The 57,671-nt window shown below is 46.1% G+C and carries 54 protein-coding genes and 1 tRNA gene (2 of these 55 only partly in view); 26 read left to right on the top strand and 29 right to left on the bottom strand.

What is annotated here, in order from left to right; all coding sequences use genetic code 11:
- Positions 1 to 255, bottom strand: the 5' portion of a protein-coding gene (locus tag DXN04_RS11945; RefSeq protein WP_116853585.1) for a SnoaL-like domain-containing protein. It extends 105 nt beyond the left edge of the window; 255 of the gene's 360 nt are visible here — the first part of the coding sequence; it begins with the start codon at positions 253 to 255; the stop codon falls past the left edge of the window.
- Positions 256 to 440: 185 nt separating this feature from the next.
- Here DXN04_RS11945 and DXN04_RS11940 point away from each other — a divergent pair, with 185 nt between their 5' ends.
- From DXN04_RS11940 to DXN04_RS11905, 8 genes are all read left to right on the top strand, one after another.
- Complete coding sequence (locus DXN04_RS11940; RefSeq protein WP_116853584.1) at positions 441 to 1,445, top strand: helix-turn-helix domain-containing protein; 1,005 nt, start codon at positions 441 to 443, stop codon at positions 1,443 to 1,445.
- 25 nt (positions 1,446 to 1,470) lie between these two features.
- Positions 1,471 to 2,643: a M20 metallopeptidase family protein gene (locus DXN04_RS11935; RefSeq protein ID WP_116853583.1), complete on the top strand. Its 1,173-nt coding sequence runs from the start codon at positions 1,471 to 1,473 to the stop codon at positions 2,641 to 2,643.
- Between the two features lie 65 nt (positions 2,644 to 2,708).
- Positions 2,709 to 3,893 (top strand): MFS transporter, encoded by a 1,185-nt coding sequence (locus DXN04_RS11930; RefSeq protein WP_199415026.1) that lies wholly within the window; start codon positions 2,709 to 2,711, stop codon positions 3,891 to 3,893.
- A 100-nt stretch (positions 3,894 to 3,993) separates the two neighbouring features.
- Positions 3,994 to 4,075 (top strand) — tRNA-Leu (locus DXN04_RS11925).
- A gap of 173 nt (positions 4,076 to 4,248) precedes the next feature.
- Positions 4,249 to 5,631 carry a trigger factor gene (gene tig / locus DXN04_RS11920; protein ID WP_116853582.1) on the top strand — a complete coding sequence of 461 codons (1,383 nt, stop codon included), beginning with the start codon at positions 4,249 to 4,251 and terminating at the stop codon, positions 5,629 to 5,631.
- On the top strand, positions 5,621 to 6,331 hold the full coding sequence (gene clpP / locus DXN04_RS11915; protein ID WP_116853581.1) for an ATP-dependent Clp endopeptidase proteolytic subunit ClpP: 711 nt from the start codon (positions 5,621 to 5,623) through the stop codon (positions 6,329 to 6,331). Before tig ends, clpP begins: the two co-directional genes overlap by 11 nt.
- Before the next feature lie 132 nt (positions 6,332 to 6,463).
- Positions 6,464 to 7,699: an ATP-dependent Clp protease ATP-binding subunit ClpX gene (gene clpX / locus DXN04_RS11910; protein ID WP_116853580.1), complete on the top strand. Its 1,236-nt coding sequence runs from the start codon at positions 6,464 to 6,466 to the stop codon at positions 7,697 to 7,699.
- A 78-nt stretch (positions 7,700 to 7,777) separates the two neighbouring features.
- Positions 7,778 to 7,981, top strand: a complete 204-nt coding sequence (locus tag DXN04_RS11905; RefSeq protein ID WP_083724144.1) for a hypothetical protein — start codon at positions 7,778 to 7,780, stop codon at positions 7,979 to 7,981.
- A 297-nt stretch (positions 7,982 to 8,278) separates the two neighbouring features.
- Here DXN04_RS11905 and DXN04_RS11900 read toward each other — a convergent pair whose 3' ends face one another.
- From DXN04_RS11900 to porX, 6 genes are all read right to left on the bottom strand, one after another.
- Entirely contained in the window at positions 8,279 to 9,904 is a 1,626-nt protein-coding gene (locus DXN04_RS11900) for an NADP-dependent glyceraldehyde-3-phosphate dehydrogenase (protein WP_116853579.1), read from the bottom strand.
- A 140-nt stretch (positions 9,905 to 10,044) separates the two neighbouring features.
- Positions 10,045 to 11,184 carry an acyl-CoA dehydrogenase family protein gene (locus DXN04_RS11895; RefSeq protein ID WP_116853578.1) on the bottom strand — a complete coding sequence of 380 codons (1,140 nt, stop codon included), beginning with the start codon at positions 11,182 to 11,184 and terminating at the stop codon, positions 10,045 to 10,047.
- Entirely contained in the window at positions 11,181 to 11,822 is a 642-nt protein-coding gene (locus tag DXN04_RS11890) for a ComEA family DNA-binding protein (RefSeq protein ID WP_116853577.1), read from the bottom strand. The genes DXN04_RS11895 and DXN04_RS11890 overlap by 4 nt, the downstream gene beginning before the upstream one ends.
- A gap of 152 nt (positions 11,823 to 11,974) precedes the next feature.
- Positions 11,975 to 12,739, bottom strand: coding sequence for an MBL fold metallo-hydrolase (locus tag DXN04_RS11885; RefSeq protein ID WP_116853576.1), 765 nt, complete (start codon positions 12,737 to 12,739; stop codon positions 11,975 to 11,977).
- Positions 12,736 to 13,068, bottom strand: coding sequence for a hypothetical protein (locus tag DXN04_RS11880; RefSeq protein WP_116853575.1), 333 nt, complete (start codon positions 13,066 to 13,068; stop codon positions 12,736 to 12,738). The genes DXN04_RS11885 and DXN04_RS11880 overlap by 4 nt, the downstream gene beginning before the upstream one ends.
- Positions 13,069 to 13,083: 15 nt before the next feature.
- Positions 13,084 to 14,637, bottom strand: a complete 1,554-nt coding sequence (gene porX / locus DXN04_RS11875; protein WP_116853574.1) for a T9SS response regulator signal transducer PorX — start codon at positions 14,635 to 14,637, stop codon at positions 13,084 to 13,086.
- Positions 14,638 to 14,930: 293 nt separating this feature from the next.
- Between porX and DXN04_RS11870 the strand changes: the two genes are divergently transcribed.
- The 10 genes from DXN04_RS11870 to DXN04_RS11825 all read left to right on the top strand — a co-directional run bounded on the left by DXN04_RS11870 (position 14,931) and on the right by DXN04_RS11825 (position 25,703).
- On the top strand, positions 14,931 to 16,157 hold the full coding sequence (locus tag DXN04_RS11870) for an HD domain-containing protein (RefSeq protein ID WP_116853573.1): 1,227 nt from the start codon (positions 14,931 to 14,933) through the stop codon (positions 16,155 to 16,157).
- 106 nt (positions 16,158 to 16,263) lie between these two features.
- On the top strand, positions 16,264 to 17,313 hold the full coding sequence (lpxD, locus tag DXN04_RS11865; RefSeq protein ID WP_116853572.1) for a UDP-3-O-(3-hydroxymyristoyl)glucosamine N-acyltransferase: 1,050 nt from the start codon (positions 16,264 to 16,266) through the stop codon (positions 17,311 to 17,313).
- 73 nt (positions 17,314 to 17,386) lie between these two features.
- The gene (locus DXN04_RS11860; RefSeq protein ID WP_233525572.1) at positions 17,387 to 18,811 is read left to right on the top strand and encodes a bifunctional UDP-3-O-[3-hydroxymyristoyl] N-acetylglucosamine deacetylase/3-hydroxyacyl-ACP dehydratase; all 1,425 of its coding nucleotides are present in this window, start codon (positions 17,387 to 17,389) and stop codon (positions 18,809 to 18,811) included.
- A gap of 2 nt (positions 18,812 to 18,813) precedes the next feature.
- Positions 18,814 to 19,608 carry an acyl-ACP--UDP-N-acetylglucosamine O-acyltransferase gene (gene lpxA, locus DXN04_RS11855; RefSeq protein WP_072363990.1) on the top strand — a complete coding sequence of 265 codons (795 nt, stop codon included), beginning with the start codon at positions 18,814 to 18,816 and terminating at the stop codon, positions 19,606 to 19,608.
- Between the two features lie 73 nt (positions 19,609 to 19,681).
- Positions 19,682 to 20,299 (top strand): ABC transporter ATP-binding protein, encoded by a 618-nt coding sequence (locus DXN04_RS11850; RefSeq protein WP_116853570.1) that lies wholly within the window; start codon positions 19,682 to 19,684, stop codon positions 20,297 to 20,299.
- Between the two features lie 52 nt (positions 20,300 to 20,351).
- On the top strand, positions 20,352 to 21,641 hold the full coding sequence (locus DXN04_RS11845) for an MFS transporter (protein ID WP_116853610.1): 1,290 nt from the start codon (positions 20,352 to 20,354) through the stop codon (positions 21,639 to 21,641).
- Positions 21,642 to 21,654: 13 nt separating this feature from the next.
- Positions 21,655 to 22,494 carry an MBL fold metallo-hydrolase gene (locus DXN04_RS11840; RefSeq protein ID WP_116853569.1) on the top strand — a complete coding sequence of 280 codons (840 nt, stop codon included), beginning with the start codon at positions 21,655 to 21,657 and terminating at the stop codon, positions 22,492 to 22,494.
- A 57-nt stretch (positions 22,495 to 22,551) separates the two neighbouring features.
- Positions 22,552 to 22,932, top strand: coding sequence for a co-chaperone GroES (locus DXN04_RS11835; RefSeq protein WP_116853568.1), 381 nt, complete (start codon positions 22,552 to 22,554; stop codon positions 22,930 to 22,932).
- 147 nt (positions 22,933 to 23,079) lie between these two features.
- On the top strand, positions 23,080 to 24,639 hold the full coding sequence (locus DXN04_RS11830; RefSeq protein ID WP_116853567.1) for a helicase HerA-like domain-containing protein: 1,560 nt from the start codon (positions 23,080 to 23,082) through the stop codon (positions 24,637 to 24,639).
- Between the two features lie 14 nt (positions 24,640 to 24,653).
- Positions 24,654 to 25,703: a Gfo/Idh/MocA family oxidoreductase gene (locus DXN04_RS11825; protein WP_116853566.1), complete on the top strand. Its 1,050-nt coding sequence runs from the start codon at positions 24,654 to 24,656 to the stop codon at positions 25,701 to 25,703.
- 15 nt (positions 25,704 to 25,718) lie between these two features.
- Here DXN04_RS11825 and DXN04_RS11820 read toward each other — a convergent pair whose 3' ends face one another.
- The gene (locus DXN04_RS11820; RefSeq protein ID WP_116853565.1) at positions 25,719 to 27,614 is read right to left on the bottom strand and encodes a RecQ family ATP-dependent DNA helicase; all 1,896 of its coding nucleotides are present in this window, start codon (positions 27,612 to 27,614) and stop codon (positions 25,719 to 25,721) included.
- 13 nt (positions 27,615 to 27,627) lie between these two features.
- Positions 27,628 to 29,736: a heavy metal translocating P-type ATPase gene (locus tag DXN04_RS11815; protein ID WP_116853564.1), complete on the bottom strand. Its 2,109-nt coding sequence runs from the start codon at positions 29,734 to 29,736 to the stop codon at positions 27,628 to 27,630.
- Between the two features lie 177 nt (positions 29,737 to 29,913).
- Here DXN04_RS11815 and tsaE point away from each other — a divergent pair, with 177 nt between their 5' ends.
- Both tsaE and DXN04_RS11805 read left to right on the top strand, forming a co-directional pair.
- Positions 29,914 to 30,339, top strand: coding sequence for a tRNA (adenosine(37)-N6)-threonylcarbamoyltransferase complex ATPase subunit type 1 TsaE (tsaE, locus tag DXN04_RS11810; protein ID WP_116853563.1), 426 nt, complete (start codon positions 29,914 to 29,916; stop codon positions 30,337 to 30,339).
- Positions 30,340 to 30,429: 90 nt separating this feature from the next.
- Entirely contained in the window at positions 30,430 to 31,647 is a 1,218-nt protein-coding gene (locus tag DXN04_RS11805) for an alanine dehydrogenase (protein ID WP_116853562.1), read from the top strand.
- Between the two features lie 66 nt (positions 31,648 to 31,713).
- Here DXN04_RS11805 and DXN04_RS11800 read toward each other — a convergent pair whose 3' ends face one another.
- From DXN04_RS11800 to DXN04_RS11790, 3 genes are all read right to left on the bottom strand, one after another.
- Positions 31,714 to 32,517: an undecaprenyl-diphosphate phosphatase gene (locus DXN04_RS11800; RefSeq protein WP_116853561.1), complete on the bottom strand. Its 804-nt coding sequence runs from the start codon at positions 32,515 to 32,517 to the stop codon at positions 31,714 to 31,716.
- Positions 32,518 to 32,598: 81 nt separating this feature from the next.
- Positions 32,599 to 32,862 carry a DUF3098 domain-containing protein gene (locus DXN04_RS11795; protein WP_116853560.1) on the bottom strand — a complete coding sequence of 88 codons (264 nt, stop codon included), beginning with the start codon at positions 32,860 to 32,862 and terminating at the stop codon, positions 32,599 to 32,601.
- Between the two features lie 19 nt (positions 32,863 to 32,881).
- Positions 32,882 to 33,757: a cell division protein FtsX gene (locus tag DXN04_RS11790; RefSeq protein ID WP_116853559.1), complete on the bottom strand. Its 876-nt coding sequence runs from the start codon at positions 33,755 to 33,757 to the stop codon at positions 32,882 to 32,884.
- Between the two features lie 120 nt (positions 33,758 to 33,877).
- Between DXN04_RS11790 and DXN04_RS11785 the strand changes: the two genes are divergently transcribed.
- Entirely contained in the window at positions 33,878 to 36,784 is a 2,907-nt protein-coding gene (locus tag DXN04_RS11785) for a leucine--tRNA ligase (protein ID WP_116853558.1), read from the top strand.
- 111 nt (positions 36,785 to 36,895) lie between these two features.
- Positions 36,896 to 37,564: a peptidoglycan DD-metalloendopeptidase family protein gene (locus DXN04_RS11780; RefSeq protein ID WP_116853557.1), complete on the top strand. Its 669-nt coding sequence runs from the start codon at positions 36,896 to 36,898 to the stop codon at positions 37,562 to 37,564.
- On the opposite strand, the gene DXN04_RS11775 is transcribed toward DXN04_RS11780, so the two are convergent.
- Entirely contained in the window at positions 37,553 to 38,848 is a 1,296-nt protein-coding gene (locus tag DXN04_RS11775; RefSeq protein WP_116853556.1) for a M28 family metallopeptidase, read from the bottom strand. The genes DXN04_RS11780 and DXN04_RS11775 overlap by 12 nt on opposite strands.
- 80 nt (positions 38,849 to 38,928) lie before the next feature.
- Here DXN04_RS11775 and ruvB point away from each other — a divergent pair, with 80 nt between their 5' ends.
- Positions 38,929 to 39,957 (top strand): Holliday junction branch migration DNA helicase RuvB, encoded by a 1,029-nt coding sequence (ruvB, locus tag DXN04_RS11770; RefSeq protein WP_116853555.1) that lies wholly within the window; start codon positions 38,929 to 38,931, stop codon positions 39,955 to 39,957.
- Between the two features lie 280 nt (positions 39,958 to 40,237).
- Here ruvB and DXN04_RS11765 read toward each other — a convergent pair whose 3' ends face one another.
- From DXN04_RS11765 to DXN04_RS11735, 7 genes are all read right to left on the bottom strand, one after another.
- Positions 40,238 to 41,149: a bestrophin family protein gene (locus DXN04_RS11765; protein ID WP_116853554.1), complete on the bottom strand. Its 912-nt coding sequence runs from the start codon at positions 41,147 to 41,149 to the stop codon at positions 40,238 to 40,240.
- A gap of 79 nt (positions 41,150 to 41,228) precedes the next feature.
- Positions 41,229 to 41,708: a hypothetical protein gene (locus DXN04_RS11760; RefSeq protein WP_116853553.1), complete on the bottom strand. Its 480-nt coding sequence runs from the start codon at positions 41,706 to 41,708 to the stop codon at positions 41,229 to 41,231.
- A 119-nt stretch (positions 41,709 to 41,827) separates the two neighbouring features.
- Positions 41,828 to 43,192 (bottom strand): HAMP domain-containing sensor histidine kinase, encoded by a 1,365-nt coding sequence (locus DXN04_RS11755; protein ID WP_116853552.1) that lies wholly within the window; start codon positions 43,190 to 43,192, stop codon positions 41,828 to 41,830.
- Complete coding sequence (locus tag DXN04_RS11750) at positions 43,189 to 43,893, bottom strand: response regulator transcription factor (RefSeq protein WP_116853551.1); 705 nt, start codon at positions 43,891 to 43,893, stop codon at positions 43,189 to 43,191. The genes DXN04_RS11755 and DXN04_RS11750 overlap by 4 nt, the downstream gene beginning before the upstream one ends.
- Positions 43,894 to 43,962: 69 nt before the next feature.
- On the bottom strand, positions 43,963 to 44,664 hold the full coding sequence (locus DXN04_RS11745; RefSeq protein WP_072364009.1) for a response regulator transcription factor: 702 nt from the start codon (positions 44,662 to 44,664) through the stop codon (positions 43,963 to 43,965).
- A gap of 77 nt (positions 44,665 to 44,741) precedes the next feature.
- Positions 44,742 to 45,533: a DUF3108 domain-containing protein gene (locus DXN04_RS11740; RefSeq protein ID WP_116853550.1), complete on the bottom strand. Its 792-nt coding sequence runs from the start codon at positions 45,531 to 45,533 to the stop codon at positions 44,742 to 44,744.
- 8 nt (positions 45,534 to 45,541) lie between these two features.
- Positions 45,542 to 46,411 (bottom strand): hypothetical protein, encoded by an 870-nt coding sequence (locus DXN04_RS11735; RefSeq protein WP_394337839.1) that lies wholly within the window; start codon positions 46,409 to 46,411, stop codon positions 45,542 to 45,544.
- A 154-nt stretch (positions 46,412 to 46,565) separates the two neighbouring features.
- On the opposite strand from DXN04_RS11735, the gene ruvC reads away from it, so the two are divergent.
- A complete protein-coding gene (ruvC, locus tag DXN04_RS11730; RefSeq protein ID WP_233525571.1) occupies positions 46,566 to 47,126 on the top strand; it encodes a crossover junction endodeoxyribonuclease RuvC in 561 nt (186 codons plus the stop codon).
- Between the two features lie 144 nt (positions 47,127 to 47,270).
- Positions 47,271 to 47,978, top strand: a complete 708-nt coding sequence (locus DXN04_RS11725) for a response regulator transcription factor (protein WP_116853547.1) — start codon at positions 47,271 to 47,273, stop codon at positions 47,976 to 47,978.
- On the opposite strand, the gene DXN04_RS11720 is transcribed toward DXN04_RS11725, so the two are convergent.
- The 4 genes from DXN04_RS11720 to rsmA form a co-directional block, all read right to left on the bottom strand.
- Positions 47,956 to 48,354 carry an HIT family protein gene (locus tag DXN04_RS11720; RefSeq protein WP_116853546.1) on the bottom strand — a complete coding sequence of 133 codons (399 nt, stop codon included), beginning with the start codon at positions 48,352 to 48,354 and terminating at the stop codon, positions 47,956 to 47,958. The two genes, DXN04_RS11725 and DXN04_RS11720, sit on opposite strands and share 23 nt — an antisense overlap.
- A gap of 83 nt (positions 48,355 to 48,437) precedes the next feature.
- Positions 48,438 to 48,911: a transcription elongation factor GreA gene (gene greA, locus DXN04_RS11715; RefSeq protein WP_116853545.1), complete on the bottom strand. Its 474-nt coding sequence runs from the start codon at positions 48,909 to 48,911 to the stop codon at positions 48,438 to 48,440.
- Positions 48,912 to 49,108: 197 nt separating this feature from the next.
- Complete coding sequence (locus tag DXN04_RS11710; protein ID WP_116853544.1) at positions 49,109 to 50,038, bottom strand: NAD(P)-dependent oxidoreductase; 930 nt, start codon at positions 50,036 to 50,038, stop codon at positions 49,109 to 49,111.
- The gene (gene rsmA, locus DXN04_RS11705; RefSeq protein ID WP_116853543.1) at positions 50,035 to 50,787 is read right to left on the bottom strand and encodes a 16S rRNA (adenine(1518)-N(6)/adenine(1519)-N(6))-dimethyltransferase RsmA; all 753 of its coding nucleotides are present in this window, start codon (positions 50,785 to 50,787) and stop codon (positions 50,035 to 50,037) included. The genes DXN04_RS11710 and rsmA overlap by 4 nt, the downstream gene beginning before the upstream one ends.
- Positions 50,788 to 50,872: 85 nt before the next feature.
- On the opposite strand from rsmA, the gene pdxA reads away from it, so the two are divergent.
- Positions 50,873 to 51,937 carry a 4-hydroxythreonine-4-phosphate dehydrogenase PdxA gene (pdxA, locus tag DXN04_RS11700; RefSeq protein WP_116853542.1) on the top strand — a complete coding sequence of 355 codons (1,065 nt, stop codon included), beginning with the start codon at positions 50,873 to 50,875 and terminating at the stop codon, positions 51,935 to 51,937.
- A 40-nt stretch (positions 51,938 to 51,977) separates the two neighbouring features.
- On the opposite strand, the gene DXN04_RS11695 is transcribed toward pdxA, so the two are convergent.
- The 5 genes from DXN04_RS11695 to atpH form a co-directional block, all read right to left on the bottom strand.
- Positions 51,978 to 52,808, bottom strand: a complete 831-nt coding sequence (locus DXN04_RS11695) for a class I SAM-dependent methyltransferase (protein WP_116853541.1) — start codon at positions 52,806 to 52,808, stop codon at positions 51,978 to 51,980.
- Between the two features lie 108 nt (positions 52,809 to 52,916).
- Positions 52,917 to 53,561 carry a hypothetical protein gene (locus DXN04_RS11690; RefSeq protein WP_147319903.1) on the bottom strand — a complete coding sequence of 215 codons (645 nt, stop codon included), beginning with the start codon at positions 53,559 to 53,561 and terminating at the stop codon, positions 52,917 to 52,919.
- 15 nt (positions 53,562 to 53,576) lie between these two features.
- Positions 53,577 to 55,733, bottom strand: a complete 2,157-nt coding sequence (locus DXN04_RS11685) for a TonB-dependent receptor (protein ID WP_116853539.1) — start codon at positions 55,731 to 55,733, stop codon at positions 53,577 to 53,579.
- Positions 55,734 to 55,902: 169 nt separating this feature from the next.
- Complete coding sequence (gene atpA / locus DXN04_RS11680) at positions 55,903 to 57,480, bottom strand: F0F1 ATP synthase subunit alpha (RefSeq protein WP_116853538.1); 1,578 nt, start codon at positions 57,478 to 57,480, stop codon at positions 55,903 to 55,905.
- Positions 57,481 to 57,567: 87 nt separating this feature from the next.
- On the bottom strand, positions 57,568 to 57,671 hold the 3' end of the coding sequence (gene atpH / locus DXN04_RS11675) for an ATP synthase F1 subunit delta (RefSeq protein WP_116853537.1). The gene runs 457 nt beyond the window's last position; only the last 104 of its 561 coding nucleotides appear in the window; its start codon lies beyond the right edge, outside the window — the gene reads right to left on this strand; its stop codon occupies positions 57,568 to 57,570.

Raw genomic sequence — 57,671 nt, 5'->3', positions numbered from 1 at the left:
GATGGTAAAGGAAATAGCATTTGCCACTACTAATGGTTCAGACACTTTGATGCTGTGTATTGCATCCAATCCATCCAGGAAGAATTTAATCTTTTTTTGCAGCTCAGGCAGACCTTTGGTCTCCTTTGCAAAATTGGGTGTTGCGTAAGGTTCAATGCTGACAGCATTCGCGTCATAGAGTTCTGTTTGTGCTTTCCCGAATTCTCCTTTAGCGCAATACGCCACGAGTTCCCGGGCGATCTCTTGTGTAGTCATAACGATTGGGGGTTTTGATTTGGTGTGAAGCTAAGATAAGAATATTACCCATGTGTTAAATGATCTGTTTGGCAATGCTATTGGATAACAGGGTATTTAATATGCAGTGCCACCGCAGTAATATCCGTTAATTTGCTGATACTAACCCATGATATTTTCTCACAATCACACGTTAAATATTATGCATGATGTCCAACCAATATCCCCCTGGGCTGCACTTCGGGATCCCTGAAAAAATGCAGCCCCATGTCCGTATTTCGACTTCCCTGCCGGAACAATTCAAGCAATATCTGCTATCCCCCACCTCCGCCACCACTTATATAGAAGCACCCTTCGGCAGTTACATCACCCAGGAAATTAAGGGACCGGACTGGCTGATCAGCTGGCAACAATGTTTTATCAGGGAAAAGGTACGGTTACGACCGTCTACTCCCACACCTATGCTGGCGATGTATTGCATACTAAAAGGCAATATCTCCTGCCGCCTGCAGGGACAGGGAAAAATTATGCTGATTGAAAAGGAGTTTGGCATTTACTACATTCCATCGCATTCCCAGAATACTGCCGACCTGCGTTCCGGCAATTATGAGATGATCTGTATTTCGTTTGCCCCTTCTTTTTTCAGCAGGTTCATTTCCCGCCATCCGTCTTTTGAAGACATCTATCAGCAACAGCAAAAGCAGGCGCGCAGAGGCACGACGCTGCCCGCTATCAGGATGGAAGCACCGGATCTGAAAGTGCTGGACGAACTGCGGCAGAGTCCAATGAAAGAAGACGAAAAGCTGGCCTATGTAGAAGAAAAACTGGAGGCACTGCTCACCCTGTATTTTAATGCGCTCACACCTAAATACCTGCAAAACGGGGAGCAGGCCGGCAAGCTGAAACAGGTATGCCTGTACATACAGCATCACTATCATCAACATCTGAACATTGCAGATCTGAGCAAGAAAGCAGATATGCACATCAACACTTTTGAGAGGGCTTTCAAAGAGCTATTAGGGGTAAGTCCCAGAGGGTATATTGAACACCTGCGCATGAAAAAAGCAGCTACACTTCTATCACAGACTACACTTAGTATCAAGGAAATTAGTTACAATACCGGCTACAGAGGGGCGAACTACTTCACAGCAGTGTTCAGGAAACGGTATCGCTGCTCACCAAGGGAATATCGTAAAAACCGCTTATCTTGAGGCTACCTTAAGAAAAGTGGAATAAATGGACGAGCAACTATCAGCCAGACTCATACAGATCAGAAGACAGATTCATGCCAACCCTGAACTGGGTTACCAGGAAGAAAAAACATCTCAACTGGTAAAGCAGGAGCTTGACCAGCTTGGCATACCTTATACTACAGGGGCAGCCCGTGGTACAGGGGTTATTGGTACCCTGCGTAAGGGTGAAGGCCCTGTAGTGGCTATCCGTGCAGATATGGATGCCCTGCCTATGCAGGAAGAAACAGGCCTGCCCTTTGCCTCTGCTACAGCCGGCAAAATGCACTCCTGTGGTCATGATCTGCATACAACAATGCTGATAGGCGCTGCTGCGCTCCTAAAAAACACAGACTTCCAGGGCACCGTCAAGTTCCTCTTCCAGCCTTCGGAAGAAGGGCCTAATGGGGATCCGGAAGGCAAGACCGGTGCTCACAGGCTGGTGGAAGAAGGTTACCTGGACGATGTACAGGCAGCATTGGGCCTGCATGTAGATCCTTCATTGCCGGTAGGGCAAATCACGTATGCACTGGGCCCGGCACTGGCATGTACAGGTTTCTTCAGCATCGAAGTATTGGGCAAGGCTGCACATGCAGGCGCTGCACCTCAGCTGGGCGTAGATGCCGTAGCTATAGCTGCTCAACTGGTAACTTCCGCACAAATGATCGTAGCCAGGCATACGGCTCCTACAGAAACAGCCGTATTGTCCTTTACAAAAATCAATGGCGGGGTAGCACCGAATGTGATTGCTGACAGGGTTGTGCTGGAAGGCACCATCCGCTCCCTGGACCTGGATACCTACAACGATATTATCAGCCGGCTCAATAAGATCATCGATGGCCTGATGGCGGCCTTCGATGCAAAGATCAAATTCGACCTCTACTATAACCTGCCGAGTGTACTGAACGATGCGCAGGTACATGGCAAACTGGTGCAAAGTCTTGATACCGTATTCGGGGTGGGCAACAGCAAGCAGGTAATACCCCTGCTGGCAGGAGAAGATTTTGCGCACTATTCCCGGAAGGTGCCAGCTATGTTTTACCTGTTGGGGGCACAGGATCCGGCATGTGGAGGATATTACCTCCATCATCCGAAAGTGATCTTCAACGAAGGGGCTATAGCTTATGGGGCCCGGTTCCTGGCTACCGGGGCTGTAGGATTATTGAATAATTACCGGTAATTATTGTCTATTTAAGTGTTGAGTCAATTGGGTGTTGAAATAGTATCGCTAATTTTGCACCCGTCATGGAACATAAGCACCTTGGAAAAGCAGACACCGCGTTTATGGCGGCCTGCACCGGATTGATCGTCGCCAACATATATTATTGCCAGCCCCTGATCGTTTTGATCTCCAAAGAATGGGGGCTGAAGGAAAGCGCCGCGGGGCGTGTCACTTACCTTACCCAAATCGGTTATGCATTGGGTTTATTGCTCCTGGTTCCCCTGGGAGATATCCTTGAACGTAAGAAACAGATCCTGATCACTACGCTGATAGCGGTAGGCGCTTTATTGCTGGCAGCCACTGCACAGAACTTTATCGTATTGCAGGCAGCGAGTCTGCTGATTGGTATTACATCGGTAGTACCGCAGTTAATATTGCCCCTGGCGGCTCACCTGGCTCCGGATCATAAGAGAGGGAGTATTATAGGGGCTATCATGGGGGGATTGCTGGTAGGGATCCTGGCCTCGCGTTCAGTAAGCGGTACGGTGGGGGCTTTGTTTGGCTGGAGAGAGATGTACTATATAGCGGCAGGTATCTGTACAGTGCTGATGGTATTGATGTACTTCAGGTTCCCGGAAAGTAAACCGACGCTGAAGAGCGATTATGGAGAATTGATGCGTACGGTAGCACATTATGCCCGCACGCATCCCCGGCTGCGGGAGGCATCAATTATGAATGCCCTGTCATTTGCCGTACTGAGTGCTTTTTGGGTGACGATGGTCTTATTTCTTTCCGATGCACCTTTTAGATATACTTCGGCACAGATCGGCATGTTTGGGATAGCGGGAGCTGCGGGAGCGCTGGCAGCGCCATTGGTAGGTAAGTTGAGCGATGGCCGGGACCCGAGAAAGAACATTATAATTGGGTTAGTGCTGGAATTGCTGAGTTTTGGAACTTTTTATTTTACCGGCAGTGGTATTATTTTATTGCTTATTGGTATTGTTTTGCTGGATGTAGGTCATCAATCTATCATGGTGACTAACCAGACAATAATATATGCTTTGAAACCAGAGGCGAGGAACCGGTTTAACACGGTGTATATGACGACGACTTTTATAGGAGGAGCGGGTGGTTCGGCGATAGGGTTATGGTTCTGGAACCATGGGCAGTGGCCGGTAGTATGTGGGGGTTGTACGGTAATAGTACTTATAAATGTGGCCTTATTTTATATGTTCAGGCCGGCGAGCGTCAAAAAGGCATTGATTTAAGTGCAGACATTTTTTTTAAATTCATAAAAAACAATACCTTTGCCGTCCTTTCCCCAGCATGTCAAGGCAGAGGAAAGTAGTTCTTAACACGTTAGTGTATGCGGGTGTGGTGAAATTGGTAGACACGCCAGACTTAGGATCTGGTGCTTCACGGCATGGGGGTTCGAGTCCCTCCACCCGCACTTTTTTTATACATTCCGGCATACAGCTTATAAAAAATATTGCCATTAAGGCACTAAGTCACTAAGTAACTCCCACATAGCTGCCATTCCTTCGTGCCTTCGTGACTTCATGGCAGAACTTTCAATTCAGGAATTATTATTGCTTCATACAAGAACATTTATTAAAATTAATTATGGCAACCGTTACCAGAGAAAACATCGGTTTATTGAATGATAAGATCACTGTGAAAGTGAGCCAGGAAGATTATCTTCCCAATTATGACAAAGCAGTAAAGCAGCTCAGCAAAACCGCCAATATACCAGGCTTCCGTAAAGGGATGGTGCCAGCAGGGATGGTGAAAAAAATGCACGGTCAGGCCATTTTTGCGGATGAAGTTCTGAAAACTGTAGAAAAAGAACTCACAGGCTACCTGCAGAATGAGAAAGTTGAGATCTTCGCTCAGCCGCTTTCCCTGGAGAAGGAAGCTAAAAATTTCGATCATAACAATCCTACCGAATATAACTTCGATTTTGAAATTGGCCTGAAGCCTGCTTTTGAGGTAACTCCGCTGCAGGATGGTAAAACTACCCTGAGCCGTTACAAGATTAAAGTGACCAGCGAAATGTTGGACAAAGAAGTTGAGAACCTGCTCGAAAGAGGCGGTAAGAATGAAGAAACTGATAAAGTATCTTCCGAGAATGATTTCCTGACTGTTAAGTTCGAAGAGAGCGATGAGGCAGGTAATGTACTGGAAGGTGGTATTCAGAAAGAAAATGCCATTAAGTTAAAGCAGTTCTCTGCTCCGATTCAGGAACAGCTGAAGGGTAAAGGAAAGGGCGATAGCATCGTATTCTTCCTGGCTACTTCATTTGATGCAGCTGCTTTACATGACATTCTGCACGATCTGGGTTTCCATGGTCATAACGATGCAGATGCACAACGTTACTTCAAACTGACTATTGAGAAAGTAGAAGTAATTGTAAAAAGGGAACTGAATGAAGAATTCTTCAAAGAAGTATTCCCTAAGGATGACGTTACCACAGAAGAAGCCTTCCGTGAGAAACTGAAATCTGAAATAGAAAAGTACTGGGATTCCGAGAGCCGTAATCACCTGCACAACGAACTGTTCGAGGTGCTGGTACACGAAACTCCTATTGAACTGCCCAAAGAATTTCTGAAACGCTGGCTGCAGCAGGGTGGCGAAAAGCCAAAAACTGCTGAAGAAGCCGAAAAAGAATATCCTGGATTTGATCATCAGTTGCGCTGGACTTTGATCAGCGACAAACTGATCCGCGAAAATAAACTGGACGTATCCTTTGATGAACTGAAGGAAAGCGCCAGGCAGAAAGTAATGGGCTATTTTGGTGGTGCGGCTGCTGCAGATGGTGCAGAATGGCTGGATAGCTACCTGGAGCGCCTGCTGCAGGATGAGAAATTCGTAGATCAGACTTATCGTGAGATGGTGACTCAAAAACTGTTTGATTGGGCAGAACAAAAGGTAAATGTGAAGGAAGAGGAAGTAACAGCCGAAGAATTTGCTAAATTACCTAATAAACATCACCATCATGAACATTAATAACGAATTCAGGAAATATGCCATCCAGCATAGAGGGATCAGTAGCCTGGTAGTAGATAGCTATACCCGTCACCAGATCAATGCCTTAACTCCCAATATCATCGAGGAACGCCCGATGAACATGGCGATTATGGACGTGTTTTCCCGTTTGATGATGGACCGCATCATCTTCATGGGCGATCCGGTAAATGACTATGTAGCTAACATTATCACAGCACAGCTGCTGTTCCTGGAGTCTACCGACCGTACCCGCGATATCCAGATGTATATCAATAGCCCGGGGGGTAGCGTATATGCTGGTCTGGGTATCTACGACACCATGCAGATCATCGCTCCTGATGTAGCGACAATCTGTACAGGTATGGCTGCTTCTTTCGGAGCCGTACTGCTGGTGGCTGGTACCAAAGGCAAACGTACTGCGCTGAAGCACGCTCGTGTAATGATTCACCAGCCTCATGGCGGTGCTGAAGGACAGACCTCCGATATCGAGATCACTGCCCGCGAGTTCGTAAAGCTGAAAAAAGAACTGAACGAAATCATCGCCGGACATTGCGGTCAGCCTGTAAAGAAAGTTGAAAAGGATTCTGATCGTGACTACTGGATGACTGCCGATGAAGCAAAAGAATACGGTATCATCGATGACGTACTGACCAGGAACCCTAGAAAGCAACAGCTGATCGACGGTACTACGCCTCAGTAATTAGTTTTAAATTCTATAAGAAGCAAAATTTAGAAAGAGAAACCGCGTCTTCACAGCCGGTTTTTCTTTTTAACTTTTGCTTTTCTTTTTAAATAATACCCTTTCCCCCTTTTAATTGTACCTTTGTAAGCTATGAAAGAGTCCAAAATACGTTGTTCATTCTGTAATCGTTCAAAAGATGAAGTACAGATATTGATAGCTGGTGCAGATGGCCATATTTGTGAGAACTGTGTGGCCAACGCACAGGAGATCATAGAACAGGAATTGTTTCAACAGCAGGGTAAAAAAGCCCCTTCCCATTTTGTTCCGAAAGTGGCCAAGCCCCAGGAGATCAAGAAATTCCTCGATGAGTATGTGATCGGACAGGACGATGCAAAAAAAATACTGGCAGTAGCCGTTTATAACCACTACAAGAGACTGAACCAACAGGTTGGTGATGACGATGTGGAAATCGAGAAATCCAATATCATTATGGTAGGTGAAACCGGTACGGGTAAAACCCTGCTGGCTAAATCCATTGCCCGTCTGCTGAATGTTCCGTTTACGATCGTAGATGCGACCGTGTTTACTGAAGCCGGTTACGTGGGTGAAGATGTGGAAAGCATCCTGACCCGCCTGCTACAGGTATGTAACTACGACGTAGAGGCTGCTGAAAGAGGTATCGTATATATTGACGAGATCGATAAAATTGCCCGTAAAAGCGATAATCCTTCCATCACCCGCGATGTGAGTGGTGAAGGTGTACAGCAAGGCCTGCTGAAACTGCTGGAAGGTACAGAAGCATTAGTACCTCCACAAGGTGGTCGTAAACACCCTGAGCAGAAACTGATCAAAGTGAATACACAGAATATCCTGTTTATTTGCGGTGGTGCATTCGACGGTGTCGATAAGATTATCAGCCGCAGGGTACAGACACATTCTATCGGTTTCACGGTGAATAAAGAGAAAGAAGAAGAGAACAAGAAACATATACTCCGTTATATCAACTCACAGGACTTAAAAGCATTCGGCCTGATTCCTGAATTGCTGGGTCGTCTGCCAGTGGTCACTTATCTGAACTCTCTGGACAACGAAGCGCTGAAAGCGATTCTGACAGAACCTAAGAATGCCCTGGTAAAACAATACAAGAAACTGTTCAAAGTAGAAGGTATTGACCTGGTTATAGAAGATGATGCAGTAGATTATATTGTAGAAAAGGCAATGGAGTACAAATTAGGTGCCCGTGGTCTTCGTTCCATCTGCGAAGTAGTACTGAGCGATGCGATGTTTAACCTGCCTTCTTCCAACGAAAGTTCTTTTGTGCTGACAAGGGCATATGCAGAAGAAAAACTGGATAAATCAACACTGGTGCAGCTGAAAGTTGCCTAAGTTGTAAATGATATTATTTTAAAAAGGGCGGACGATGATCGTTCGCCTTTTTTGTTACCTTTAAATCAAATAATTAATATGGACCTCTTAAAAGAACTGAAAGAAAGAGCCGGTCTTAGCAATGAACAGGCCATCAAGACCTTTGAGATACTGAAAGAGTATGTAGGTGGTAAGGTGCCCGTATTCCTGGCAGGCACTGTCGAAAAATGGTTTAACGACATCGAAAAGAAAGCCGAAGCAGCTGGCAAAGAAGAAAAGGAGAACGACTTCCTGGAACACTAAGCATAAGACATTGGCACAATAAAAAAGGCATCCTCTGAGAGGATGCCTTTTTCTTTTGGTTGCGTAAAAGTTGTTTCGATTGTCTTTTCTTTTTGTAGGAGGTTGATAAATTGGTAAAGAGTGATGAATTAACCCAAATTTAACGTTCTTAATTCAAAAATCCAGCACCTTATTTAGTTTATACTCACTTTTTTATCAAAAAGTTTAGACACCATCAATACATTAAACTTTTACCATATGGCTAATAACCTTACAAATAAGAGTCTAACTCGAAAAAGAGCAGTGATAGAATCTTGTTTAAAAGATATATTTTGTTGACAAAAAGTTTGAACTCTGCTCACTTACGATCTCATTTAAGAGATTTTTATTCTCCTCCGTCTGTTTTGTAGCCACCATTGTACGAATAGAGAATGCACGCAAGGCATCGGGAACACTAAGTGTTCCTTCGGCAGAATCCTTTCTGCCTGTGAATGGGAAGATGTCAGGCCCACGCTGACACTGACAGTTTATATTCACCCTGCTTACCTGGTTTACCAGCGGATCTATCAGCGAAGCCAGTTCGTCTGCATCATTGCTAAAGAGACTTACCTGCTGGCCGTGATCTGACTGAATCAGGTAATCGATTGGTGTTTCTATATCGTCAAATGGCAGGATCGGAATCACAGGACCAAATTGTTCTTCCCTGTACAGCTTCATCTTATCATTCACCGGGTATAACACTGCCGGATATACAAAAGATTCGAAGGTAGTGCCGCCGTTTTCATTCATCACCTTCGCTCCATTTGCCAATGCATCTGCTATGCATTCCTGCAGATAAGCGGGTTTCTGTGGTTCCGGCAATGGAGTGAGGAATACATCTTTCTCCCATGGCATACCAATTTTCAGTTTGCCGACTGCAGCACTGAATTTTTCAATGAAGGCATCGGCTACCTTCTTATGCACATAAATGATCTTTATAGCCGTACAGCGCTGCCCGTTGAATGAAAGTGAGCCCAGTACACATTCTTTTACCGCGAGGTCTAAATCGGCCTTTTCTGTGATAATGGCGGCATTCTTTGCATCAAGTCCCAGAATTGCACGCAGGCGGTTTACCTTCGGGTGCATCTTCTTCAGCTGGTTTGCCACCTTGCTGCTACCGATCAGGGTGAGTACATTGATCTTGCCGGACTCCATCAGGGGGGCAATAATCACGTTTCCACGGCCATATATAGTATTCACTACGCCTTTGGGGAAACAGCTTGCAAAAGCCTCCAGCAGTGGGTAGTGCAATAAGGTACCATGCTTTGGAGGTTTAAACAGCAGGGTATTGCCCATGATGAGAGCTGGAATAAGCGTGGTAAAGGTTTCATTCAGCGGATAGTTGAATGGTCCCATACACAGCACGACACCTAATGGAGAGCGGCGAATCTGACCTATAATACCCTGTTCTATTTCGAAACGGCTGGAATTGCGGTCCAGATCTTTCAATGCATCGATGGTGGCATTGATGTACTCAATGGTACGGTCAAATTCCTTTACAGAATCTGCATAGGACTTCCCGATTTCCCACATGATCAGTTTTACAATCTCGTCTTTCTTAGCAATCATTTTGCCTGTGAACTTATCCATGCAGGCAATTCTTTCGGAGACAGGCATGGTAGGCCATTCTCCGCGGCCATCGTTGTACGCGAGTACAGCTGCATCAAGGGCAGCGAGGGCTTCTGTTTGTCCGCACAGCGGATAGGAGCCGATTACTTTTCTTTTGAGGCCTTCTGGAGTCTGGACAGCAACCGGGGAAAGAACGGTGTGGACATCACCGTTCCAGGGTCTCATTTCACCGCCGGAGAGGTATTCACGCTGGTGAATCTCTTCCGGTAGCAGAAAGTTTGCCGGGATGGCATCTGCCGTCGGGAACATTTGATGTAATTGTTCTTCAAAGGTCATGACATAGTAGTTTATATAGTTGAAAGATAGTAAATAGGTTATAAAAAATAACCGCCTAAGATTACTGATGCCTTAGGCTCAATAATCTTAGGCGGTGTAGATGGCCTTTGGCCAGCTTCAGGAATGCGTTTAACAGTGAATTACTTCAGGGCTTCACGGGCAATGACGAGCTTCTGGATTTCAGAAGTTCCCTCTCCTATTGTGCATAACTTCGCATCTCTGTAAAACTTCTCTACAGGAAAATCTTTCGTATATCCATATCCTCCGAACACCTGCACGGCTTCGTTCGCCGTTTTCACCGCTACTTCCGAGGCATAGTATTTAGCCATTGCAGCATGTTGGGTCACTTTCAGGCCTTTGCTCTTGCCCGAGGCAGCCTGCATGGTGAGCAGCTCCGCAGCCATGATCTCTGTAGCCATATCTGCCAGTTTGAAAGAGATGCCCTGGAAGCTGGCAATGGGCTTATCGAACTGGTGACGCTCCTGCGCATATTGCAGGGCGGCTTCGTAAGCTCCCTTAGCGATACCCAGAGAGAGGGCGGCAATAGAGATACGCCCCCCATCCAGCACTTTCATTGACTGAATGAAGCCTTCTCCTTCATTGCCCAGCATATTGGCGGCTGGTATACGGCAATTATCAAAAATCATTTCGGCGGTTTCCGAGGCACGCATGCCCAGTTTATTTTCCTTTTTACCACCGCTAAAGCCGGGTGTACCTCTCTCTACGACAAAGGCTGTCATACCATGACTATCCCTTACATCGCCGGTACGGGCTATTACTACTGCCACATCCCCGCTTTTGCCGTGGGTGATCCAGCATTTGGTACCATTCAGGACCCATTCATCTCCCTCCTTCTTTGCCACGCATTTCATATTCATGGCATCGGAGCCGGTATTGGGTTCTGTGAGGCCCCAGGCCCCCAACCACTCGCCGCTGGCCAGTTTAGGGAGGTAACGTTTCTTTTGTTCTTCAGATCCGAATTGTAAAATATGGCCGGTACAAAGGGAGTTGTGCGCGGCGACACTGAGGCCGATAGCACCACAGAAACGACTGATTTCGCTGACTACGGTGACATACTCAAGGTAGCCTAGGCCACTGCCACCGTACTCTTGTGGTACTAATACCCCCATTAAGCCCAATTCGCCAAGTTGTTTAAAAAGAGGGGCCGGGAAGGTTTGGGTTTCATCCCATTCCATAACGTTCGGTTGAATGTGCGACTTTCCAAAATCCCTGATCACTTGCGTGATCTGCTGCTGCATTTCTGTAGGTTCGAAGTTCATATTGGGGGTTTTTCTGTTTTGATGTAATGTTCAATTTTACGATAAATACTGTCATCCACCAATGGTATGCCAAGAAGGTCAGTAGCTTGGCTAAAAGGCCCGTTGTTACTGCGATACAGTACAATTAAGCGCGCCAGTTTATACCTTATGTAAGGATGTTGGGCCAAAGTTTGCTCATCTGCACTGTTGAGGTCCAGTTTTTTTAGTGAAACCGCATTCAATCGCAGGTAAGGTTGAATTTTGTTAAATGTGCTATCTGGCAGGCCATAAGTTTCCCTGATCTGGGAGATGGCATAAAAACCGCCCAGTTTATCTCTAAAGCGGATAATTCGTGCAGCCAGCACAGGTCCTATTCCTTTCAATGACTCCCAGGCTGTTGAATCAGCCCTGTTGATGTCGATGGCGATTACTGATTGCCGGGGGTGGGAAAAGGTAATATGTTTTTTAGGCGGAGGCGGCGTTTTTTTTAATGAGTCCTGGAAAGCAGCAATTTCCTTGCTGAACAGTGTATCTGTACCTGGTTGGAGTGGAAAATAGTGTGCCACTATTGCCGGTGTATAAATACTGATAGTGGTCAACAGCAGCAGGGCTACGATGCCTCTTCTCTCAAGCGCTGTGAAGTGCCGGAATGGTTTCATAGGTTAACAAACTTGTCTTTGTAATTTAAATGAAAAAAGAGGATGGATCAAAAGTAAAATTTCCAGGATTTAATCCGGGTACCTGGTGGAGAACATTTCTCAATGCCCTCCTTTTACTTTTTATACACGCTCTTTTCACTGTGGGGGCACACTTAGAGAATGATCTCCAAACCGTCGTATGCCAGTGCCATTCCTGCTGGAAGCTCTTTAGACACTTCTGCATGTAGGCCCATCTGGTGGCTGATATGCGTGAAGTATACCTGGGGTATTTTTAATTCCCGGGCAAGGGCAATTGCCTCTTCCAGGGTGAAATGAGAGATATGTTTCTCCCTGCGCAGGGCATTTACTACCAGTATGCGGGAGCCAAGGATCTTTTCTTTTTCTTCAGGGGCGATGAAGTTCGCATCCGTGATATAAGTAAAGTCGCCAAAACGGAATCCCAGTACCGGCATTTTGTGATGCATAACATTGATCGGAATGAATGTCATCCCATTTACATCAAATGGTTCACTAGCTATGGTACGGAGGTTCAATTCCGGAATACCCGGGTATTTATGCTCTGCAAATGCATAGGCAAATTCACGCATGATACTTTCCTGTGTAAACGTTGTCGCATAAATATCGATCGCTCTCTGCTGAAAATAATTGAAAGCACGGATGTCGTCCATACCGGCTATATGATCTTTGTGAGAGTGGGTTATCAATACCGCTTCCAGGTGTTTTACTTCTGCTCTCAGCATCTGGTAGCGGAAGTCCGGGGTGGTATCGATCACGATATTGCCGGCGGGGGTATCGGATATGAGAATACTGCTGCGCAGGCGCTTGTCATGCTTATCGGTAGAAGTACATACCTGGCAGCCGCAAGCTATGACGGGTACGCCCTGGGAGGTGCCTGTTCCTAAGAAAGTTACTTTCAATTCTCTGATGGTTGTTCTGGTGAAGGAGGAGTGGATTCTTCGTCGGCCGCATCAGCAGCGGTATTCCTGTTTTCCACTATTTGCTTGTACAGCTTCAGGGATTCAGGAGTCAGCACATTTTCATCCAGTTCCATAGAGCCCAGGATATCCAGCAGGGTATTGATACGCCCTTCCAGGTTCAGGAATTTATTAACTACCACGACCTTTTTATGTTCGAGTACACAATAGCCTGAGTTGAACGTTCCTTTTTCAAAACGTAACTCATACTTAGCCTCTCCAAAAATCTTTTCGAGGCGGGTCAGGTTATTGGGTGTCACTTTGAAGTTCATGGCACAAAAATAAGATTATTTACTCACCAACCTTGCTACAGGTACGATCACCTCTTCGAGCGAAATACCACCGTGCTGGAAGGTATTGCGATAGAAGTTCACAAAGTAGTTGTAATTATTAGGATAGCAGAGGTAGCCATCTTCTTTTGCAAAGATGTAGGAGGAGTTTACATTCGGCTTGGGTAAGCCTGCTTCGCGCGGGTCTCTGAAGGCCAGTACTTCTTTGGCATCGTAGTTCAGGTTGCGGCCGTGTTTATAACGCAGGTTGGTAGTGGTTTGTTTATCACCGATTACTTTTACCGGGGTTTTCACTCTTACATTGCCATGGTCGGTTGCGATGATCAGGTTGATCTTCCTGTCTGCCACCTTACGCAGTGCCTGGTGCAGCGGAGAGTGTTCGAACCAGCTGGCAGTAATAGAGCGGTAAGAGGTTTCATCCCCTGCCAGTTCCTTCAGCACTTCCATTTCGGTACGTGCATGACTGAGCATATCCACAAAGTTGTACACAATTACATTGAGCGGATAGGCAAGCAGGTTATGAATATTGTTCACCAGGTGCTGACCATCATTATGGGTGGTTACCTTCGTGTAGGAGAAGCGGGCATCCATTTTCAGGCGCTTCAGCTGATCGGCAAAAAATTCTTCTTCGTGCAGGTTCTTCCCTCCTTCTTCATCATCATTTTTCCATTGCTGGGGAAAACGGCTTTCGATATCTACAGGCAGCAGGCCTGCGAAGATGGCATTGCGGCTATACTGAGTAGAAGTAGGGAGTATACTATAAAAAGTATCTTCACTGACCAATCTGAATGAATCGAGGAAGATAGGCAGGATGGCTTTCCACTGGTCCAGGCGCAGGTTGTCTATAATAATGAAGAAGTTAGGCACTTCATTGTCCAGCTGAGGCACTACTTTCTCTTTGAACACAGTGTGCGACATCACAGGGGCATCTTTGGCCTTGGGACTTACCCAGCTGGCATAATTGCGGGTGATGAATTTGGCAAATTCTGTATTGGCTTCTGCCTTTTGGGTATTTAAGACCTCCATCATTTCCGGGTTGTTGGTCTTGGCCATTTCCATTTCCCAGTAAACCAGCTTCTTATAGAGGTCCATCCACTCATTGTAGTCGGGTCCCGAGTTCAGGGCCATGAACAGGGAGCGGAAGTCCTGCTGGTAGGCAATAGTGGTCTTTTCGGCCACAAGTCTTTTATTATCAATGATCTTTTTTAAAGAAAGCAGTACCTGGTTGGGATTCACAGGTTTGATGAGGTAGTCGGTGATCTGGGAGCCGATGGCTTCGTCCATTACATTTTCCGCTTCATTTTTGGTGATCATGACTACGGGGATCTGCTGATCTATCTCCTTAATCCTGGCAAGGGTTTCGAGTCCGGTAATACCTGGCATAGACTCATCCAGCAGCACTACATCAATCACCTGTTCCTTCAGAAATTCCAGGGCATCATATCCGTTGGTAAGGGCTGACACTTTGTATCCCTTATTTTCGAGGAACATGATTTGCGATTTCAGTGATTCTATTTCGTCATCTACCCAGAGTATATTTATTTGACTCATGCAAGTATTAGTTAGAGTAAGATAAAATTAGTTTCATTCGGCAACTATTTAGCCAATATACCATTCTCTACGGTCAAAAAATGTTCCCTAAGTACGATATTGGCACAATAAATTGTTAAATAACAGTTGATTGGGCGATAGTTGTCCAAATATTATCAATTTTTGCAATAAAAATAGGAAAATCGCAGAAGACATAGGGGAAGGAGCTTCCTATTGCGTCTTATACATTAGAAAAAGTTAAAGATAATAATTCCTTAACGTAGCTTTGCCCAAGCTAAAGGGTAACGGTAAAAATGGCAGAACGCAAGAGAAAAATTGTAAATGATCCGGTGTATGGCTTCATCACGATAGATCATCCGCTGATCTTTGCCTTAATTTCCCACCCTTATTACCAGCGTCTGCGCCGTATTCATCAGATGGCGCTGGCACACATGGTTTATCCGGGTGCAATGCATACCCGCTTTCATCACAGCCTGGGGGCTTATCACCTGATGAGCTGTGCCTTGTCTGAATTGAAGGGGAAAGGGGTAGAAATTACGGACGAAGAGGAAATCGCCGCTAAGATGGCTATTTTGCTGCATGATATAGGTCACGGACCTTATTCTCATGCCCTGGAAAACGGAATTATTGAAGGGGTATCCCATGAAAAGATCAGCCAGTGGCTGATGGAGGAGTTGAATAAGGAGATGAATGGTGCCCTGAGCCTGACAATAGAAATCTTCAACGGGCGTTATCATAAAACGTTTCTTCATCAGCTGGTGTCGAGCCAGCTGGATGTAGACAGGATGGATTACCTGAACCGGGACAGCTTTTTTACGGGTGTATCTGAGGGAGTGATTGGTTATGACCGTATTATAAAGATGCTGACTGTGCAACGGAATGAGCTGATGGTGGAAGAAAAGGGAATTTACTCCATCGAAAAGTTCATTGTGGCCCGTCGATTGATGTATTGGCAGGTATACCTGCATAAGACGGTGCTGAGTGCAGAGAATATGCTGGTCAAAATACTGAAGCGAGCTAAAGAACTGGCACTTAAGGGAGTATCACTGTATGCCTCACCGGCATTGGAATATTTTCTGTACCATACTATTACCGCGGCCAACTTCGAACAGGAGCCAGCTTGTCTGCAACAGTTTTGCCTGCTGGATGACTATGATATTTTAAGCGCGATCAAGGTATGGGCCAACCATACGGACCCTGTCCTTTCCTTGTTATGTAAATGGTTGACAAACAGACATTTGTTTAAATGTCTGCTCAGTAATGAGGCTTTTGATACCTCGGCCATAACTTTATTGAAAACACAGGTACAAGAAAGATACGGCATTTCTGGCCATGATCTTGATTACTTTGTCTTCACAGGAACAGCTAGTTTGAGCGCGTACAACATTAATAATGAAAGGATTAACATCCTTTTTAAGGACGGGACCGTCAAGGATATTTCGTCGATCGATAATGCACTGGTTAGTCATACACTGGCTATACCCGTAAAAAAATTCTACATTTGTCATCCAAAAATCTAAGCAACACAGGATTATGAATGATAGATTGTAGATAATGTATAAATAGATGGCTGTCAATTAAATCATAAAACTGGTACCGCCTGGATAACTATATTAATTATTAACTATGCAGTTTAGCGCATTACAATTGGCTACCATGTTGGATGGTAAGCTGGAAGGCAACCCGGATGTAAAAGTGAATAACATCGCCAAGATCGAAGAGGCTGGTGAAGGGATGCTCAGTTTCATTGCCAATCCCAAATATGAAGAATTCATCTATACGACCAATGCTTCCATACTCATTGTGAACGAGAGCCTGGTTACGGAGCGTCCTGTAAAATCTACCCTGATCCGGGTAAAAGATGCTTACAGTGCATTCGCCCAGTTATTGGAGCAATATAAACAGCTGGTAGGCAACAAAACCGGTATTCAACAACCGTCTTTTGTACCTGCTTCTGTAAAAACAGGCAGTAATGTATTCATCGGAGCATTTGCCTACCTGGGTGAAAATGTCGTTTTGGGCAATAATGTGAAGATCTATCCGGGTGTATACCTGGGCGATAATGTAGTTGTCAGCGATGACACCGTGATATTCCCAGGCGTGAAAGTATATGAAAATTGTGTGGTAGGTAAGCGGGTGATCCTGCATGCTAACTGTGTAATCGGTGGCGACGGCTTCGGCTTTGCCCCTCAGCCTGATGGTAAATACAAGAAAGTTCCCCAGATCGGAAATGTCGTGATTCACGATGATGTTGAGATCGGTGCGAATACGACTATCGACAGAGCGACCATGGGTTCTACTATCATCCGCCAGGGAGTGAAACTGGATAACCTGATCCAGATCGCCCATAACGTGGATATAGACACCAATACTGTAATCGCGGCACAGACCGGCATCTCCGGCAGTACCAAGATCGGAAAGAACTGTGTAATCGGCGGTCAGGTAGGCCTGGTAGGTCATATCCAACTGGCTGACGGTACCAAGATCAACGCCCAGAGTGGTCTTTCCAAATCTATTACCGAGCCTAATACAGCCCTCATGGGTTCTCCTGCCTTTGACTACAAAAGTTCACTAAAAAGTCAGGCAATTTTTAGAAATTTGCCGGACCTTGAAAAACGCGTAAAGGAGCTGGAGGATATGGTAAAGCAGTTACTTTCTGTAAGAGAAGGTGTTTAATTCCTGAAAATTCCCTGCACCACAAACATTTGCAGACCAATCTAGCGAGACAACAGAAAAATAGTTAATTAATATGATGGATAATCAACAGTCGCCCAATCAACACACGATAAAAGCTCCTGTTACTATATCGGGTGTAGGTTTGCACACAGGTGCCAGCGTAAATATGACCCTCAAGCCTGGTATTCCCGGATCGGGCATTAAGTTCAGACGTATTGATCTGCCCAACCAACCTGTCGTAAAAGCGGATGTAGATTATGTAGTAGATACTTCCAGAAGTACCACCCTGGAGCATAACGGTGCAAGAGTAAATACAATCGAACATATCATGGCAGCACTGGTAGGTACCGGTGTTGACAACGTTGAAATAGAAATTGATGGTCCTGAAGTACCTATCATGGACGGAAGCGCCATGCCTTTCATGGAAATCATCGATGAAGTGGGTGTTGCTGAACAGGATGCCAAAAAGGTATACTACACCATCGACACCAATATTACCTATTACGACGATAAGAAGAATGTGGAAATGGTAGCGCTGCCTGCAGTAGATTACCGTGTCACATGTATGATCGACTTTAATTCTCCTGTACTGGGTACACAGCACGCGAATCTGAACAGCCTGGCTGATTTCAGATCCGAAATCGCCGCCTGCCGTACTTTCGTATTCCTGCACGAACTGGAGTACCTGATCAATAATAACCTGATCAAAGGTGGCGATATCAACAACGCGATTGTGATCGTTGATAAACCTGTAAGCGAAGAAGAACTGGCTCGCCTGGCGACCGTTTTCCAGCGTAAGAATATCAGCGTAGAACAGCGGGAAGGTATCCTGAACAATATCAAACTGCGTTTCCCTAATGAGCCTGCACGTCACAAACTGCTGGACATCCTGGGCGACCTGGCACTGGTAGGTTATCCTATCAAGGCGCATATCATCGCCAACCGTCCGGGCCATGCTTCCAACGTGGAATTTGCCCGTCGTTTAAAACAATACATTAAGAAGAACAAGCACATTAAGGATGTGCCTGTATATGATCCTAATAAACCGGCTATATTTGACCTTCCACGTATAGAGCGGACCCTGCCACATCGCTTTCCAATGCTGCTGGTAGACAAGATCATTGATCTGACTGATACACAGGTAGTAGGTATTAAGAATGTAACCTTCAACGAGCCCTTCTTCCAGGGGCACTTCCCGAACAATCCGGTAATGCCGGGTGTATTACAGGTAGAAGCCCTGGCACAATGTGGAGGTATACTCGCGCTGAATACAGTTCCTGATCCTGAAAACTACGATACATACTTTATTAAGATCGACAACTGTAAGTTCAAGCAAAAGGTTTTCCCGGGTGATACGATGATCCTGAAAATGGAGCTGCTAAGCCCTATCAGAAGAGGAATTGTAGAAATGCGGGGAACTGTATTTGTAGGTAACAAGATCGTTACAGAGGGCGACCTGACTGCTCAAATCATTAAAACAAGAGACGCCAAAAAATAGCAATGATCCATCCGCTTACTTACATCCACCCTGACGCGAAGGTGGCACCAAACGTTAAAATTGATCCGTTCACTGTAATTCACAAGAATGTCGAGATCGGTGATGGTACCTGGATCGGGTCTAATGTCACCATCATGGAAGGGGCAAGGATTGGAAAGAACTGCCGTATCTTCCCTGGCTCCGTTATATCCGCTATACCACAGGACCTCAAATTTGACGGAGAAGAAACCACCACAATTATTGGAGATAATACTACTATCCGCGAGTATGTAACCATCAACAGAGGAACCAAAGACAAATGGAAAACCGTCATCGGCTCCAACTGTCTGATCATGGCATACAGCCATATCGCGCACGACTGTGAGGTAGGTAACTACTGTGTATTTTCCAACGACACCACGCTGGCCGGTCATATCACCGTAGGTGATCACGTAGTACTGGCAGGTATGGTGGCTGTACAACAGTTCTGTAAGATCGGTGCACATGCTTTCGTAACCGGTGGTTCACTGGTAAGAAAAGATGTACCTCCTTACGTAAAAGCTGCTCGTGAGCCCCTGTCTTATGTAGGAGTGAACTCTATCGGTTTAAAAAGAAGAGGCTTCTCCCTGGAAAAGATCAATCATATCCTGGATATCTACCGCGTGATCTTCGTAAAAGGCTACAAGCTGTCAAAAGCTGTCAGCATCATCGAAGCAGAATATCCAGCTACGGATGAAAGGGATGAGATCCTGGCATTCATCCGTGAGTCCGGACGTGGTATCATGAAAGGATATACGTCTCTCTCCAGTGACGACTGAAAATAATATCTTTTTGGGCAATACCATGTGTGCAAACATATGGTATTGCCTTTTCTATAAATAATGAGGACGAATGAAAATAACGCTGGACCAGACCGGTAAACGCTTTAACTACGATTGGATTTTCCGTCGGGTCAACGCTACCTTTGAAGCGGGACAACGTTATGCTATTCTTGGCCCAAACGGTTCAGGCAAGTCCACATTATTGCAGGTGATCAGTGGCCACCTGTTGCACAACGAAGGTACTGTTACCTACTATGAAAATAATAGCCCCCTTGCTACCGATCTGTTTTTCCATCACTGTACCATCGCAGCTCCTTACCTGGAACTGATCGAAGAATTTACCCTCGCAGAGAGCATCGATTTCCACTTACAGTTCAAGCAGTTCATACCAGGTATCACGCCACAAATAGCAGCGGAAACCGTAGGACTGCAATCCTCCATGCGCAAGCAGGTAAAGCACTTTTCTTCAGGCATGAAGCAAAGGCTGAAACTGGCACTGGCCATCTTCTCTGACGTGCCTGTGCTACTGCTCGATGAGCCATGTACCAACCTCGATGCAGCTGGTGTAAAACTCTACCAGGAACTGATTACCACATATGCAAAAGACCGGATGATCATTGTCAGCTCTAACGATGAGCAGGAGTATTTTATGTGTGAACAGCGCATGAGTATCTTGGACTACAAATGATGTGGGGATTAGTGCTTTAATCGTATATTGAACCCCATAATACGAGATGCATATGCAAAAGACTGCCAGTAAGAAAGTAATTAACGGGTGGGCCATGTATGACTGGGCTAACTCCGTTTACAATCTGGTAATTACAACTACCTTTTTCCCTATCTACTTTACTAAAGCTACAAATGCTGCCTTTGGCAGTGACCGCATTCCTTTCTTCGGAAAATACTTTATTAACTCTGCCCTCTATGATTACGCTATGGCTGCAGCATTCCTGATCGCTGCTATAGCATCCCCAATCCTGTCTTCTATTGCAGATACCAGGGGTAATAAAAAGCGTTATCTCATGATGTTCACCTGGCTGGGAGGCATCAGCTGTAGTGCTTTGTACCTGTTCAGGGGCGGCAACGTGGAATACGGTGTCATCTTCTTTATCCTCGCTACCCTCGGCTATTGCGGAGGCTTAGTATTTTACAATTCCTATCTGCCTGAAATTGCAGCGGAAGAAGACCGCGACCGGGTAAGTGCCAAAGGCTTTGCGATGGGTTATATCGGGAGCGTGTTATTGCAGCTGATAGGGTTTGCACTGGTTACCGTTAAGCCATTTGGTATCGATGATAGTCAGGCAGTGCTGATAACCTTCCTGTTAGTAGGTGTATGGTGGATCGGCTTCGCCCAGATCACCTTTATACGACTGCCCGCATCAAAAGGTACGATTAGCGAACACAGTGCCGGTGCACTGACAGAAGGATTCTCGGAGCTGCGTAAAGTGTATGCACAGGTAAAAACAATGCCGGTGCTGAAACGCTTTCTCAGAGCTTTCTTTTTCTACAGCATGGGTGTGCAGACAGTCATGATGGCAGCAACTATCTTTGGGTCACAGGAACTCCATCTGGAATCTTCTGTCCTCATCAGCGTAGTAGTCGTGATCCAGGTAGTAGCTATTGCGGGTGCTTCGGGTATGGCCTGGCTCTCCGGCAAGTTCGGGAACCTGCCTGTGTTGATTGGTGTTATATTCGTTTGGATAGGCATCTGCTTTGCAGGTTACCGTATGCAGACGGCTACCGACTTTTATATACTGGCCACAGCCGTAGGGCTGGTGATGGGAGGTGTTCAGTCCCTGAGCCGCTCCACCTACGCGAAACTAATGCCGGAAACGGAAGATACTGCTTCCTTTTTCAGCTATTATGACGTGACGGAAAAGCTTTCTATCGTGATTGGTATGATCACCTTTGGAGTCATCCACGAGGTAACCGGCAGTATGCGTAATTCTGTAATTGCACTGGCTGTTTTCTTTCTGATTGGCCTCGCATGGCTGTTCTCCGCACGGAAAAAACAAAAGGAACTACAATAGAAACTTCAATTGTATGAAACTATATACCGTAGACACAGGCTATTTTAAACTGGATGGGGGTGCTATGTTCGGCGTAGTACCCAAGAGTATCTGGCACAAACTGAATGCACCAGACGAAAATAATTTATGCTCCTGGGCCATGCGCTGCCTGCTCATCGAAGATGGCAAGCGCCTGATCCTTGTGGACACAGGTATTGGTGATAAGCAGGATGCAAAATGGTTCGGCCATTACCACCTGCATGGCGATTCTACCCTGGATAGCTCCCTGGCTAAACTGGGTTTCCATAAAGATGACATTACAGATGTATTCATGACCCACCTGCACTTTGACCATTGCGGTGGTTCTATTGTCAGACAGGGCGAGAGATTGCTGCCGGCATTCAAAAATGCCACCTACTGGAGCAATGAAGACCACTGGAACTGGGCGATCAAACCTAATGACAGGGAGAAAGCCTCCTTCCTGAAGGAAAATATCCTGCCTATGCAGGAAAGCGGTCAGCTGAAATTTGTGGAAGTAAAAGACGGCGTATCCTTTACTGACAATATCAATATCCGGTTTGTAAATGGACATACAGATGCCCAAATGCTCCCGCAAATCAGATACAAGGACAAGACCATCCTGTATATGGCGGACCTGCTGCCAAGTATCGGCCATATTCCAATGCCTTACGTTATGGCATACGACATGTTTCCACTGACAACCCTTCAGGAAAAGAAAACTTACCTGACTGAGGCGCTGGAACAGCAATATGTGCTGTACCTGGAGCATGATCCGGCAGTAGAGTGCGTAATGCTGCAACAAACAGAGAAAGGCATCAGGGCTGGTGAAACCTTCCCGCTGTCGGCCCTGTAGTATATGTCATCTTGGCACGATCCCTGCCTGCTGCATACATTTTGTATTATAGAGACTATGGCAACACACCTGACAATAGATAATAAATTGAAAAAGCTGATTGTTGTAGGCGACAGGGTACTGGTAAAACCACTTACCCCTAACGAACGCACAGAAAGTGGGCTTTATTTGCCTCCCGGAATGCAGGAAAAGGAAAAGGTACAATCGGGATATGTGATCAAAACAGGCCCCGGATATGCCATTCCATTACCCTCCGAGGACGATGATGCCTGGAAGGGAGAAGAAGAAAAAGTGAAATATATTCCTCTGCAGGCAAAGGAAGGTGATCTGGCTATCTTCCTGCTCAATGGCTCTACAGAAGTGTCTTACCAGGGCGATAAGTACTTTATCGTACCGCAGAGCGCGATACTGATGCTGGAAAGAGAAGAAGATCTCTAAATGCTTTTTTCATAAAATCTAAAAGAGCGTGTATCAAATCAGGATACACGCTCTTTTTATTTGGTGGGGCCTTTTTTTACTTTAGCCCCCTTTCCGGATGCTAATTCCCTTCTCTTTTTTTTATCTTCAGAGAAATTTTAACACCCCATGACTGATAAAGAAGCATTCCTGTCGCAGATCCAAAATGGATACACCTTCAAAGGTGAAAAATTTAAACTGGGTTGTGCCATGCTGAATGGCGATGTAGTAAGTGGAGCAGACGTGTTCCTGCCACTGAAAACGATGAACAGGCATGGGTTGATAGCCGGTGCCACCGGTACCGGAAAAACCAAGACCTTACAGGTCATTGCAGAAGGCCTGAGTGATGCCAGCGTACCTGTACTGCTCATGGATATCAAAGGTGACCTGAGTGGCGTAGCTGCCGCCGGCACCAACAGTGATAGAATTAAAGAACGATATGAGAAAATCGGAGGTAGCTGGTCCCCTTCCGGCTACCCGGTAGAACTGCTCTCCCTCAGTAATGAGAAAGGCGCACGCCTGAGAGCGACAGTAAGTGAATTCGGGCCGGTATTACTCTCCAGGATCCTGGAGCTAAACGATACACAGGAAGGACTGGTTGCCATGATCTTTAAATACTGTGATGATAGTCAACTGCCCCTGCTGGACCTAAAGGATTTCAAGAAAGTATTGCAATACGTAAGTGATGAAGGCAAGGCAGAGCTGGAAAAAGATTATGGTAAGATCTCAACCACGTCAGCAGGTACCATTCTGAGAAAAGTAATAGCTTTAGAGCAACAGGGTGCCGATAAGTTCTTTGGAGAAGCCTCTTTTGAAGTAGACGACCTGCTGCGCATCAGCGACGATGGCAGAGGTGTCATCTCTATCGTAAGAGTAGCAGATATTCAGGATAAACCAAAGCTGTTTTCCACCTTCATGCTTAGCCTGCTGGCAGAGCTTTATGCCACCCTGCCGGAAGAAGGTGATATGGACAAACCCAAGCTGGTACTGTTCATTGACGAAGCACACCTGGTATTCCAGGAAGCAAGTTCCGCATTGCTTCAGCAGATAGAAACCATCATTAAACTGATTCGTTCCAAAGGTGTAGGCATCTTTTTCTGTACACAGAACCCAATGGACGTACCTCCTTCCATCCTTGGACAATTAGGCATGAAAGTACAGCATGCTTTGCGTGCATTTACGGCCAACGACCGTAAGACAATCAAACAAACAGCAGAGAACTATCCGCTGTCCGATTTTTATAAAACTGATGAACTGCTCACACAAATCGGTATCGGTGAAGCACTGTTCACCTGTCTGAACGAAAAAGGAATACCTACACCACTGGCAGCAACCATGCTGGTGACACCACGCTCCCGTATGGATGTGCTTTCCGATCCTGAAATGGATGCACTGGTGGCTGGCAGCAGGATCGCGAAGAAGTACAACCAGGAAATCGACAATCAGAGCGCTTACGAGATCCTGACGGCTAAATTGCAGGAAGCAGCAGAAAAGAGTACTCCTGCTGCTTCGACAAAAACAAGTGGCGGCAAAAAACAAGCTGAAGAAAAGAGTGTGCTGGATACTGTATTAAGCAGTCCTGTCGCCAGACAGGTGGGCCGTACAGCAGCCAACATGATTACAAGAAGTTTGCTGGGTGCACTGGGATTAGGAGGCAAGAGCAGTAAAAAAAGTAGTAGCTGGTTTTAATTAAAATCTAGGATATGGAGAAAATCATCAAAGCAGGGATCTGTTCCTATGGCATGTCAGGACATATCTTTCATGCGCCGTTTATTCACACACATCCGGGGTTTACCTTCTATGCTGTAGTAGAAAGAAGTAAAAATCTCGCAAGACAGCGCTATCCTGATGTGAAAGTATATACCAGTGTAGCTGATATGATCAAAGATCCTGAACTGGATCTGATCGTAGTCAATACGCCTAACTATACCCATTATGAATACGCCAAAGCCGCACTGGAAGCAGGTAAAAATGTGATCGTTGAAAAGCCGTTCACCGTGCATGCTGCCGAAGGGCAGGAGCTCGCGGAACTGGCAGCCTCCAAAGGATTGCTGCTGAGCGTGTATCATAACAGACGCTTTGATAGTGATTTTAAGATCGTAAAACAGGTATTGGGTAGCGGTGATCTGGGCGAGTTGCTGGAAGCAGAAATTCATTACGACCGTTACCGCGAAGAACTGAGTTATAAGAAACACAAAGAGGAAAAACTGCCTGGCACCGGTGGCTTGTATGACCTGGGTTCACACCTGGTAGATCAGGCCCTGATCCTGTTTGGCATGCCCGATGCTATCTGGGCCGATATCAGGACGATCAGGAAAGATTCCCTGGTGGATGATTATTTTGAACTGGTGTACTTCTATGAACATCTCCGCGTGAGATTAAAATGTAGCTATATCACCAGGGAGCCGATTCCATCTTATCAGTTTCATGGTCGCAAAGGCTCCTTTATCAAAACGAAGGCTGATACGCAGGAAACCATGTTACAGCAGGGATTGATGCCGGGAGCACCAGGATGGGGTATAGAAGGCATTCATGAATGGGGCCTGCTCCATACTGAAAGAGACGGGAAAGTGGTGAGAGAGTATCTGCCTTCTCCTAAAGGAGATTACCTGGAATACTATGACGGGATCTATAATGCGCTGACAGGTAAAGGACCCAATCCGGTACCGGCAGCAGATGCAGTGAATGTGATTAAGGTGATTGAGGCAGCATTTGAAAGCAGTCATGCGAAGAAAGTCATCTCACTCAAATAACAAAAGCGGACGCTTTTACCTGCGGTAAAAGCGTCCTTCTTCATCTCTTATAATTACTTCTTCACTGATCAGGTATTGGGTCACCTCCATCAATTCCGCTTCATTCACATCTTTTAGCCTGTTCTGAATCACATCCCATTCAATTGGAACAGATGTAAGCTCCGCTAATAATAAGCCGGAAATCGCCTTAAAATCCACTGGCTTTTTCTTCTGTTCTATACACACGTCACAAATACCGCAAGGCTGTGCATCCTTCTCTCCAAAATAGGTTACTAACACCTGTGTGCGGCATTGTTCCTTATTCTGCACATAATGCAGCATCGCATCCAGCCTGTCCTGGTAAGCTTTCATTCTCGCCTTTACCCTTTCTGTATCAATCCGCAAATGCTGTGTCGATACCCGCTGCTCTACAAATGATAACTGTGGTACAGACTTACGTTGTTTGTACCTGATGATACCCCGCTGGTGCAGGTGTTGCAATCCCTGGATCACTTCCGGTTCTTTCAGCCGCAGTATCCGCATCAGCTGTCTTTCATATACAGGTACAGGATTGTCAAATATCCCTTCATATGTGCGTAACAATGTTTGTACAAGTGGAGACATCGATGGCTGTGCTGCATCAAAAGCAAACAAAGTCTGCCTGTTCACAATGAACTCCACCATCGAGGGCATAAAGACACTCTCACTCAGCTGCAGAATACCTTCCTGCTCCAATATGCGCAGGGCACTATATGCCACTGTTATATTCAGTTCGAATTTCTGTACAAAGTCGTTGATATCAAAATCGAAATACACCCCTTCTCCCCCTCCTACCGGCACCTGCAGGTAATTCACCAATGCCTGGTAAATAGCCCTTACCTGGTCTTGCCCTGGGAACTGTAAGGGCACCATCTCCTTCATTCTATCCAGTTCTGAAGCATGATATAGCAGCACAGCATAGGCTTTCTGCTCATCTCGTCCTCCCCTGCCGGCCTCCTGGTAGTAGGCCTCCAGGCTTTCCGGTGCATCGGCATGGATCACCACTCTTACATCAGGTTTATCTATCCCCATCCCAAATGCATTGGTACATACCATTACCCTGATCCGCCCCTGAATCCACAATTCCTGGCGGGCAGTCCGCTCCTCCCCGGTTAAACCTGCATGATAATAGCTTGCTGAAATTCCATTTTGCTCCAGCATATCCGCCAGATCACGGGTACCTTTCCGGTTGCGGCAATAGACAATAGCACTACCGGGTACCCGCTCCAGGATGTGTAATAATTTAGGTTGCTTATCGCCTTCTTCTATGACGCTATAGGAAAGATTACTACGCACAAAACTCTTGCTAAAAATAGCCGGCTTGCGCATGCGCAGTTTATCACAAATATCCTGCTGAACTTTGGGTGTAGCCGATGCAGTAAGTGCTAATACCGGCACACCGGGAAACTGGGTTCTGATCTCCGCAATCTCAAGGTAAGCGGGCCTGAAGTCGTAGCCCCACTGGGAGATACAGTGTGCTTCATCTATCGCCAGCAGCGTTACAGGCAGTCCATCACAATATTCCAGAAAACGACGGCTCTGCAATCGCTCCGGGGATACATACAGAAATTTATAACTGCCACGCCTTGCCTCTTCCAATAGCTTTTCCACATCCTGATAATACATACCTGCATAAATAGCAGCCGCAGGAATATTCCGGTTTCGCAGGTTCGCCACCTGGTCCTTCATCAGGGCAATGAGGGGAGTTACCACCAGGCAGAGTCCTTCTTTCATCAGCGCTGGTACCTGGAAGCAGATGGACTTACCACCACCGGTGGGCATCAGCGCCAGGGTATCCTGCCCCTTGCTGACAGACTGAATAATGTCTTCCTGCAAAGGACGGAATTGCGCATAGCCCCAGTATTTTTTCAGTATTTCTGTTGGAGTAGTCACGCTGTAAATGTAACTATATTACTTTCTTGTACCGCAGTCGCACAGAATTTGCGGCCAGCACGATATCAGAAAGCGCCATCACACCCGCGCCGGATATAGGACTCAGTACCCCAAAGGCGGCAAATGGTATGGCAATTACATTGTACAGGAATGCCCAGAAGAGGTTCTGTTGTATAGTGAGGAAGGTATGTCTACCCAGACCCAATGCCAATGGCAGGGAGGATAATTTACTATTTAATAAGATCACATTGGCACTCTGCATAGCAATATGCGTAGCATCGCTCAGCGAGATCCCAATTGTAGCCCTTGCCAGTGCCGGCGCGTCGTTGATACCATCACCCACCATGGCTACCGGAGCCTCTTTCATAAGACTATCTATCTTTTGTAATTTCTGTTCCGGTGTCTGGCTGGAAAATACTTCTTTGATGCCTGTCAGCGCTGCCAGTTCCCGGCATTTACGTGCTGTATCGCCACTCAGCAATACCGGGGTAATTCCTCTGCTTTGCAGCATGGAGACCATTTGGGCAGCATCAGGTCTTACTTCATCGATCAGGTCTATCCAACCCGCCAGCTGACCATTTTTCAGCAGGTAAAGGTTATGGCTATCATCCGCAGTGGTATGTTTCGCCATTTCAAAAGAGCCCAATTGCCATTCATTGCCTGCTGCATCTTTTGCCTGCATACCCCGACCTTTCATTTCGCGGATCTGTGTCAGCTTCACTTCGCCTTCTTTCTTCCAGATGCTTACCAGGGAGCGGGCAATAGGGTGAGAAGAGAATTTCTCCAGACTATACACCGTCCGGGCAAATTCCTTTTCGGTCATACCTTCATAGTGATAATTGCCCAATTGCAATTTGCCGGTAGTAAGGGTTCCCGTTTTATCAAGGACTACATATTTTATATCTTTAAACGCTTCCAGCGTCTGCGCACCTTTGATGAGAATACCATTTTTAGCAGCTCTGCCCAACCCTACCATTACAGCTGCAGGAGTAGCAAGACCCATTGCACATGGACAGGCTATTACCAACACCGCAATACTTCTCATAATGGCAGCACCGATGGTGATATGGCCGAAGATGGCCCAACCCAGGAAAGTGAGCACCGCAATCCCTAATACCAATGGTACAAAAATGGCACTGATCTTATCCGCCAGTTTCTGCATGGGTGGTTTATTGCCCTGGGCCTGTTTTACCAGGTCTATGATATATGAGAGTACGGTATCTTTTCCGGTAGCGGTGATGAACATCTTGATACTACCTTCTTCCAATATAGTACCACCGATGGCTTTTTCTTTTTCGCCTTTGCGCACGGAAGTGCTTTCACCGGTGATCATGGATTCATTGATGAGACCACTGCCCCAGTAGATGGTGCCATCCATAGGGATCATGTCACCTGTGTTCACCAGTACTTTATCGCCGGTACGGAGGGCCTGGTTGTCTACAACATGAATATGCTCATGATCACCATGTTCCTCAATACGACGAGCCGTTGTCACCTGCATTTTTGCGAGGGCGGTAATGGCGGTGGTCGTCTGTTTTACAGAACGTTCTTCCAGCAGGTTGCCCAGGAATACCAGGGTGATGATGGCAGCAGCCGTTTCGTAAAACATATAATCAGGTCCCAGGTGCAGGATCGTACCTGTAAGGCTATAGCCGTAAGCTGCAATGGCTCCCAGGGCAATCAGCACATCCATGTTCGCCATACCATTGGAAAGGGAGCGGATCGCACTCCGGCCAAAGTGCCACATCCCTACGAGAAACACAGGTGTAGCAAGGCAAAGCTGTACGATGGGATCATGGAGCCATGCCCAGTGTACCCACATATGCAATAGCAAAGGAGCTGTAAAAATGGCGCAGCATACAAACTTAAAGGTCAGTGAACGCAGGAAAGCCGCCCTGGGCTGAGGTTGGTCAGGCAATACCACCTGGTAGCCCAGCTGATCGATGCCCGAAAGGATCTCTCTGGGATTCGTCTCCACTCCTTCAGGCAGGGTAAAACTTAATTCCTCCGTGGCAAAACTTACATTCACGTCCTGCATGCCCTTGTGCTGAAGATATTTGGATACCGTCAACGCACAACTGGTACAGTTCATTCCTTTAACTTTACAACTGATCGTTTCCATTAGTGACTGATTAACGTTACAAAGGTATCCACAGCAGATTCATGTGAATAAAATATTAATGCAACGGAGTGGCACGCCTGGATGAAAGTAACAGAAAATCAATTGTTTCTGAAAGTCTTTAATTAATGCAACCCGGTATCAACCAATACATTACGGTTATTTAATTACATTTACGTCATGGAATGGACCTTTACTATTGACGAGCTGCCCCAGGTAGCCCAAAGTTTCTGGGCACAATATGGAGCGCAACAGATATTTACCCTTGAGGGTGCTATGGGAGCCGGCAAAACTACTTTTGTAAAGGCGCTGTGCGCAGTAAAAGGTGTGGAAGACACCACTGCCAGCCCTACCTTCTCCATTATCAACCAGTACACATACCGTACTAATGACGGTGCAACACGTAATATTTACCACCTGGATCTGTATCGCCTGCGTGACGAGGAAGAAGCCATAGGCGCGGGTGTAGAGGATACTATTTACCAGGATGGGGCCATCTGCTTTGTGGAATGGCCGGATATCATAGCGCAGCTGCTACCTGCAGACACCATTCGATTGCAGTTGACCGTGCTGCCTGATCAGCGGAGACAGCTGCGTACAGAGTAAGCAAAGGAATTTACAATTAAAGTTGCTTTGAACAAATAATGTATCTTTGGTTACAAGGAAAAATTCACCCGGATCAATTTTGACAACTATATGGAGCAAAGGCAAAAACCTGTTGTGAGTGCTGGCTTTACATATTCACCACTGGAAGAAACGTTGGATATTCCTCAGAAAAATTCCCGTTTATTTATAGGTATTCCAAAAGAAACGTCCTTCCAGGAAAACCGCATAGCCCTTACACCGGATGCGGTTAGTATACTGGCCAGCAATGGTCATCATATCGTGGTAGAACATAAAGCAGGCGATGGCTCTCATTTTTATGACACAGATTTTTCAGAAGCCGGCGCCGAAATATTGTACGATAAGAAAGAAGTATACAAAGCGGAGATCATTGTAAAATCAGCCCCACTCAACGATGAGGAAATAGAGCTGTTGCATCCTCACCAGATAGTGATCTCTCCCATCCACCTGGCTGCCCTCAAAATAGAGCAGGTACAGAAGATGATGGAGAAACGGATTACCCTGCTCTCCTTCGAGAACCTTAAAGATGATGCGGGCACCTATCCTATTGTAAGGGCCATGAGTGAGATAGCCGGTGGTGCCGTTATGCTGCTTGCCAGCCAGTACCTGAGCAACAGCAACAAAGGGAAAGGCATTCTGCTGGGTGGTGTCACAGGCATCCCTCCTACTAAAGTTGTGATCATCGGGGCAGGTATAGTAGGTGAATTTGCAGCCCGTACAGCCATGGCCTTAGGCTCTTCCGTAAAAGTATTTGACAATAACATCTATAAACTGAAACGCCTGCAAAACAACATTGGCGTTCGTGTGTTTACCTCCGTTATTCAGCCCAAAGTCCTGGCAGAACAACTGCGCAATGCAGATGTAGCTGTAGGTGCTCTTTCTTCCCAGAATGGCCGTACCCCAATCGTAGTCACAGAGTCCATGGTGAGCAATATGAAAGCAGGATCTGTGATCGTGGATGTAAGTATAGACAGGGGAGGATGTTTTGAAACATCAGAGATTACCAGCCATGAGAATCCGGTGTTCAAGAAGTATGATGTGGTACACTACTGTGTTCCCAATATCCCATCCGGTTTTGCACGTACAGCATCTGAAGCTATCAGTAATGTACTGATGCCCTTATTGCTGGAAGCAGCTGATGACGGCGGCTTTGAAAACCTGGTATGGATAAAGAGAGGTGTGCGGAACGGGATCTATTTGTACAAAGGAGCACTGACCAATTATCACCTGAGTGAAAAGTTCAAACTAAAATATACTGACCTGGAACTGCTACTGGCAGTGAAGGGATAAGACACGTTCGAACCAGATTTATTCCTGGCAGCAAATGCCGCCAGGAATAATAAAATCAATTATTGCTTAGGCTACAGTGAGATTGTACCCCATAAACATAGCAGCCAGGATCGCACCTCCTACCAGGATACGGTATACACCCCATACACGGAAACCGTATTTCTTCAATACACCAATAAAGAACTTAATAGCAATCAATGCTACAACGAATGCGATGACAAATCCAATAGCCAGCAGCTGAAAGTTGCCCGTATTGTTGGCCAGGGCATCTTTACTCTTATACAGATCGTAGCAGGTAGCTGCGAACATAGTAGGCACAGCCAGGAAAAATGAGAATTCTGCAGCTGCATTGCGGGTCAGCTTCTGCTGCATACCACCAATTATGGAAGCTGCACTGCGGCTCACACCAGGAATCAATGCCAGGCACTGGAAAAAGCCAATGCGGATAGCCCTGAAATTGCTGACCTTCTCATCCTTATCAATCGTTGGATTCGTAAACCAGTTGTCTACAAACAGTAATACGATCCCTCCCAGGAACAGGCTGGCAGCCACGACCATCGGAGACCCCATCAGATCCTTGATCTTGTGGTGAAACAGGAAACCCAGGATCAGGGCGGGAATTGTAGCCAGTATCAGCTTGATATAAAAGGGAATGCGGTTCTTGTCGAACACAAAAAATTTCTTCCAGTACAAAACAACGACAGCTAATATTGCCCCCAGCTGTATAACGATCTCAAACAATTTGGTAAATTCATCGTCCCCAATACCCAGGATCGCACTGGTAATCACCATGTGGCCAGTGGATGAAATAGGTAAAAACTCGGTTAATCCTTCAACGATGGCAATGATAATGGCATCCAGAATGCTCATGGAATTAGCTGATTTATCCGTTTAAATAAAAAAAAAGCGATGAAGTGGTATCATCGCCTGAATTATAAAAAGTTGTAGATCTTATTGCTTCGGTTTACGCATAATTGCAAATACCTCTACCGCCAGTCCCAGCAGGATCACGATAGGTGCCAGGGTAATACGCTGGAAGCTATACACCTCTTCCGGCTTGAATTTGGTAGCATCGTCGTTATAACCACCGGTCATCAGCAGGAAGCCGATCACAGTAATCACCAGGCCCGCTAACATCAACTTATAGTTATCTTTTGCGAAAACAGGACGGGTGTCGATCACTGCTTTTTCAGCTTGTTTCGTTTCTTTAATCATATGATGTAGAAATTATCAATCAATATAAATCATCCAGTTTCAGCTTCAGGTACTTCATGACGGAGCGATGTGTGCTCACCAAAGAAATAAAGATCCCTATCACAATCATGCCTATAAAGAGGACAGATGTCATAAAGTAGTCCCTCATGGTACTGAGCTCTGGAAGTAATTTGTCTGCAAAATAGAGAATCCCGATCAAACCGGCAATAGCCAATATGGCACTCAGGGCGCCGTTAATAATACTGCGGAGATCGAAAGGCTTGGCAATGAACCACCTGGTAGCGCCTACCATCTGCATGGTCTTGATCAGGAAGCGGTTGCTGAACATAGCCAGACGTATTGTATTGTCTATCAGTACGATTACGACAATTGCCAGCATCACACAGATCCCCAGGATCACGAACCCGATCTTACGTACATTCTCATTCAGTTTCGATACCAGGCCTCTCTGGTAAGAAATTTCCCTCACTATAGGCTGTTGGGCCAGATTTGCCTCTATCACTGACAGGCTGTCCGGATTTACATACCGGGCATTGCCCTTTACATTGATACTGGCATATAATGGGTTATATTGCAGCAAGGTGATAAAATCTTCCCCGAACTCCTTTTTAAAGCGCTCGGCCGCCATATCTTTAGATACGTATTCGATCGACTTGACATAAGGCCTGCCGGCAATGGAATCCCGAAGGGCGATTGCCTGCTCTTCCTTTACATTGTCCCTAAGGATCACCTGAATTTCAATACTCTCTTTAAAATATTCACTGAGCTTGTTGGCATGGATGACTATAAGCCCTAATGTTCCCAGCAGGAACAGTACCAGTGCCACTCCAATGATGGAATACAGATAAGAAGGTTTGGATTTTCTTGATGATGATTTCCCGGGTTGCTGCGCCATTAAACTACCGTTTATAGGCGAAAATAATAAAAATTAGCAGTTATGTTTACTTTTGTCATCCTTTAACGTTATTTTAAGTCAACAGGGCGTAGCGTTACGCCCGGTTAATTCAACAATTATATGGAATATAATTTCAGGGCTATTGAGAAAAAGTGGCAGGAATCCTGGAGCAGCTCGAAAGCTTACAGGGTTAGCATCAATAGCCAAAAGCCCAAGTGCTATGTACTTGATATGTTTCCTTATCCGTCAGGGGCGGGCCTCCATGTAGGTCATCCACTAGGATATATTTCGTCTGACATCTACGCTCGTTATAAAAGACTAAAAGGCTTTAATGTACTACATCCTATGGGTTGGGATGCCTTTGGTCTGCCAGCAGAGCAGTATGCCCTGGAAACAGGTCAGCATCCTGCGGTGACTACTGCTGTAAATATCGCTTCCTTCCGTAAACAATTGGATAACATTGGTTTCTGCTTCGACTGGGAAAGAGAAGTGAACACCAGCAGTGCCGATTACTATAAATGGACACAGTGGCTCTTCCTCCAGCTGTTCGATAGCTGGTTTGATCGTAGTATCCAAAAAGCAAAACGTATTCCTGAACTGATCGCCATCTTTGAAAAAGAAGGTAATGCAGCCCATGAATGCCCCGGTGATCGTAACCTCTCCTTCTCTGCCGAAGAGTGGAAAGGCTATAATGAAGCCCATCAGCGCGAGATCCTGATGCACTACCGCATTGCTTTCCTCGCTTATGCTGAGGTGAACTGGTGTGCTGCACTGGGCACCGTACTGGCAAACGATGAGGTGGTAAATGGTGTGAGTGAACGTGGCGGTTACCCCGTAGTAAAGAAAAAAATGCGCCAGTGGTTCCTCCGTATCACTGAGTATGCGAACCGTCTGCTTGAAGGCCTGGAAACTGTGAACTACAGTGAAGCGATGAAGGAAATGCAGCGTAACTGGATCGGCAAGAGCCAGGGCGCTGAGATCACTTTCAGGTTTGAAGGCAGCAGCCAGGGCTTAAGGGTATATACTACCCGCCCCGATACCATCTTCGGGGTGGACTTTATGGTGGTAGCTCCTGAACATGAGCTGGTAACCAGTATCACTACTGCCGAGAACAAAGCCGCGGTAGAAAAATACCTGGAATATGTACAGAGCCGTTCAGAACGTGAACGTATGGCAGAGGTGAAACAAATCACCGGTTGCTTTACAGGTGCTTATGTGCTGAACCCATTCAATGGCAAGCGGATTCCTGTATGGATCTCTGAATATGTACTCGCAGGTTATGGTACCGGTGCGATCATGGCGGTGCCTTGCGGTGACCAGCGTGACTTTGGCTTTGCCAAACACTTTAACATTCCGATTACCAATATTATCGGCGATGCTTTTAATGGTGGAGAAGCAAATCCAACAAAAGATGCTGTACTGCAAAACAGTGATTTCCTGAATGGCATACCTATGCGGCAGGCCATGGAGCTGGTAGCCGATAAGGTCGAAGCCATGGGTATTGGTAAGAAACAAACTAACTTCAGGATGCGTGACGCAGGTTTTAGCCGTCAGCGTTACTGGGGTGAGCCTTTCCCTATTGTTTACAAAAATGGTATCCCATACCCTGTAGATGAAAGCGAACTCCCGGTAGAACTGCCACACGTAGAAACTTATAGACCAGGTGAAGATGGTGAAGGTCCACTGGCTAATATCACTGACTGGGTAAATATAGATGCCAATACAAAACGGGAAACCAACACCATGCCTGGTTATGCAGGTAGCAGCTGGTACTTCCTGCGCTATGCAGATCCTTCCAACAGGGAAGAGTTTGCAAGCCGTGCCGCCACCGACTACTGGAATCAGGTAGATGTGTACATTGGTGGTACAGAGCACGCAGTAGGTCATCTGCTGTATTCACGTCTGTGGACCAAGGTACTGTTCGACCTCGGTTATATCGGTTTTGACGAGCCTTACAAGAAACTCATCAACCAAGGTATGATCCAGGGTTCTTCCAGGTTTGTAAAGCGTTTAAGATTCATTCACAGTGACCACCATGTTGGTGCAGATGAAATTGAACCAATCACCCTGCCTGATAACAAACAGGTATATATCTCTAACAGCTATACCGATATTCGTATAAAAGACATTATTGAACTGATCAGAGCACAGGATGCGTCTTTAGCTGAATTTCTGGATTCAATGCAGGTGAATAATGTACTGGAAAGCCATATCCACATGAATGTAAACTTTGTAGATGGTGTGGTACTGGATATTGAGGCTGCCAGAAAATGGAAGCCCGATTTTGCAAATGCAATCTTCTTATCACAGGATGGACAGTTCACTTGTAAATCGGAAGTAGAGAAGATGAGTAAGCGACTGTACAACACCGTTAACCCGGATGTACTCGTTGATAAATACGGTGCCGATACCTTCCGCATGTACGAAATGTTCCTCGGCCCCGTAGAGCAGTCCAAACCATGGGATACCAAAGGTATCGAAGGGGTGCACCGCTTCCTCAAAAAACTCTGGCGCCTCTTCGTGGATGAGCAGAAAGGCCTGATTGTAAAAGACGGTGAAGCTACTCCCGAAGAACTCAAGATCCTGCACAAGACTATTCAGAAAATCGACAGCGATACTGAGAACTTCTCTTACAATACCGCTGTGAGCCAGTTCATGATCTGTGTGAATGAACTGAGTAGCCTGAAGAGCAACAAACGCAGCGTGCTGGAACCATTGCTGATTCTCCTTACGCCTTATGCACCGCACATCAGTGAAGAACTGTGGCACATGCTGGGCAATACTACCAGCATCCTCGATGCAGCTTACCCTGTATTCGAAGAGAAGTATGTAAAGGAAAATGCATTCAACTACCCGATCGCTGTAAATGGTAAGACCCGTACTGAACTGGGCTTCCCTCTCGATGCAGACAATGCCGTTATCGAACAGACCGTACTCGCTAACGAGGTAGTACAGAAATGGATAGAAGGCAAGCCTGTAAAGAAAGTAGTGATCGTGAAAGGAAGAATGATCAATATTGTCGTTTAATAAATCAGAGGTTGTATTAAAAGTAACAGGAAGGCATTGAGCAGTACCTCAACCTTTTGCTCTCCGGATTAAACCCGGAATTTACTTTTGATACAACCTCTCTTCTTTACTATGTTAACCGAAATCTTAAAAGCTCATCAGCCGTTCCAGCCAGTCGTATTATTCGATCCGACCAAAGATTACCTGTATCCCATGGATCTCACAGCGGGCAATACCGAACTGACCAACGATATACTGGACGACGAACATCGCTTCAGTGACTATGTCACGCAACTGCTCGCAAAGCATAATGCTGTATTTGGCATCGGCGGCTATGGCGAACACCGCACCATCTACTCCCGCAGCGCTCACTTCGATACCGGCGATGAACCCAGAAGGTTCCACCTCGGCGTAGATATCTGGGGACCTGCAGGCACACCTGTATATGCACCTATGGACGGCCGGATTCACAGTTTTCAGTTCAATAACCAAATGGGAGACTATGGGGCTACTATTATCTTAAAACATGTGCTTGAAGGGATTACTTTTCATTCCCTATACGGGCACCTGAGCGTGGCAGACCTGGAAGGGTTAAGCGTGGATGCACCTGTTGCTGCAGGGCAGATAATAGCCCATTTCGGACCTTTGCATGAGAATGGCCACTGGCCTCCACACCTTCACTTCCAGCTCATTATGGATATGGAAGGGAAGATGGGAGACTATCCTGGCGTATGTCGTTATAGTGAAAGAGCACGGTACCTGGCCAATTGCCCGGACCCTAACCTCATCTTAGCGTTTTAAGCCTTCTTTATCTATCCTCGCAGGTGTATCTGTACCTGCTACAATACTTCGCGCACTGATGGCAATAGCCTGTATCGTACTCGTGATGTTCTTAATATCCAGGGTACTTACTTCATCCCCTACACTATGGTACAATTTATCTGAATCAATCTGGTCTGTAGAAATCGTATGAGCCGGCACTCCCTGCCTGGCCAGCGTTGCATTGTCCGAGCGATAGAACAGGCTCTGCTCCGGATATGGGTCAGGGTAGAAATGGAAGATGGAGTTTTGAAGGTTCTTCTCCAGGATCTTTCCGAAATCGGAACGCTCATAACCTGTGATAAATGCACTGTTTTTACCAAACTTTGATTCCTTTCCGATCATCTCAATATTGAACATGGCAACTACCTTGTCAGGATCCTGCTTCTGAGAGAAATACCGGGAGCCATACCCGCCTATTTCTTCAGCAGTAAATGCTACAAAGATGAGCGATCTGGCAGGTGGATGCTGCTTGTAATACTTTGCCAGCATCACTACCGCTGTGACCCCACTGGCATCATCATCGGCACCATTCGCAATGCTGTCTTTACCTACAGGTTTTACGATACCCAGGTGATCATAGTGACCGGAGAAGATCACATACTCATCCGGTTTCGTTTTGCCCCTGATCATTCCTACAATATTGCTCAGGTATAAAGGTGTGACCTGTTGACTGGCCTTCACATCCCAGGTTTTGAGATCAGTATCTTCAGCCTGTTTGAGTACTAAAACTACTGATGGGAGGCTATCGAGGTTTTTACTCCCTTTTTGCTGCAGATTTTCATAAAACTTATTGAAGTCATCTGTATGCGCAGTATCGACCCATACAAGGGTGTTTTTCTTCACATCCCTCAGTTTTCGCAGGTAGTCATAGAACTGTTCCGAAGCGGGTAATGTCTGTACATCTACATCGCTGTTCTGATTCCAGTCGATAGCCGGTGCTACACCCAGCACAATGACTCTTTCAGCCCTTATTTCAGCCTTACCAACGTGGACCTGACGTGGACCTGGAGTAGTGTTATACCTGTGAAATGCCTGTCTGAAATTGGTAGCTCCTGCTAATGGCTGAAGTCCTGCTTTGGTAAATTCGTTTTCCAGGAACCGGGCTGCTTTTTCGATACCCGGTTCAAATGTTTTACGGCCCTCCATATCGTCGGCAGCAAGGGTGCTAAGAATGCGTTTCACCTCCTGCTCCCTGATGTCCTGTGCATGTGTAGTGAGGGCAGATACACTGATCAGGAGGGTTAAAATGTGCGCGTGTTTCATATTGGGATGTTGCTAATTATCAAATATAACCGAAAATTCGAAGCTGCCGCAGGCGTTTTTTTGGTAACTTTCACCCTGATATGTCGAATCCTCTAAGACCAGAAGAAAGCCGCCAAAGTGCTGCAGAAAAGGAGTTTGAAAACAGCATCCGGCCCAAAGAGATCGTAGATTTCTCGGGGCAGGACCAGATTATTGAGAACCTCAAGATCTTTATCAAGGCCGCCAAATTGAGAGGTGAAGCACTGGATCACGTGCTCTTTCACGGCCCTCCCGGATTAGGTAAAACAACGCTGTCACGCATTGTCGCCAATGAAATGGGGGTCAACATCCGGGAAACATCCGGCCCGGTGATCGAAAAACCCGGTGACCTGGCAGGCCTGCTCACCAACCTCGAGCCTAAAGATGTGCTGTTTATCGATGAAATTCACAGGCTTAGTACCGTGGTGGAAGAATACCTTTATTCCGCCATGGAAGACTACCGTATCGATATCATGATTGATACGGGTCCAAGTGCCCGTGCCATCCAGATTTCCCTGCATCCGTTTACACTCATAGGGGCTACTACCCGCTCAGGTTTGCTCACCGCTCCCCTGCTCTCCCGCTTTGGTATCAAGTCAAGGCTGGAATATTATAGCGCCGCCACCCTGCAAAAGATCATCTGGCGTGCCGCCGGCCTGCTGGACACAAAGATCACCAGCGAAGCTGCGATGGAAATAGCACGGAGATCCCGGGGTACCCCACGTATTGCCAATGGATTACTGAGAAGGGTAAGAGACTTTGCACAGGTAGTAGGCAATGGGATCATTGACCTGGAGATTGCGAAATTCAGCCTGAAAGCACTGAACGTGGATGAATATGGCCTGGATGAAATGGACAACCGGATCCTGCAGGTCATCATCGAAAACTTTAAAGGTGGCCCGGTAGGTATCACTACTATCGCTACTGCAGTAGGCGAAGAATCCGGCACGCTGGAAGAAGTATATGAACCATTCCTTATCCAGGAAGGTTTCATCAAGCGGACACCACGAGGTAGAGAAGTAACAGAGAAAGCTTATATACACCTCGGCAAAACGCCCAGAGGTGGGGCTAACAGTGGATTGCTGTTTTAATAGAAAGACCTTGGAATTTAATTAAAAAAATAGCCTGTTATTTAACAGAGCAGGGCTTTGAATAAGATAAGAAGCGCTGGGGTTCAAACAAACAATTCTTATCTAAAGAAAATATTATTCTCAAAATACTAAATAAACTAAAGGGCTGACCATTGTATCGCTGGTCAGCCCTTCCTCCTCAAAACGGTGATCAGGGAGTATGTGCAATCTTTAACCAATCTATTCTTCCTGAATTTTACTCCCCCTCGTACCAATCATTCTTTACCAATATATATAACTACTACATCACATAATACGTGTACACGGGCGGTGTTTCCGGTACATAATTGTCATTCAGCATCTGCCGCAGATCCCTTTCAATTGTACGCGCAATCGTCGTCATCGGGGTATCGGTCGGCTTGTTATCAAACGGATCCTGCAAGTGGATCGCCATCTTCTCAATCAGCAGAAAGGATGCAGCAATCGCGCCTACCAAAGGCACTGCTACCCAGCCAAAGAACTCTATCACGCCAAATGGCAGCAACATGATAAAGAAGTTCAATGCAAAATGAATATACAAGCTGTAGGTTGAAGGAAATACGGTATTCTTAATACGCTCGCACTTACCCATGCTATCACTGAATTTATTCAGGGTACTATCTATCTGTACCTGTTGATAAGTATTGATCCAGTCACGCTGCAGTGCAATCTGCAAATCCTTTGCATGCAGCTCCAGCAGCGCCATCGGTACATTTGCAAAGCGGCTTACATATGCTACTTCCCGCTTCGGAATCAGTCGTTCCAAACCTTCTGTAGCTGACAAGCCTCTCAGTTGCTGGCCCAGTGAATAACACCAGGCCATTTGTCGGCGGATCATTCTTTCACGCAAGCGCTCTGCTTCTTCCGGGAATTCTGTACTGCTTATAAACGTCAGCACTTCCCTGGTAAATGAGCGGGAATCGTTCACGATAGCGCCCCACACAGTGCGGGCTTCCCACCATCGGTCATAAGCCTGGTTAGACCTGAATGCCAGCAACAACGATATCACTGTACCCATTATCATCGGTACACTCAGCGGTATGTTGATGGTTTCTTTCAGATTGAATCGGTCATGTATTAATACTATCACAAGCGTGTATAATACCACTAACGCGATTTCATATTTGATCTTTCCAAACACATATCTAAACGGTATATTTTTTTTGAGTAGCATAATACCTGATTTAAAAAGTGATTTACAAATAGCGCTCCCCCCTCCGTCGAGGGAAAGAGCACTACTCAAACAGACACATCTATATTTCAAATAGTTCGGACATTGCCGACACCAGCATCCTTTCTTTCTTCTTCAGCGATACATGGTGTACGGGATAGTTGCTCTTCCTGATCAGTTCTGCCGGGTCATAACTGTTAGGTGATGCCTTGCGGAAATTGAATTCAGCAGGACATACAATCGCATCAATATTGTGGTACAACAAAAAGTTGCGAAACACACCATTGCTGCGGCCCATCAGGAACTCGGTTTTCATCGACCGAATGGCTGAGCCATATTTATTCTTTAATATTTCACTGGCTTCCTTATAATCATCGGTAATCAGATCATAGTGTGATGATCTCCTTGACAACATCATCAATTCCATGATAGAACCCGGCATGTGCATCGCATGCATCATCACAATATTCAAGGGTTCTCCAGCTCCAAAGCGCTCTACAACATGATGAACTACACGAAGAGACCTGATGGAAAAATCTGTAGGAATCAAAATATGTTTCATATGCTTCGATTTATAACACAAAGCTATTCCCACGAGATTAGGAACCCGTAAGCAGGAGATAAAAGGAGATTAAAAATGTGGTAAGAATCCGGTAAAACGGGGTAAGAAACCGGTAAGAATCAGGCTACCGGCAGGGTGATCCGTATCTCTGTACCCTTTCCCTGCTGGCTGTTTACAACGATATTGCCCCCATGCAGGCGGATAATATTACGGGACAATGGCAGTCCTATTCCATATCCTTTATATCCACTCGTATTAGAAGCGCGGAAGAAAGGATCATATATAAATGGTAACTCAGATTCCGGGATACCAATACCCTGGTCCTGAATCAGTAGGATAATATTTGAATCTGTAGCAGCCAGTGCTACACTCACCGGGCGGTTATCAGAATACTTGCAGGCATTCTGTACAATATTGCTGAATGCCAGGTGCAGCAACTGCGCATCGCCCAGAATAAAAAGCTTCGCCTCATCTTCCGGCAGCATGGAATAATCTATCTCTACCTTATTGTTAGGATTGATCTGGTCGATGGTATCTTTTACTGAGAAAATCAGCTCATCCATACGGATGCGTTCACGCTGCTGTCCCTTACCACCAAACCCTGTCTGGGCAAGGCGTAACAAGCTCTTAGTGATGTGCTCCAGGCGTTCGGCTTCGCCTAGGATTACCTGAATTGACTGGCGGTATTCGGCATCTGTACGTTGTTTATTCAGTGCCAGTTCTGCCTCACCAATGATAGCTGTAAGTGGTGTTCCCAACTCATGAGAGGCATTACTTACAAAGTTGTTCTGGGTCTCGAAAGCGGTCTCCAGCCTGTCCAGCATGTTATTGAAGGTCTGGGCCAGCTCGAACATTTCATCGTTACTGTCTGGCGAATCCAGCCGCAGGTGCAGGTTGTGCGCCCTGATATTCTTTACCTGCGATGTCATGACCCTCACAGGTTGCAGTATGTATCTCGAGAAGAAGAAACCTGCTGCCAGTACCAGGATGCCCGCCGTAGCCAGACAAATCGTCAATACCCGCTTCAGGTCGGCCATGTAGCGGCTGCCAAAGTCGTTCCTGGCAGAAACGATTACGATGTAGCGGTCAGGATCAGTACCAAATAACACACCTGTAAAGAAGATGTCACCACTACGATGATTGGCCTTGCCCTGCAACTGCACCATTTCAAAGAAGGATGCCGGCAGCGAATTAAGTGCTTCGGGGCGTTTGAAATGCCCTTCCTTATCCAGTTTCAGGAAGTATTCCTTTTCATGAGGCATACGTTCTAGGTGCTCATTACGCAATTCCGTATAGGTAGCACTGTTATCCCTGTCTTTGATCAGCACAGCACGTGCAGCTACAATGGCACGTATTTCAATGCGTTTATAAAAATCGGTAAAGGAGTATTGATTGGTGAGAAAGTAAGCACACCCCGCCATCAGCAGGATGATAGAAACTGTCAGTGCAGTAAACAGGATCAATATTTTGACACGTATACTCATGCTTCTTCTTTCAGCATATATCCCATGCCAACCACAGTCTGGATAAGGGCTGGCAGGTCTTTTCGGTTTACTTTCTTACGGAGGTAATTCACATATACATCCACCACCTTGGTGTTCATATTAAAGTCGATGCCCCATACATTTTCCAGGATCTCCATTCTTGACAATACACGACGGGGATTGCGGAGAAAATATTCCAGCAGGCGGTATTCTGTAGCAGTAAGGGTGATGCTTTCTCCGCTACGGCTGGCACTCTTGGTGTCTGTATTTAGTTCCAGGTCGGCCAGTTTGAGCAGGTTCACAGCAGGGGGAGCTGTAACAGTATTATTACTATTATTGTCCGGCTGTCGTCTCAGCAGGGAGCGGATCCTGGCCAGCAGTTCCGCCTGTTTAAATGGCTTGATCAGGTAATCGTCTGCCCCGCTATCCAGGCCGGATACCACATTTTCTGTAGAACCCAGTGCTGTCAGCATCAGGATGGGGGTCTTATTCTGTTGGCTGCGCAGTTCCTTACACACGGCAATTCCACTCATACCGGGCAGCATCACATCGAGGATGATGAGCTGAAAGGAGTGTTCCATGGCCATTTGCAGACCCGTTGGCCCATCCATGGCTACAGTCACATCATATCCTGCTTCAGTAAGATATCGGTGAATGAAGGATACCACTGCCGGTTCGTCCTCTATTAACAATAATTTCATGCGCTATAAAAATAAGGCTGACTGAAAAGATACGAATCTTTTCAGTCAGCCTCAGGCTATTTTAAAGTCTTAATCTTTCACTACCAGGCGGAAACCGTTACCGTGAATGTTCACGATCTCGATATTCGGGTCTTCCTTCAGGTATTTGCGCAGCTTGGCGATATATACGTCCATACTACGACCATTGAAGTAAGTATCGCTACCCCAGATTTTCTTCAGTGCCAGTTCGCGCGGCAGCAGGTCATTCTTATGCTCGCACAGCATGCGTAACAGCTCGTTCTCCTTTGGAGAGAGGGTATGTGTTTCCCCATCGCGTGTCAGTGTACGCAGGCGGGCATTGAATTCGTAGCGGCCAATTTTAAACTCATGCTGCTCTTCCTCTTTGCTGTTCAGTTCCTGGTTTCTCTTCAGGATCGCTTTGATCTTCAACAGGAGCAATTCGCTGTCAAATGGCTTGGCAATATAGTCATCAGCACCCAGCTTATAACCCTGGATGATGTCTTCTTTCATTGTTTTGGCAGAGAGGAAGAATAAAGGAATATCCGGATCTACATCCCGGATTTCCTCGGCCAGTTTAAAACCATCCATATTAGGCATCATGATATCCAGGAGACAGATGTCAAATTTTTCCCTTCTGAAGGCAGCCAGTGCCAGAATACCATCGCGGCACAGCTCCACGTCATAGTCATTCAGTTCAAGATAATTTTTGAGCACCATACCCAGGTTGGTATCATCTTCTGCCAGTAATATCTTTGGTTTACGTTCTTCCATATATAATAAAGTATTAATGTACAAACAAATATAGTTAGTCAGATGTTCACATAAAGTTAAAATAAGCCTAAACGCTATTATTTTGAGATGAGGGAGGAAAAAGGATAGCGGATATTCTTGTACCCGACCATATCTACTTTAATACTGCCCACGGAAATAGGGCTATCAATACGGAGGGGTATTTTATTGCCGTCGTCACTCACCCATACACTCATTTTCTCACCGCCTTCGAACATGGAGCCTTGCAGCAGCAGGGGGGCGAACCGGATAGCGCGGAACTTTCCGAACTTGGTCTCTACAGTTTCCTTGCCGATGTAGCGTACGTAAATGTTGTAGACTTTATCGTCCAGGAACATATTGAAGGGGATCTTATCGCCTGGTTTATATTTATTGAAATCGATATTACGGGCATAATAGATGGCGCTGATCACGTCCTGCACGCAGCCGGGCACCTTAAAACTGCCCTTGGTGCTGACAGCGGTATGTTGTGCCTGATAGAAAGTGACATCATTGTGAAGGCGATACCCACCTTCCTCTACATCGCGGAGGAACTTCAGGGGCATCATATTGGCAGTATCTATAAAGCTCTGGTATTTGTCGCGCACCTTGAAGAACCAGTCGTAGGTGCGGAAGGTCTTGCCTTCGGCTACGATATGATATACATCTTTACCGTTATACTTTTCAAGGTTACAGTTGAAAGTGGCTTCACCCGCGCCAATGAATACTCTTCCAAGGGTATAGTAAACTTTGAATGTGATACTTTCGCCGGCTCTGAAACTGGTATTGGTGATACCGCAAAAATCATTTTGGGCATACAGGGGGCGGATAGTGGCCAGACTTAAAACAACTATGAGTAGAATCAACCTCATTGATGAAGCTATTTTTCCTTAAAAATCTTAATTCCCAGCAAAAGCACACTACCCAGTACGGCCGGCAGCACGAGGTTTACCAGCCAGATAATGACCGTTGCCGCTATGATAGCAGGACTGTTCATACTGAGGAATCCCATGAAATACAGGCTTACTTTCCCTCTCAGGCCCAGTTCTGCGATGGCGATGGTAGGCACCATAGCCATTACGAGATAAATGACAGCGTTCATCAAAAATCCTTGCCACCACAGCATTTCAACGCCCAACGTGTCTAGCAAAATCAAATACTGTGCCGAGAAGACCACATAGCGTAAGGCCGAAAGGAGCAATAAGTGTTCGAGGTCTGTGTTGGAGTAACGAACAATAATTTGCACAAAGATCCGGGCCTTCCTCAACAATGGTACCCTTTCAAAGATGGATAGAATGATCTGCAGCCGAAAATATAACAATATGATCAAGCCACAAATTATCAGGAGGACTCCAAACGATATTTTTTCCCATACGGCGTAGCCTGTACCCTGTTCAGGCCTTACTGGCGTGAAGTTCGCCACAAAGTAGATAAAGCCGGTTAACCCAAAGATAATAGTGACTATGAGCTGGCTGAAGCTGCCCACCATCGTAGCAGCAATTGCTTTTAATTTGCTTCTGTTATTGCTCACATAGAGTACCCGACCCCCATATTCACCGATCCTGTTAGGTGTATTGATAGAAAACGAGACCCCGGAAAGTATGGCTCTAAACGCACGGAAGAAGGACATGGGTTGGAGGGGTTTGATCAGCATCTGCCACTTGCGGGCCTCCAGGCCCCAGTTCATCAGCATACCTATCAATACCAACAGCATGGCCACAACGCCTTTATGCTCAAGGGTATCTATCATTTGCTGAAGAGAACTCTTTAAATTGGGTTGGTGGCGCAGTTGGCTATAAATGGACCAGGCTAACCAGGTAAAAAGGACTGCCCCCAGCAGGTAATTGAGAATTATTTTGGTATTTTTGTTCAGACATCAAGATTTTGGCAAAAATAAACTGTGGTTGGCAAACAAGTCAAAAATAATTCTCGGCATCGACCCGGGTACGCTGGTGATGGGCTACGGGCTCATACTGGTGGAAGGAACGAAGGCCAGCCTGCTGGAAATGGATGTGTTAAAACTGTCCCGTCACAAAGATCACTACGAGAGGTTGCAATTGATACACGCCCGTGTAAATGAACTGATACGCTTGCATAAACCGGTTTCCTGCGCAATCGAGGCCCCTTTCTTTGGTAAGAACGTACAGAGTATGCTCAAGCTGGGTAGAGCACAGGGTGTAGCCATCGCTACAGCCATGCAGGCTGGAGTACCGGTGACAGAGTACTCCCCCAAAAAGATAAAACAATCCATCACCGGTAATGGTAATGCGGACAAAGAACAAATCTGGCAAATGCTCCAAAGGATCCTGAAATTCTCAGAACGCCCTGATTATCTTGATGCTACAGATGCCCTTGCAGTGGCAGTCTGTCATTTTTTTCAAGAATCCAGCGTGCTGCCGGATACCAGTAAGGCAAAGGGTTGGGACGCATTTTTGCAGAAAAATCCAGGACGGATCATCGGTTAAATATAGGGGATTAGCGCAGAGGTTTTTCCAGAAGTTAATAAATTGTATTTACTTTGAATTAAATTCTTCATAACTCGCTCCCCCTGATGATACATGGAGCTATACGCCATAAACTATGGTATTTTATATAATCAGCATCAAGCTATGAAAGCAAGAATCCTATTGGTGGAAGATGATCAAAATGTTGGTGCGGTAACAAAGAAGCGATTAGAAGAAGCAGGCTACGATGTGGTACATAGCACAGACGGACAAATGGCCTGGGAGCAGTTCCAGTTACGAACCTTTGACATATGTTTACTGGATGTGGTAATGCCCAAAAAAGACGGCTTCACGCTGGCAGAACAAATCCGGAGAAAAAACGACTTCATTCCTATCCTCTTTCTGACCTCGAAAGCAATGGATGAAGATAAAATTAAAGGATTCAAAACAGGCGCTGACGACTATATTACCAAACCATTCAGCATGCAGGAACTCTTGCTGCGCATTGAAGTATTCCTGAAAAGAACAAAAAGTGCCGTAAACAATACGACAGAGAAACGTACGCAGTATAACATCGGCAACCTCACCTTCGACTATAATGACCTCATTCTTCGCGAAAAGAACGGAGAGGTTTCCAGCACGCTTACCCAAAAAGAAGCTGACCTGCTCAAGTACCTTTGCGATAATGCGAACAAAACACTGAAACGGGAAGAAATCCTTTTCCACGTCTGGGGCAAAGATGACTACTTCCTGGGCCGTAGTATGGACGTGTTCATTACCAAGCTGAGGAAACATTTCAGAACAGATCCTACTGTGAAACTGGAAACCCTCCATGGTGTCGGCTTCCGTTTTAACGTGCCAGGACAGCTGTAATCTGCTCCTGCACTGCCTTGAACTCAGCTTCTGACAGCTTGAGCTTAGGTCGCTGGAAGTTCATGTCGTCTACTGAATTAATAGGTATCAGATGCATGTGTGCATGCGGTACTTCTAAACCAACCACGCTTACACCTACACGATTGCATGGAAAAGCATGCTCTATCGCCTGCGCAATGGGCTTAGCAAACAACAACCACTCGCCCAGCAGATCATCTGTCACATCAAAGAATTTGTCTATCTCCACCTTTGGAACAATCAATACATGCCCTTTCACTAATGGAAAAATATCCAGAAATGCATAGAAACTTTCATTCTCAGCTATCTTATAACTGGGAATCTCACCGTTGATGATTTTCGTAAAAACAGATGCCATAATGCGGGTTTTTTAAGAACCCTAAAGGTAAAAAAAAAGCCTTCCGCATGATACGGAAGGCCCTGATATCTTCAAAGGGATAATTATATTGTAATATTATCAACCCTAAGTTTTGTTATACCATTAGGAGTAGTGATTTCGGCAACCTCACCAACTACTTTGCCCAGCAATCCCTTCCCAATGGGAGAAGTCACTGAGATCTTGTTCGCTTTCAGGTCAGCCTCTTTCTCCGACACCAATTGATAGGTGACAGTCTTCTTCAGGCCTATGTTTGTAATAGTCACCTTACATAAAATAGATACTTTGGAGGTATCAATGGAATCTGCTTCCACTACTCTGGCAGTAGCAATAGCATTTTCAAGCGTAGCCAGTTTGGCTTCATGCAAACCCTGCGCCTCCTTTGCTGCGTCATACTCAGCATTTTCCTTCAAGTCACCTTTTTCCCGTGCTTCCGCAATCGCCCTGGCAATCTCCGCCCGGCCCTTTGTCTTGAGGAAGTTGAGCTCTTCACGCATCTGGTCCAGGGTCTCTTTGGTAACGTAGTTAATACCAGACATAACGTTATTTAGTTTAAGAATAAAGAAAAAAAATCAACGCCCCCGTTTGCACAGAAGCGTTGTAAATTTGTATTAAAGCAAATATAACGAAAAAATGCTTAATCCCCTAAAGAATGTCACATATACAGTATTCCTAATGCATGAATCTGCCCCTCAAATATTGTAAGCATTCCTAATGATAATTTCTCCCTGCGAACCTATATCACATGCAATTTCTCTAACACAATCCTGGCCATATTAATGCTTGCCTCATGCGTATATCCCGCGATATGCGGTGTCATCACCACATTCGGAAACCCCAACAGCTTTTGCAACTGCTCTTTCTCCTCCTCACTATAAGTCGCCAGCTTTTCATTCTCCTGTACATCCAGCGCCGCACCCCTCAGTAAGCCCTCTTCCAATGCCTGGATCAGATCAGGTGTGTTCACAATCTTTCCCCTTGCCGCATTCAGGAACCACACCGGTTTATGGAAGGAACGGAAGAACGCCAGGTTCGCCAGGTGCTTCGTCTCCGCCGTCAGCGGCAAATGCACACTCACAATCTCCGCCTCTGCAAACAGTTGCTCCATGGTCGCCTCCTGCACATGATCATTGCTGAAACCTGTTTTATATTTATCATAAGCCAGGATCCTGGGCTCAAAGCCCCGCAGCTTGCGTGCATAAGCACTGCCTGTATTACCATATCCAATTATACCTACGGTCCGGCCACCTATTTCATATCCCCTGTTGGCATCCCGCTCATAGATGCCTTCACGCAACTCCAGGTTACTCTTCAGCACATTGTTCATCATACACAGCAACATGCCTACCATCTGCTCTCCTACCGCTTCCCTGTTGCCTTCCGGACTGCTGGCACAATGAATACCCTTACTCTCCGCATAAGCTACATCTATCAGTTCCATCCCGCTACCCAGTCGCCCTATCCATTGCAATTGCCTTGCACGGTCTATTACAGGCTGGTCTATCTTCATTCGGGTGGTTACTATCAATCCTACGTATTCCTGAATGGATCCCAGCAGCTCTTCGTATGTAATGGCTGGCTGGTAGCTGACTTCAAATCCCTTTTCCTCCAACCTGTCTATTAAGTAATTGTGCGCTTTGGCTGTAATCAGTACTTTACTTCTCATATCATCTTGTGGGATAATGCTACAAAATCGGCTACGGTCAGTTCCTCTGCCCGTTTGGTAAAGAAACTGTCCTGTAGTACTTCCTTATCAAATAATGGTTTTAACGGATTTCTCAGTTGCTTACGACGCTGGCCAAAAGCAGTTTTAACCAGGTTGAAAAACTTTCGCTCATTCGGAATGTCATAAGCCTCCTCCAGCCTGTGCAGGCGAATCACAGCTGATTTCACCTTAGGCGGCGGATTGAAACATGTCTCACTCACTTCAAACAGATACTCCACCTTATAATAAGCCTGAATGAGCACACTTAAAATGCCATAGTCCTTATTGCCATGCTTCGCTGCTATACGCTGCGCTACCTCTTTCTGGAACATCCCTACCACACAGGGAACCTGGTCCTTCCATTCCAGCACACGAAACATAATCTGGGTGGAAATATTGTAGGGGAAATTGCCAATGACATTAAATTTCCCTTCAAATGGCGGTTTTACATCCAGAAAACTTTCATTTATGAGCTTTCCCTGAATAGCCGGATAAGTCTTCTGAAGGTATTCTACCTTCTCCGTATCCAGCTCCACAGCCTTGAATGAAGTATCTGGCAGCTCCAGGAGGTATTTGGTAATGGCACCCGCACCAGGCCCCACTTCCAGCACTTGCTGATTCGGAATTACAGGTAGTGAATCAACTATCTTTCTGCAGATATTCTCGTCCTTGAGGAAGTGCTGCCCAAGCGATTTTTTAAGTGTATACATGATCAGGTGTCAAAATTACGGAAATCAGTTTGAATAAGTTTCTCCCTTAATTCTTGTTATATTTGCCCATTATTCTCAAAAACGCATGAGTAGCAACGCCCATACAAACAAGCCGGTAATTGGTATCACCGTTGGTGATATTAACAGCATTGGCGCCGAATTGATCATCAAGACCTTTGCAGATAACAGAATGCTGGAGTTTTGTACCCCGGTGATATTTGCTAGCAATAAAACCATCAACTTCTACCGGAAGCTGATGAATGAGAACAACTTCAACTACCAGAGCCTGAAAGAATTCTCCAGGCTGAACCACAAGCAGGTGAACGTGTTCAACTGCTGGGAAGAAGAAGTGCAGATCACCCCGGGTATCCTGAACGAAACCGGCGGTAAATACGCTGCCCGTAGCCTGGCAGTAGCCATCGAATGCCTGAAAAACGGTGAAATCGATGGTCTGGTTACCGCGCCGATCCACAAAAAGAACATTCAAAGCGAGCAGTTCAATTACACCGGCCATACACCTTACCTCAGGGATGCCTTCGAAGCAAAGGATGTGCTCATGTTCATGACTGCCGATAATATGCGCGTAGGTTTGCTCACTGAGCACGTACCCATCAAAGACGTAGCGAAATATGTGACCCGCGAAAACATCATGGCTAAACTGGCCATGATGAGAGATAGCCTGATCCAGGACTTTGGTATTGACCAGCCCCGCATTGCCGTTCTGGGACTGAACCCACACGCCGGCGATGATGGCCTGATCGGTGAAGAAGAACTGAAAGAGATCATTCCTGCTATCAACCAGGCAAAGAACAATGGGATCCTCTGCTTTGGTCCTTATAGCGCAGATGCATTCTTTGCCAGGAACATGCACAGCACCTTCGATGGTGTACTTGCCATGTACCACGACCAGGGCCTGATTCCATTCAAGTCACTGGCTACCGGCGAAGGAATCAACTTCACAGCCGGCCTGCCTGTAGTACGCACTTCTCCTGACCATGGTACCGCATTCGATATTGCTGGTAAAAACCTGGCAGATCATTTCTCTTTCCGCCAGGCAATCTTCACCTGCCTGGATATCATAGAGAAGAGAGAAATATATGCGGAGAACACACAGAACCCACTTAAGAAAATAGAATTAGCTTCTGAATAGTATTATAAAAAAAGCCTTCCGCTATCGCAGAAGGCTTTTTTTATATTCGGAAAGCCGCCATCTCAAGCAAGCCCTCTCCCCTGCCCCTGAACCATTTGTTATAGCCATGCAGTACATATTCGGCAGCCTGCATGTCATACACTCCTGTAATCTCCGCCTCCAGGAGAGAAAGCAGGTTCAACACCTTCTTTCTGGTATAAGTCATATTGATTTCCATAATTTCTGATAAGGCCCTGGCCAGGGAAATATAGGATGATGACATCTCCTCTTCAGGGATAGTATAATCCATAATCACCGCATTGTTCCGTACCCTGGAACAAAAACAACGCATCACTCTCAGGAAATGCTCCTCAGGCATGTAATGCATGATGCCTTCAAATACAATAATGGTGGGCTCATGTGGCCTGTAGCCCGCAGCTATCAGCATCTCCATCATTTGCTGTGTATGAGTGATGTCCGCATGAAGGGTATGCAGACGGCCGTCATTGTAAGACACAGCTGCATAAAGCGCCTGTTTTTCCTGCATATGGCAGGTATCTATCTCGTAAATACTGGTGAGTTGCTCCGGGAAGTATTCTGCAATCTGCAGGCCCAGGGGGTCTAATCCCGCTGCTAATATGCATACCTGCTGATGAGGATGATCAACCAGGAGCTGCCTGATCAGGTAGCGCACCATCTGCTTGCGGAGCAGGAGAATTTCGCTGAATAAAGGGGTGATCCCTGAGAGCTCCTGTGCGGGTTTTTCTACGGCACTGAAATCGATGTGCGACAGGTATTCATGTCCCCAGCCATCAGTATAGAGGCTTTTCACTACCGAGAGTAATAACGCTGCGGACGAAGCCACGGGGAGTTTATTTTCCACGGTTTTCATGGGGCTCAGTTTTTAGGTTAACGTGTGCTTTTAAAGTTAACGGTAAAGACTGAAATGGGATAACAGGGGTGAACCGGCGTAACGCCGGTTCACCAATAACTACTTTATTTATTTTGCTAACAACTGCCTGGTATACTCCTCTCCCCAATGCGGCGCAATCTCACTAGCCGGCTTAAATGCCGCAAACTTCTTCAACGCTATCTCAAACTTCTCTTTCGCCTTTTCTTTACTGCCTCCAAACTGCTCAGGTGTGTAATACAATGACTGCCCCTGCAACAAATCTACACGGGGATTGTCTTTGTTGATCTGTGCCGCCTGTGCCAGCCAGGTGGCAGCTTCAGAGCCAAACTGCATCCCTCTCGTCTGCGGATCCACCCCAATACGCGCCGTAGCAATCAGTGACCTGATACAATAGATCTCATCATTCTTAGGACTCAGCCCGTCCGCCTGCAAAATCGCATTCTGCGCCTTATCATCGATCGCATCTACCTTGCTCTTGTCTTTCTCCATCAGTGCATTCATCACATAGCAATAAGCAGCATAGTAATAAGGCAACCATTGCGTTTTTTCAGCAGCAGCAATACGCTCGAATGTATTGGCTATTTCCTGCATCTTTTCAGGCCCATGGTTTGCCGGATCATCCAGCAGTGCAATCTGTTTAGCCATTGCACCCTGGTACTGCGCACTTTGCGCAAAAGTCATCGAAAATGTAGTTACTAAAAGGCAGAAGGAGAGAACAAAAGTTTTCATCATATTCAAGTTTAAATTTTATAAATTATCAATGGTTTCCTGGCGTCTGTCTATACCAAAACTCATAAACATACCCAGGTATATAAAGCGGGGGATATTCGGTGTAATCGCTTCCCGGCGCAAGGCATCTGTTGAATAATGATAGCCATACACCTGCTTGAAATTACCTACGTTATTCACCGATAATATGAAGATGGTAAAGGCTTTGCGAATTGCAGTCAGGTAACTGACACTCAACCCGACTGAATTATAATCGATGGTCTTTTGCGACATAAACTCACTGACAGGCAGGTTAGGATTGTAATAAGGCCGGCCTGTTGCAAAACTGTATGTCAAACCGATATTAGTAGTAATAGAAGAAATGTAATACTTGGTCACTACGCTAAAAGTATGCTTTGCCGCGAAGTCGGGCTGTACCTCATATGGATACGTCAGGTAATTACGCTTTGTATCCAGGTATGAATAAGATACCCAATAGTCCAGGTTCTTCACACTCTTGCGATCCCGCCAGAAGAGCTCAATACCTTTAGCATAACCGGTACCGTTAGTCGCCGTATCCGGACTTGTCTTCACCAGGTTGTGATACTTCTTATAGAATGCTTCCACGCGCAGCGTATAGTTATTGGCTACCCGCTGAAAACTTGCAATGTAATGCGTTGCCTTCATGTAATCCAGGTCTGGCTTGAACCGCAGGTACTGCTGCTCCGGCTTCTGATAGTAATCACCATAGGCTAATGATACCTGGCTATTCTGATCTAACTTATATGCCAGTGATACACGCGGTGCAAGATTCATCTTACCAATCTTAGAAGAATATTCCATTCTGCCACCCACACGGCCTACGAACTGCGGGGTAATGTAAATATCACCTTCCGCAAATGCAGCAGAATAATTGTCTGTGTAGTTTGCCTTGTACCCATTGTATTCCGCATTTTCTACGGCATACTGGTACTCACCGCCAAAGCGCAGTGCGGAGAAATTACCAATGTTCTTCGTCAGCATTACTCTGCTTTGTGCCAGTTGGGAAAGGTTATGAATTTTCAAGGGATCAGGGTTTTTCGGCATTGTGTCTAAAGTGATCCTGTCTGTATTTGTACTAAACGAAACACCTGCATTGATCTTCCAGTCATTACCTAATAACTCTTTATAGCTAAGATTCGTATAAACATTCTGATTTTTCATCTCAAACAGCTCCTTTCCACCCTCATATTCAAAACTTGGACGAATGCTCCCCATGTGTGTCCAGTTACTATACCCATAGAATTTGAGCATACCGGTTTTAGAGGTCTTCCTCCTGAAGTTGGCAGAAGTACCAATGATCTCCGGATTCACACTGGGCTCAAACTTAGGCTTGATTACATTCAGGTAAGGCCCCAGGTTGGTGTAATCTGCTTCTATCCCAAATGAACCTTTCTTATCCTTTGACAGTTCATCCAGTCCGCCACTGAAACCGATCGGCGATACTCCCAGTGAATAGGAAGAACGATCCGGCAGGTCCTGCGATTCCAGGACCAGGGCTGAAGATAAACCCTGGCCGTACTGGGCAGAATATCCACCACTGCTAAAGGTCGTTCCTTTGAACAGGAAAGGTGAAAAGCGACCCCTTCCCGGCATATCAGGCAATCCTGAATAGAAAGGATTGCGCACCAGTAATCCGTCTATAAACGTCTGTGTTTCGTACCCGGTACCACCACGTACAAAGAGGCCTTCCCTGTCATTGGTCTGCTGGGTACCGGGCAGTGTTTTCAGTGCACTCACGATGTCCGCCATGGCGCCACCGGTAGTCACAATGTCCAGTGGTTTCAGTACGGTATTATTCTTCTCGCTGCTGGCTTCAATACTGCCTGCGGAGATGGTCACGATTTTCAGTTGACTGATATCGTTTCTCAGGATGATGTTTAACGTCAGGGGACCTGAGAGATTTACTTTTTGTTCCTGTGTCTGAAAGGCATTTAAGCTGAAAATAATGGATTGTTCCCCGGTCGCATCGGTAGTGAAAGAGAAGGTACCATCGGCGGCGCTGGTAGCACCGTCGTAAGAGTCTTTAATGGAGATGTTCACTCCCTGCAATGGATGGTTCTTCTTGTCGGTGACCTTCCCGCTCACCTTGGTTTGTGCCCGCAGAATGGTTGACGATAAGCCGGAAATAAACAGAATAAGGTAAAACTTATACATAGGGGGTGTTGAATTTTTAACAAAGCTACAGCGGGGCCGGGGGGCTATCAATCCATAAAAGGCAAATGTAGGGGGTATTGCCGGTAAAAGTGGGTGAAGAGTCGGTAAAAAAGAAAAGCCCCTCCAATAAGGAGAGGCTTCTCATAATATAATACTTACCTTGACAGGCTTATGCAAATCTTGGTTTCAGTTCGCTGGCGAGAGCAACCATTTTCTTCAGACCATCTTCAGGCAGGTTACCTTTCTTGAACTCACCCAGTACTTCTGGCAGGCGAACTTCCATTTCATGCAGGAAAGCTTCTTCGAAAGCCTTCACGTTTCTTACAGGAACTTCACGCAGCAGACCGTTGGTACCCAGGTAGATCATAGCTACCTGTTTTTCTACGGTGTACGGAGAGAACTGAGGTTGTTTCAGGATTTCCACGTTGCGGGCACCTTTATCAAGTACCTGCTTGGTAGCAGCATCCAGGTCACCACCGAATTTAGAGAACGCCTCCATTTCACGGTATTGCGCCTGGTCCAGTTTCAGGGTACCAGATACCTTTTTCATGGATTTGATCTGAGCGTTACCACCCACACGGCTTACGGAGATACCTACGTTGATAGCCGGACGGATACCAGCGTTGAACAGGTTGGATTCCAGGAAGATCTGACCGTCAGTGATGGAGATTACGTTGGTTGGGATGTATGCAGATACGTCACCAGCCTGAGTTTCGATGATTGGCAATGCTGTCAGGGAACCACCACCTTTTACCAGGTGTCTGATTGATTCTGGCAGATCGTTCATTTGCTGAGCGATTTCATCCTTGCTGATGATCTTCGCTGCACGTTCCAGGAGACGGCTATGCAGGTAGAATACGTCACCAGGATATGCTTCACGTCCTGGAGGACGACGGAGCAGCAGGGATACCTCACGGTAAGCAACCGCCTGTTTGGACAGATCATCGTATACGATCAGTGCAGGACGACCGCTGTCGCGGAAGAACTCACCGATAGCAGCACCAGCGAATGGAGCATAGAACTGAAGAGGAGCAGGATCAGCAGCAGAAGCAGCCACGATAGTGGTGTAAGCCATAGCACCTGCATCCTGCAGGGTTTTCATTACACCCGCGATTGTAGAGGCTTTCTGACCGATCGCTACATAAATACAATATACTGGCTTGCCAGCTTCGTAAAATTCTTTCTGGTTGATGATGGTATCGATACAGATGGCAGTTTTACCAGTCTGACGGTCACCGATTACCAGCTCACGCTGACCACGACCTACAGGGATCATCGCATCGATCGCTTTGATACCGGTCTGCAATGGTTCTTTTACAGGTTCACGGAACAATACGCCCGGAGCTTTACGTTCCAGTGGCATTTCATACAGTTCACCAGTGATTGGGCCTTTACCATCGATAGGGGTACCCAGGGTATTTACTACACGACCTACCATGCCTTCGCCTACTTTAATAGAGGCGATCTTACCGGTACGACGTACTTTATTACCTTCTTTGATTTCGCCCGATTCACCCATCAATACCACACCCACGTTATCTTCTTCCAGGTTCAGCGCGATCGCCTGAACACCATTTTCGAATTCTACCAGTTCACCGGAACGAACGTTGTTTAAACCATAAACACGAGCGATACCGTCTCCCACCTGCAATACAGTACCTACCTCTTCGAGGTCAGCAGCAGCATTGAAGTTGCTTAGTTGCTGGCGTAATATCGCCGAAATTTCATCTGGTTTTATCTCCACCATAGTGATATACTTTTAGAAAGAGTCGTTAATTAAGTTGATGTATAACGACAACAGCTTTGCGTGTACGCAGCGGCTGCTGTATCTTGATTATTTTAATTCCGGTACGTAGATGTTACCAGCGAATTGCTTTTTGATGTCGTTCAGGTCACGCAGCACTGATGCATCGAAAAGCTTATCTTCTGTTTCCAGTA

The organism is Chitinophaga silvisoli (assembly GCF_003412465.1).
Lineage (GTDB): Bacteria > Bacteroidota > Bacteroidia > Chitinophagales > Chitinophagaceae > Chitinophaga > Chitinophaga silvisoli.
This window is presented reverse-complemented; position numbering and strand designations above follow the sequence as displayed.

Coding starts and splice junctions, on each gene's coding strand:
- DXN04_RS11895 (WP_116853578.1), bottom strand. CDS start 11,184: ATGAACTTCGAACCTACAGAAATGCAGCAGCAGATCACGCAAGTGATC.
- DXN04_RS11800 (WP_116853561.1), bottom strand. CDS start 32,517: ATGAGCATTCTGGATGCCATTATCATTGCCATCGTTGAAGGATTAACC.
- DXN04_RS11795 (WP_116853560.1), bottom strand. CDS start 32,862: ATGATTAAAGAAACGAAACAAGCTGAAAAAGCAGTGATCGACACCCGT.
- DXN04_RS11845 (WP_116853610.1), top strand. CDS start 20,352: ATGCAAAAGACTGCCAGTAAGAAAGTAATTAACGGGTGGGCCATGTAT.
- clpP (WP_116853581.1), top strand. CDS start 5,621: ATGAACATTAATAACGAATTCAGGAAATATGCCATCCAGCATAGAGGG.
- DXN04_RS11890 (WP_116853577.1), bottom strand. CDS start 11,822: ATGAAACCATTCCGGCACTTCACAGCGCTTGAGAGAAGAGGCATCGTA.
- DXN04_RS11720 (WP_116853546.1), bottom strand. CDS start 48,354: ATGGCATCTGTTTTTACGAAAATCATCAACGGTGAGATTCCCAGTTAT.
- DXN04_RS11760 (WP_116853553.1), bottom strand. CDS start 41,708: ATGAAACATATTTTGATTCCTACAGATTTTTCCATCAGGTCTCTTCGT.
- lpxA (WP_072363990.1), top strand. CDS start 18,814: ATGATCCATCCGCTTACTTACATCCACCCTGACGCGAAGGTGGCACCA.
- DXN04_RS11735 (WP_394337839.1), bottom strand. CDS start 46,411: ATGATAGATACCCTTGAGCATAAAGGCGTTGTGGCCATGCTGTTGGTA.
- DXN04_RS11695 (WP_116853541.1), bottom strand. CDS start 52,808: ATGAAAACCGTGGAAAATAAACTCCCCGTGGCTTCGTCCGCAGCGTTA.
- porX (WP_116853574.1), bottom strand. CDS start 14,637: ATGAGTCAAATAAATATACTCTGGGTAGATGACGAAATAGAATCACTG.
- tig (WP_116853582.1), top strand. CDS start 4,249: ATGGCAACCGTTACCAGAGAAAACATCGGTTTATTGAATGATAAGATC.
- DXN04_RS11725 (WP_116853547.1), top strand. CDS start 47,271: ATGAAAGCAAGAATCCTATTGGTGGAAGATGATCAAAATGTTGGTGCG.
- ruvB (WP_116853555.1), top strand. CDS start 38,929: ATGTCGAATCCTCTAAGACCAGAAGAAAGCCGCCAAAGTGCTGCAGAA.
- DXN04_RS11835 (WP_116853568.1), top strand. CDS start 22,552: ATGGCAACACACCTGACAATAGATAATAAATTGAAAAAGCTGATTGTT.
- DXN04_RS11825 (WP_116853566.1), top strand. CDS start 24,654: ATGGAGAAAATCATCAAAGCAGGGATCTGTTCCTATGGCATGTCAGGA.
- DXN04_RS11860 (WP_233525572.1), top strand. CDS start 17,387: ATGATGGATAATCAACAGTCGCCCAATCAACACACGATAAAAGCTCCT.
- atpA (WP_116853538.1), bottom strand. CDS start 57,480: ATGGTGGAGATAAAACCAGATGAAATTTCGGCGATATTACGCCAGCAA.
- DXN04_RS11790 (WP_116853559.1), bottom strand. CDS start 33,757: ATGGCGCAGCAACCCGGGAAATCATCATCAAGAAAATCCAAACCTTCT.
- DXN04_RS11880 (WP_116853575.1), bottom strand. CDS start 13,068: ATGAACTTCAAAGTGACACCCAATAACCTGACCCGCCTCGAAAAGATT.
- DXN04_RS11685 (WP_116853539.1), bottom strand. CDS start 55,733: ATGTATAAGTTTTACCTTATTCTGTTTATTTCCGGCTTATCGTCAACC.
- DXN04_RS11710 (WP_116853544.1), bottom strand. CDS start 50,038: ATGAGAAGTAAAGTACTGATTACAGCCAAAGCGCACAATTACTTAATA.
- rsmA (WP_116853543.1), bottom strand. CDS start 50,787: ATGTATACACTTAAAAAATCGCTTGGGCAGCACTTCCTCAAGGACGAG.
- clpX (WP_116853580.1), top strand. CDS start 6,464: ATGAAAGAGTCCAAAATACGTTGTTCATTCTGTAATCGTTCAAAAGAT.
- tsaE (WP_116853563.1), top strand. CDS start 29,914: ATGGAATGGACCTTTACTATTGACGAGCTGCCCCAGGTAGCCCAAAGT.
- DXN04_RS11830 (WP_116853567.1), top strand. CDS start 23,080: ATGACTGATAAAGAAGCATTCCTGTCGCAGATCCAAAATGGATACACC.
- DXN04_RS11850 (WP_116853570.1), top strand. CDS start 19,682: ATGAAAATAACGCTGGACCAGACCGGTAAACGCTTTAACTACGATTGG.
- DXN04_RS11905 (WP_083724144.1), top strand. CDS start 7,778: ATGGACCTCTTAAAAGAACTGAAAGAAAGAGCCGGTCTTAGCAATGAA.
- lpxD (WP_116853572.1), top strand. CDS start 16,264: ATGCAGTTTAGCGCATTACAATTGGCTACCATGTTGGATGGTAAGCTG.
- greA (WP_116853545.1), bottom strand. CDS start 48,911: ATGTCTGGTATTAACTACGTTACCAAAGAGACCCTGGACCAGATGCGT.
- DXN04_RS11785 (WP_116853558.1), top strand. CDS start 33,878: ATGGAATATAATTTCAGGGCTATTGAGAAAAAGTGGCAGGAATCCTGG.
- DXN04_RS11940 (WP_116853584.1), top strand. CDS start 441: ATGATGTCCAACCAATATCCCCCTGGGCTGCACTTCGGGATCCCTGAA.
- DXN04_RS11805 (WP_116853562.1), top strand. CDS start 30,430: ATGGAGCAAAGGCAAAAACCTGTTGTGAGTGCTGGCTTTACATATTCA.
- pdxA (WP_116853542.1), top strand. CDS start 50,873: ATGAGTAGCAACGCCCATACAAACAAGCCGGTAATTGGTATCACCGTT.
- DXN04_RS11690 (WP_147319903.1), bottom strand. CDS start 53,561: ATGATGAAAACTTTTGTTCTCTCCTTCTGCCTTTTAGTAACTACATTT.
- DXN04_RS11935 (WP_116853583.1), top strand. CDS start 1,471: ATGGACGAGCAACTATCAGCCAGACTCATACAGATCAGAAGACAGATT.
- DXN04_RS11930 (WP_199415026.1), top strand. CDS start 2,709: ATGGAACATAAGCACCTTGGAAAAGCAGACACCGCGTTTATGGCGGCC.
- DXN04_RS11750 (WP_116853551.1), bottom strand. CDS start 43,893: ATGAAATTATTGTTAATAGAGGACGAACCGGCAGTGGTATCCTTCATT.
- DXN04_RS11740 (WP_116853550.1), bottom strand. CDS start 45,533: ATGAGGTTGATTCTACTCATAGTTGTTTTAAGTCTGGCCACTATCCGC.
- DXN04_RS11840 (WP_116853569.1), top strand. CDS start 21,655: ATGAAACTATATACCGTAGACACAGGCTATTTTAAACTGGATGGGGGT.
- DXN04_RS11900 (WP_116853579.1), bottom strand. CDS start 9,904: ATGACCTTTGAAGAACAATTACATCAAATGTTCCCGACGGCAGATGCC.
- DXN04_RS11780 (WP_116853557.1), top strand. CDS start 36,896: ATGTTAACCGAAATCTTAAAAGCTCATCAGCCGTTCCAGCCAGTCGTA.
- DXN04_RS11745 (WP_072364009.1), bottom strand. CDS start 44,664: ATGGAAGAACGTAAACCAAAGATATTACTGGCAGAAGATGATACCAAC.
- DXN04_RS11870 (WP_116853573.1), top strand. CDS start 14,931: ATGGCAGAACGCAAGAGAAAAATTGTAAATGATCCGGTGTATGGCTTC.
- DXN04_RS11775 (WP_116853556.1), bottom strand. CDS start 38,848: ATGAAACACGCGCACATTTTAACCCTCCTGATCAGTGTATCTGCCCTC.
- DXN04_RS11765 (WP_116853554.1), bottom strand. CDS start 41,149: ATGCTACTCAAAAAAAATATACCGTTTAGATATGTGTTTGGAAAGATC.
- DXN04_RS11815 (WP_116853564.1), bottom strand. CDS start 29,736: ATGGAAACGATCAGTTGTAAAGTTAAAGGAATGAACTGTACCAGTTGT.
- DXN04_RS11755 (WP_116853552.1), bottom strand. CDS start 43,192: ATGAGTATACGTGTCAAAATATTGATCCTGTTTACTGCACTGACAGTT.